The organism is Micromonospora sp. WMMA1998, assembly GCF_027497375.1.
GTDB classification, from domain to species: Bacteria; Actinomycetota; Actinomycetes; order Mycobacteriales; family Micromonosporaceae; genus Micromonospora; species Micromonospora sediminicola.
The window spans coordinates 4,012,319-4,068,603 of record NZ_CP114911.1 but is presented as its reverse complement, the minus strand read 5'-3'; the positions used below and the strand labels follow the sequence as shown (position 1 = coordinate 4,068,603).

Annotated in this window: 54 protein-coding genes (2 of these 54 running past the window's edge); 25 read left to right on the top strand and 29 right to left on the bottom strand. The window is 73.3% G+C overall.

Annotated elements, in window-relative coordinates; genetic code table 11:
• Both O7600_RS18435 and O7600_RS18430 read right to left on the bottom strand, forming a co-directional pair.
• Positions 1–985, bottom strand: the 5' portion of a protein-coding gene (locus O7600_RS18435) for a hypothetical protein (RefSeq protein WP_281589007.1). 116 nt of this gene lie to the left of the window's left edge; the window shows 985 of its 1,101 coding nt (coding positions 1–985); its start codon is at positions 983–985; its stop codon lies beyond the left edge, outside the window.
• A complete protein-coding gene (locus O7600_RS18430) occupies positions 982–1,491 on the bottom strand; it encodes a SigE family RNA polymerase sigma factor (protein WP_281589005.1) in 510 nt (169 codons plus the stop codon). The genes O7600_RS18435 and O7600_RS18430 overlap by 4 nt, the downstream gene beginning before the upstream one ends.
• 67 nt (positions 1,492–1,558) lie before the next feature.
• Between O7600_RS18430 and O7600_RS18425 the strand changes: the two genes are divergently transcribed.
• Complete coding sequence (locus O7600_RS18425) at positions 1,559–2,038, top strand: methylated-DNA--[protein]-cysteine S-methyltransferase (protein ID WP_281589003.1); 480 nt, start codon at positions 1,559–1,561, stop codon at positions 2,036–2,038.
• A 63-nt stretch (positions 2,039–2,101) separates the two neighbouring features.
• Here O7600_RS18425 and O7600_RS18420 read toward each other — a convergent pair whose 3' ends face one another.
• Positions 2,102–3,181: an inositol-3-phosphate synthase gene (locus O7600_RS18420; protein ID WP_091567747.1), complete on the bottom strand. Its 1,080-nt coding sequence runs from the start codon at positions 3,179–3,181 to the stop codon at positions 2,102–2,104.
• Positions 3,182–3,204: 23 nt separating this feature from the next.
• Positions 3,205–3,843 carry a PadR family transcriptional regulator gene (locus O7600_RS18415; protein ID WP_091567752.1) on the bottom strand — a complete coding sequence of 213 codons (639 nt, stop codon included), beginning with the start codon at positions 3,841–3,843 and terminating at the stop codon, positions 3,205–3,207.
• A 174-nt stretch (positions 3,844–4,017) separates the two neighbouring features.
• Here O7600_RS18415 and O7600_RS18410 point away from each other — a divergent pair, with 174 nt between their 5' ends.
• From O7600_RS18410 to O7600_RS18400, 3 genes are all read left to right on the top strand, one after another.
• Positions 4,018–4,464, top strand: coding sequence for a DUF5318 domain-containing protein (locus O7600_RS18410; protein WP_091567755.1), 447 nt, complete (start codon positions 4,018–4,020; stop codon positions 4,462–4,464).
• Positions 4,465–4,658: 194 nt separating this feature from the next.
• The gene (locus O7600_RS18405) at positions 4,659–7,466 is read left to right on the top strand and encodes a transglycosylase domain-containing protein (RefSeq protein WP_281588997.1); all 2,808 of its coding nucleotides are present in this window, start codon (positions 4,659–4,661) and stop codon (positions 7,464–7,466) included.
• Between the two features lie 123 nt (positions 7,467–7,589).
• Positions 7,590–9,146 carry a glycosyltransferase 87 family protein gene (locus O7600_RS18400; protein WP_281588995.1) on the top strand — a complete coding sequence of 519 codons (1,557 nt, stop codon included), beginning with the start codon at positions 7,590–7,592 and terminating at the stop codon, positions 9,144–9,146.
• Positions 9,147–9,163: 17 nt separating this feature from the next.
• On the opposite strand, the gene O7600_RS18395 is transcribed toward O7600_RS18400, so the two are convergent.
• Together O7600_RS18395 and O7600_RS18390 are read right to left on the bottom strand one after the other, a co-directional pair.
• Positions 9,164–11,413, bottom strand: coding sequence for a hypothetical protein (locus O7600_RS18395; protein ID WP_281588993.1), 2,250 nt, complete (start codon positions 11,411–11,413; stop codon positions 9,164–9,166).
• Positions 11,410–12,192, bottom strand: a complete 783-nt coding sequence (locus tag O7600_RS18390) for a deoxyribonuclease IV (RefSeq protein ID WP_281588991.1) — start codon at positions 12,190–12,192, stop codon at positions 11,410–11,412. The genes O7600_RS18395 and O7600_RS18390 overlap by 4 nt, the downstream gene beginning before the upstream one ends.
• A gap of 638 nt (positions 12,193–12,830) precedes the next feature.
• On the opposite strand from O7600_RS18390, the gene rpsF reads away from it, so the two are divergent.
• From rpsF to rplI, 4 genes are all read left to right on the top strand, one after another.
• Positions 12,831–13,121: a 30S ribosomal protein S6 gene (rpsF, locus tag O7600_RS18385; protein WP_046563719.1), complete on the top strand. Its 291-nt coding sequence runs from the start codon at positions 12,831–12,833 to the stop codon at positions 13,119–13,121.
• An 82-nt stretch (positions 13,122–13,203) separates the two neighbouring features.
• Positions 13,204–13,734 (top strand): single-stranded DNA-binding protein, encoded by a 531-nt coding sequence (locus O7600_RS18380; RefSeq protein WP_281588989.1) that lies wholly within the window; start codon positions 13,204–13,206, stop codon positions 13,732–13,734.
• Between the two features lie 41 nt (positions 13,735–13,775).
• Positions 13,776–14,015: a 30S ribosomal protein S18 gene (gene rpsR / locus O7600_RS18375; protein ID WP_013289355.1), complete on the top strand. Its 240-nt coding sequence runs from the start codon at positions 13,776–13,778 to the stop codon at positions 14,013–14,015.
• A gap of 14 nt (positions 14,016–14,029) precedes the next feature.
• On the top strand, positions 14,030–14,476 hold the full coding sequence (rplI, locus tag O7600_RS18370; RefSeq protein WP_091567774.1) for a 50S ribosomal protein L9: 447 nt from the start codon (positions 14,030–14,032) through the stop codon (positions 14,474–14,476).
• A 78-nt stretch (positions 14,477–14,554) separates the two neighbouring features.
• On the opposite strand, the gene O7600_RS18365 is transcribed toward rplI, so the two are convergent.
• The gene (locus tag O7600_RS18365) at positions 14,555–16,114 is read right to left on the bottom strand and encodes a hypothetical protein (protein WP_281588986.1); all 1,560 of its coding nucleotides are present in this window, start codon (positions 16,112–16,114) and stop codon (positions 14,555–14,557) included.
• Between the two features lie 397 nt (positions 16,115–16,511).
• Between O7600_RS18365 and dnaB the strand changes: the two genes are divergently transcribed.
• Positions 16,512–17,915: a replicative DNA helicase gene (gene dnaB / locus O7600_RS18360; protein WP_281588984.1), complete on the top strand. Its 1,404-nt coding sequence runs from the start codon at positions 16,512–16,514 to the stop codon at positions 17,913–17,915.
• Positions 17,916–17,920: 5 nt separating this feature from the next.
• Here the strand turns inward: dnaB and O7600_RS18355 are convergent, their stop codons facing one another.
• From O7600_RS18355 to O7600_RS18335, 5 genes are all read right to left on the bottom strand, one after another.
• Positions 17,921–18,601 (bottom strand): maleylpyruvate isomerase N-terminal domain-containing protein, encoded by a 681-nt coding sequence (locus tag O7600_RS18355; protein WP_281588982.1) that lies wholly within the window; start codon positions 18,599–18,601, stop codon positions 17,921–17,923.
• A 115-nt stretch (positions 18,602–18,716) separates the two neighbouring features.
• The gene (locus tag O7600_RS18350) at positions 18,717–19,106 is read right to left on the bottom strand and encodes a zf-TFIIB domain-containing protein (protein WP_281588980.1); all 390 of its coding nucleotides are present in this window, start codon (positions 19,104–19,106) and stop codon (positions 18,717–18,719) included.
• Positions 19,107–19,129: 23 nt separating this feature from the next.
• On the bottom strand, positions 19,130–19,762 hold the full coding sequence (locus tag O7600_RS18345) for a phosphoribosyltransferase (RefSeq protein ID WP_281588979.1): 633 nt from the start codon (positions 19,760–19,762) through the stop codon (positions 19,130–19,132).
• On the bottom strand, positions 19,759–21,114 hold the full coding sequence (locus tag O7600_RS18340; protein WP_281588978.1) for a glycosyltransferase 87 family protein: 1,356 nt from the start codon (positions 21,112–21,114) through the stop codon (positions 19,759–19,761). The genes O7600_RS18345 and O7600_RS18340 overlap by 4 nt, the downstream gene beginning before the upstream one ends.
• A 40-nt stretch (positions 21,115–21,154) precedes the next feature.
• On the bottom strand, positions 21,155–23,686 hold the full coding sequence (locus O7600_RS18335; protein ID WP_281588977.1) for a bifunctional diguanylate cyclase/phosphodiesterase: 2,532 nt from the start codon (positions 23,684–23,686) through the stop codon (positions 21,155–21,157).
• A gap of 673 nt (positions 23,687–24,359) precedes the next feature.
• On the opposite strand from O7600_RS18335, the gene O7600_RS18330 reads away from it, so the two are divergent.
• The 5 genes from O7600_RS18330 (at position 24,360) to O7600_RS18310 (ending at position 30,212) form a co-directional block, all read left to right on the top strand.
• Complete coding sequence (locus O7600_RS18330; RefSeq protein WP_348651346.1) at positions 24,360–27,284, top strand: tetratricopeptide repeat protein; 2,925 nt, start codon at positions 24,360–24,362, stop codon at positions 27,282–27,284.
• A 247-nt stretch (positions 27,285–27,531) separates the two neighbouring features.
• Positions 27,532–28,023, top strand: coding sequence for a cyclic pyranopterin monophosphate synthase MoaC (moaC, locus tag O7600_RS18325; protein WP_281588973.1), 492 nt, complete (start codon positions 27,532–27,534; stop codon positions 28,021–28,023).
• Positions 28,020–28,490: a MogA/MoaB family molybdenum cofactor biosynthesis protein gene (locus O7600_RS18320; protein ID WP_099164861.1), complete on the top strand. Its 471-nt coding sequence runs from the start codon at positions 28,020–28,022 to the stop codon at positions 28,488–28,490. Before moaC ends, O7600_RS18320 begins: the two co-directional genes overlap by 4 nt.
• A 37-nt stretch (positions 28,491–28,527) precedes the next feature.
• A complete protein-coding gene (locus O7600_RS18315) occupies positions 28,528–29,784 on the top strand; it encodes a molybdopterin molybdotransferase MoeA (protein WP_281588969.1) in 1,257 nt (418 codons plus the stop codon).
• Between the two features lie 14 nt (positions 29,785–29,798).
• The gene (locus O7600_RS18310; RefSeq protein WP_098747581.1) at positions 29,799–30,212 is read left to right on the top strand and encodes a molybdenum cofactor biosynthesis protein MoaE; all 414 of its coding nucleotides are present in this window, start codon (positions 29,799–29,801) and stop codon (positions 30,210–30,212) included.
• A gap of 10 nt (positions 30,213–30,222) precedes the next feature.
• Here the strand turns inward: O7600_RS18310 and O7600_RS18305 are convergent, their stop codons facing one another.
• Both O7600_RS18305 and O7600_RS18300 read right to left on the bottom strand, forming a co-directional pair.
• Positions 30,223–31,659 carry a glycosyltransferase 87 family protein gene (locus O7600_RS18305; RefSeq protein WP_281588967.1) on the bottom strand — a complete coding sequence of 479 codons (1,437 nt, stop codon included), beginning with the start codon at positions 31,657–31,659 and terminating at the stop codon, positions 30,223–30,225.
• Positions 31,660–31,863: 204 nt separating this feature from the next.
• Positions 31,864–32,409, bottom strand: coding sequence for a DoxX family protein (locus O7600_RS18300; protein WP_281588965.1), 546 nt, complete (start codon positions 32,407–32,409; stop codon positions 31,864–31,866).
• Between the two features lie 134 nt (positions 32,410–32,543).
• Here O7600_RS18300 and O7600_RS18295 point away from each other — a divergent pair, with 134 nt between their 5' ends.
• Entirely contained in the window at positions 32,544–33,089 is a 546-nt protein-coding gene (locus O7600_RS18295) for an N-acetyltransferase (protein ID WP_281588963.1), read from the top strand.
• A 7-nt stretch (positions 33,090–33,096) separates the two neighbouring features.
• Here O7600_RS18295 and O7600_RS18290 read toward each other — a convergent pair whose 3' ends face one another.
• Together O7600_RS18290 and O7600_RS18285 are read right to left on the bottom strand one after the other, a co-directional pair.
• Complete coding sequence (locus O7600_RS18290; protein WP_281588961.1) at positions 33,097–34,335, bottom strand: ATP-binding protein; 1,239 nt, start codon at positions 34,333–34,335, stop codon at positions 33,097–33,099.
• Between the two features lie 137 nt (positions 34,336–34,472).
• Entirely contained in the window at positions 34,473–35,324 is an 852-nt protein-coding gene (locus tag O7600_RS18285) for a flagellar basal body protein FliL (RefSeq protein WP_281588959.1), read from the bottom strand.
• Positions 35,325–35,409: 85 nt separating this feature from the next.
• On the opposite strand from O7600_RS18285, the gene O7600_RS18280 reads away from it, so the two are divergent.
• Together O7600_RS18280 and O7600_RS18275 are read left to right on the top strand one after the other, a co-directional pair.
• Positions 35,410–36,417 carry an EamA family transporter gene (locus O7600_RS18280; protein ID WP_281588957.1) on the top strand — a complete coding sequence of 336 codons (1,008 nt, stop codon included), beginning with the start codon at positions 35,410–35,412 and terminating at the stop codon, positions 36,415–36,417.
• Positions 36,418–36,428: 11 nt separating this feature from the next.
• Positions 36,429–37,052, top strand: coding sequence for an A24 family peptidase (locus O7600_RS18275; RefSeq protein WP_281588955.1), 624 nt, complete (start codon positions 36,429–36,431; stop codon positions 37,050–37,052).
• Between the two features lie 39 nt (positions 37,053–37,091).
• On the opposite strand, the gene O7600_RS18270 is transcribed toward O7600_RS18275, so the two are convergent.
• The 5 genes from O7600_RS18270 to O7600_RS18250 form a co-directional block, all read right to left on the bottom strand.
• Positions 37,092–40,277: a UvrD-helicase domain-containing protein gene (locus O7600_RS18270; RefSeq protein ID WP_281588953.1), complete on the bottom strand. Its 3,186-nt coding sequence runs from the start codon at positions 40,275–40,277 to the stop codon at positions 37,092–37,094.
• 94 nt (positions 40,278–40,371) lie between these two features.
• Positions 40,372–41,673: a metallophosphoesterase gene (locus O7600_RS18265; protein ID WP_281588951.1), complete on the bottom strand. Its 1,302-nt coding sequence runs from the start codon at positions 41,671–41,673 to the stop codon at positions 40,372–40,374.
• A gap of 10 nt (positions 41,674–41,683) precedes the next feature.
• Entirely contained in the window at positions 41,684–41,929 is a 246-nt protein-coding gene (locus O7600_RS18260; RefSeq protein ID WP_091567854.1) for a MoaD/ThiS family protein, read from the bottom strand.
• Between the two features lie 2 nt (positions 41,930–41,931).
• A complete protein-coding gene (gene moaA, locus O7600_RS18255; protein ID WP_099163228.1) occupies positions 41,932–42,948 on the bottom strand; it encodes a GTP 3',8-cyclase MoaA in 1,017 nt (338 codons plus the stop codon).
• Entirely contained in the window at positions 42,945–43,859 is a 915-nt protein-coding gene (locus O7600_RS18250) for a fructosamine kinase family protein (RefSeq protein WP_281588948.1), read from the bottom strand. The genes moaA and O7600_RS18250 overlap by 4 nt, the downstream gene beginning before the upstream one ends.
• A 162-nt stretch (positions 43,860–44,021) precedes the next feature.
• Here O7600_RS18250 and O7600_RS18245 point away from each other — a divergent pair, with 162 nt between their 5' ends.
• Positions 44,022–45,158 carry a DUF4192 domain-containing protein gene (locus O7600_RS18245; protein ID WP_281588946.1) on the top strand — a complete coding sequence of 379 codons (1,137 nt, stop codon included), beginning with the start codon at positions 44,022–44,024 and terminating at the stop codon, positions 45,156–45,158.
• A gap of 11 nt (positions 45,159–45,169) precedes the next feature.
• Here the strand turns inward: O7600_RS18245 and fdhD are convergent, their stop codons facing one another.
• The gene (fdhD, locus tag O7600_RS18240; RefSeq protein ID WP_099163231.1) at positions 45,170–46,024 is read right to left on the bottom strand and encodes a formate dehydrogenase accessory sulfurtransferase FdhD; all 855 of its coding nucleotides are present in this window, start codon (positions 46,022–46,024) and stop codon (positions 45,170–45,172) included.
• A gap of 166 nt (positions 46,025–46,190) precedes the next feature.
• Here fdhD and O7600_RS18235 point away from each other — a divergent pair, with 166 nt between their 5' ends.
• From O7600_RS18235 to O7600_RS18225, 3 genes are all read left to right on the top strand, one after another.
• On the top strand, positions 46,191–46,790 hold the full coding sequence (locus O7600_RS18235; RefSeq protein ID WP_281588943.1) for an NTP transferase domain-containing protein: 600 nt from the start codon (positions 46,191–46,193) through the stop codon (positions 46,788–46,790).
• Positions 46,787–47,044 (top strand): DUF6457 domain-containing protein, encoded by a 258-nt coding sequence (locus tag O7600_RS18230; RefSeq protein WP_281588941.1) that lies wholly within the window; start codon positions 46,787–46,789, stop codon positions 47,042–47,044. Before O7600_RS18235 ends, O7600_RS18230 begins: the two co-directional genes overlap by 4 nt.
• Before the next feature lie 67 nt (positions 47,045–47,111).
• Complete coding sequence (locus tag O7600_RS18225) at positions 47,112–48,212, top strand: hypothetical protein (protein WP_281588939.1); 1,101 nt, start codon at positions 47,112–47,114, stop codon at positions 48,210–48,212.
• Here O7600_RS18225 and O7600_RS18220 read toward each other — a convergent pair.
• Positions 48,209–48,532, bottom strand: a complete 324-nt coding sequence (locus O7600_RS18220) for a hypothetical protein (RefSeq protein ID WP_281588937.1) — start codon at positions 48,530–48,532, stop codon at positions 48,209–48,211. The genes O7600_RS18225 and O7600_RS18220 overlap by 4 nt on opposite strands.
• Before the next feature lie 55 nt (positions 48,533–48,587).
• Positions 48,588–49,046 (bottom strand): Lrp/AsnC family transcriptional regulator, encoded by a 459-nt coding sequence (locus tag O7600_RS18215; protein ID WP_099163234.1) that lies wholly within the window; start codon positions 49,044–49,046, stop codon positions 48,588–48,590.
• Positions 49,047–49,105: 59 nt separating this feature from the next.
• Here O7600_RS18215 and ddaH point away from each other — a divergent pair, with 59 nt between their 5' ends.
• On the top strand, positions 49,106–49,939 hold the full coding sequence (gene ddaH, locus O7600_RS18210) for a dimethylargininase (RefSeq protein WP_172967886.1): 834 nt from the start codon (positions 49,106–49,108) through the stop codon (positions 49,937–49,939).
• A 55-nt stretch (positions 49,940–49,994) separates the two neighbouring features.
• Here ddaH and O7600_RS18205 read toward each other — a convergent pair whose 3' ends face one another.
• Complete coding sequence (locus O7600_RS18205) at positions 49,995–51,215, bottom strand: ABC transporter substrate-binding protein (protein WP_281588935.1); 1,221 nt, start codon at positions 51,213–51,215, stop codon at positions 49,995–49,997.
• Between the two features lie 49 nt (positions 51,216–51,264).
• The gene (locus O7600_RS18200; protein ID WP_281588933.1) at positions 51,265–52,092 is read right to left on the bottom strand and encodes an alpha/beta hydrolase; all 828 of its coding nucleotides are present in this window, start codon (positions 52,090–52,092) and stop codon (positions 51,265–51,267) included.
• A 58-nt stretch (positions 52,093–52,150) separates the two neighbouring features.
• Between O7600_RS18200 and O7600_RS18195 the strand changes: the two genes are divergently transcribed.
• Positions 52,151–52,741 (top strand): bacterial proteasome activator family protein, encoded by a 591-nt coding sequence (locus O7600_RS18195; protein ID WP_099163237.1) that lies wholly within the window; start codon positions 52,151–52,153, stop codon positions 52,739–52,741.
• 35 nt (positions 52,742–52,776) lie between these two features.
• On the opposite strand, the gene O7600_RS18190 is transcribed toward O7600_RS18195, so the two are convergent.
• From O7600_RS18190 to O7600_RS18180, 3 genes are all read right to left on the bottom strand, one after another.
• Complete coding sequence (locus O7600_RS18190; RefSeq protein WP_281588930.1) at positions 52,777–53,589, bottom strand: HAD family hydrolase; 813 nt, start codon at positions 53,587–53,589, stop codon at positions 52,777–52,779.
• Positions 53,589–54,410 (bottom strand): HAD family hydrolase, encoded by an 822-nt coding sequence (locus O7600_RS18185; RefSeq protein WP_091567909.1) that lies wholly within the window; start codon positions 54,408–54,410, stop codon positions 53,589–53,591. The genes O7600_RS18190 and O7600_RS18185 overlap by 1 nt, the downstream gene beginning before the upstream one ends.
• A 174-nt stretch (positions 54,411–54,584) precedes the next feature.
• On the bottom strand, positions 54,585–55,322 hold the full coding sequence (locus O7600_RS18180; protein ID WP_281588927.1) for a hypothetical protein: 738 nt from the start codon (positions 55,320–55,322) through the stop codon (positions 54,585–54,587).
• Between the two features lie 119 nt (positions 55,323–55,441).
• Between O7600_RS18180 and O7600_RS18175 the strand changes: the two genes are divergently transcribed.
• A complete protein-coding gene (locus tag O7600_RS18175; RefSeq protein WP_281588925.1) occupies positions 55,442–55,870 on the top strand; it encodes an OsmC family protein in 429 nt (142 codons plus the stop codon).
• Positions 55,871–55,957: 87 nt separating this feature from the next.
• Positions 55,958–56,285, top strand: the 5' portion of a protein-coding gene (locus tag O7600_RS18170) for a metallopeptidase family protein (RefSeq protein WP_172968049.1). Its footprint extends 17 nt past the window's final position; the window shows 328 of its 345 coding nt (coding positions 1–328); its start codon is at positions 55,958–55,960; its stop codon lies off the right edge, out of view.

Genomic DNA, 56,285 nt, shown 5'->3' with positions numbered 1-56,285 from the left:
GGTAGAGCAGCCGATCGGTGCCGGCCCAGACGGCGTCGGCGGCGGGCAGCGCGTTGATCACCCGGCCGGTCGCCGTCTCCGCCAGCAACGGTTCCCGCTGCCCCTGGATGACCACCAGCTTCCCGTCCGGCGACCAGGCCCACGGCCCGGCCGGATCGCCGGGCAACGGTTCAAGGCGGGTGGGCCGGCCGGTGGCGGTGGAGAAGAACTGCACACCCCGGCGCGGGTGCCGGGCCGACTCGGACCGGGGACGACCCGGGTCGGTCTGCTGGAGCAGCACCTCGCGTCCGTCTCGGCTCCAGAGGAAGAAGCAGTGGTCGGTGCAGAAAAACTCGTCGGTGTCGACGGCGTGGCTGCGGGTGGTGCCCTTGGCGTCCAACACGACGAAGCCGAAGTAGTCGACCCGCTGGCTGGTGAACAGCAGGCGCCGGCCGTCCGGCGACCAGTTCGGCGTGCCCAGCGCGCGACCCGGCTCGTACCAGCGGGTCGTCCCGCGCGCCAGGTCGACGAGGCCGACCTGGCGGGGCCGGTCGTCGTCCCAGACCGCGACCAGCGACCCGGTCGGGGCGGGGAGAACTGCGTCGTAGCGGCCGTTGGCGATGTAACGGCCGCGGTCCCGGTCGAGCAGATAAGACTTCCCGATCGAACTCGCGACCTCGCTCAGGCTGGTGACCACCCAGCCGCCCGGCAGCACCAGCGGAGCATTGGACCAGTTCGGGCCCGGCGCCGACCGGATCACCGGCGACGGGGTGGCGGTGACCGGCGGCGTGGTGGGCGGCGGGGCGGTGCGGGGACGCAGCAGCACGAACGGCAGGGTCACCGCCAGCACGGCGACCAGCGCGGCGGCGGTCGCGGTGACGCGCCGGCGGCGGCGCAGCCGGCGGCCCCGACCGAGCGACCGCGACGCCAGGTCCGGTGCGGGTGCGGCGGCGTCGGCGAGATCGCGTACGGCACCGCGGAGCGCCTCGTCCAGCGACGTGTTCATCGGGTCACCTCCGACCGGGTGGTCAGCTCGTCGAGCGCCGGCACGAGGTGCCGCAGCCGGGCCAGCGCCTTGGCGCTCTGGCTGGCCACGGTGCCGGGCCGGCAGCCGAGCAGCGCGGCGGTCCGCTCGACGCTCAGGTCCTCCAGGTAGCGCAGCGTCAGCACGGCGCGCTGGCGTGGCGGCAGCGCGCGCAACGCGTCGCGCAGCAGCAGCCGCAGGTCGCTGTCGTCGCCGGCCGCCGGCCGCTCCGGCAGCTCCGCCACCGGCACCTCCGCCCGTCGCGCCCGCCGTCGCCAGCCGGAGACCTGGTCGTGGTAGAGGATCCGTTTCACGTACGGCTCCGCGTCGCCGCGGATCCGGGGCCACCGGGCGTACGCCTTGGCCAGCGCGTTCTGGAGCAGGTCCTCCGCCGCGTGCTGGTTGCCGGCGAGCGCGTACGCGACCCGCAGCAGGACCGCACCGCGCTCGTTGACGAACGCGGTGAACTCCCGGTCGACCTCCGCCACCGTCCACCTCCGTCTCTCCGACGCCCGGGGCGGGGAGAACTTTGCCCGCCGCGCGACAATGGGTGGCATGCGCTGGACCGTGCTCGACTCGCCGATCGGGGAGTTCTCCGTGGGGACCGACGACGACGCCGTGCGCGGCGCGCACTTCGGCCGGGTGGCGTCGGCGGCCGACGAGCCCGGCGACGACCTGGCCCGGCTCGCCGTGGCCGAGCTGCGGGCCTACTTCGCCGGTGAGCTGACCGAGTTCAGCGTGCCGGTGTCGGCGCCCCGGGGCTCGGAGTTCGAGCGCGCGGTGTGGCGGGAGATGACAGGCATCCCCTACGGCGAGACGACCACCTACGGCGAGGTGGCCCGGGCGCTCGGCGACCCGGGCGCGGCGCGGGCGGTCGGGGTGGCGTGCAACCGCAACCCGGTGCCGGTGATCGTGCCCTGTCACCGGATCGTCGGCGCGGGCGGCAAGCTGGTCGGCTTCGGCGGCGGACTGCCGCGCAAGGTGACCCTGCTGGAGCTGGAGGCGGCCTCGGCGCTGCGGCGCGCCTGGTCCTGACGTACCGACGAGGGAAGGCCGGGTCCGTGCGGACCCGGCCTTCCCTCGGTGTCGTTCAGCGCGTCAGCGCTCGACCTCGCCGGCGATGAACGCCTCGACGGCGGCGTGCGCGTCGTGGTCGGCGTACTGCTCCGGCGGGGACTTCATGAAGTAGGACGAGGCGGAGAGGATCGGGCCACCGATCTTCCGGTCCAGCGCGATCTTCGCGGCCCGGACGGCGTCGATGATGACACCGGCCGAGTTCGGCGAGTCCCACACCTCGAGCTTCAGCTCCGCGTTGAGCGGGGTGTCACCGAAGGAGCGGCCCTCCAGGCGGATGTACGCCCACTTGCGGTCGTCCAGCCACGGCACGTGGTCGGACGGGCCGATGTGCACGTCGCTCTTGCTCATCTCGTGCGGGATCTGGGAGGTGACCGACTGGGTCTTCGAGATCTTCTTCGAGACCAGGCGGTTGCGCTCCAGCATGTTCATGAAGTCCATGTTGCCGCCGAAGTTGAGCTGGTACGTGCGCAGCAGCTCGACCCCGCGGTCCTCGAAGAGCTTCGCCAGGGCGCGGTGCACGATGGTGGCGCCGACCTGGCTCTTGATGTCGTCACCGACGATCGGCAGGCCGGCGTCGGTGAACTTCTGCGCCCACTCCGGGTCGGAGGCGATGAAGACCGGCAGGGCGTTCACGAACGCGCAGCCGGCGTCGATCGCGGCCTGGGCGTAGAACTTGTCGGCCTGCTCGGAGCCCACCGGGAGGTAGGAGACGACCACGTCGACCTGCGCGTCGCGCAGGGCCTGCGCCACGTCGACCGGCTGGGCGTCCGACTCCTCGACGATCTCCCGGTAGTACTGGCCGAGACCGTCGAAGGTCGGCCCGCGCTGCACGGTCACGCCGGTCGGCGGGACGTCGCAGAGCTTGATCGTGTTGTTCTCGCTGGCGACGATCGCCTCCGCGAGGTCCATGCCCACCTTCTTGGCGTCCACGTCGAACGCCGCGACGAACTTCACGTCGGAGACGTGGTAGTCGCCGAAGGTGACGTGCATGAGACCCGGGACGCGGTCGTTCGGGTCGGCGTTCCGGTAGTACTCCACGCCCTGTACGAGGGACGAGGCGCAGTTACCCACACCGACGATGGCGACGCGGACGGAGCCCATAGCGTCTGCCTCCTTCTTCTTCATCACGGCCGCTCTGACCTGGACGTGCCAGGCGTGGGCGGGCTGTCGTTGTCTCCTCGGCCACCGGTCGTCCCGGGTCGCGGGGCGGTCGGGGCCCGGCCGGAGCGCTCGTTGGCGATGAGCTCCTCCAGCCAGCGGACCTCACGCTCACAGGCGTCGAGCCCGTGGCGTTGCAGTTCCAGGGTGTACGCGTCGAGACGCTCGGCTGCCCGGCCGAGCACGTCGCGAAGACCTTCGCGGCGTTCCTCGATCTTTCGACGACGACCTTCCAGGATCCGGAGCCGGGTGGCCTGGTCGGTCCGGGCGAAGAACGCGAAGTGCACCCCGAAGCCCGTGTCGTCGTACGTCTCGGGTCCAGCCTGCGCTATGAGCTGGGCGAAGCGTTCCTTGCCCTCCGCGGTAATGGTGTAGACCACCCGACCGCGTCGGCTGGTCAGCGCGGGAACCTCCTCGGCGGTCGCGGGTGTCTCGGCGGCTTCGGTGATCCATCCCGCCGCCTGCAGCCGGCGCAGGGTCGGGTAGAGCGTGCCGTAGCTGATCGCCGCCCGGATGGCGCCGAGCTTGGCTGTCAACTCCTTGCGCAGCTCGTAGCCGTGCATCGGAGCCTCCTGCAGGAGGCCCAGGATGGCGAATTCGAGCACGGGCCATCCCTTCTTTCCCCCTGCGCGGAGCGCTAACCACCGCGATGTATCGGACCGATACATCGCACGGTAGCGGAGAGGGGTGGGCAGGGCAAACCCCGGGTTACGCGACACCGTCGTCACCGATGGTGACCATGGTCGCCTCGGTTCGACGGAGCGCGTACCCTTTGCCGCATGCGTACGCAGCGCCAGGTCGTCGACTACTCGCTCCAGAAGCGGGCGGTGCTGCGTGAGCTCCTCGCCGGGCGGATCGGCACGTACGACGTCTGCGACGCGTCGCCGTACCTGAAGAACGCCGCCCGCTTCCACGGTGAGCCGACCGACCACCGCTGCCCGATCTGCCGCAGCGAGAACCTGATCCACGTCCACTACATTTACGGTGACGAACTCAAGCAGTCGGCCGGCCAGGCGCGTACCCGGGCCGAGTTGCCCGTCCTGGCCATGACGCTGCGTGAGTTCCAGGTGTTCGTGGTGGAGGTGTGCCCCGGCTGCGACTGGAACCATCTCGTCGAGCAGTTCCTGCTCGGTCGGGACGGTCTCGCGGGCGAGGCGGAGGACGCGGGCGAGTCGGTCGCGGCCAACGGCTCCACCCCTCGGCGAAGGCGAGAGGCGCAACGGTGAACGCGGCTGTCCCGACCGCTGCCGGCCCGGTGACCGGGCGGCACGAGCGACAGCCATTAAGCGTAATTGGTCCGAATAGGTCGGATTTGACGGGCGTACGCCGGCGCGGCCGGCAGGTAACGTCCCGTGTTCCAGCTCACGGCAACCCGGTGGTGGCGCCCCCGCGCCCCACCGCGACCGGCAGGGTGTGAGGAATGAACTACGGCGATCCCAGTTCTTCGCGTGGGCGGGCCCAGATCCCGGGCCCGAACGGCGACCCCGGTTCCGAGCGGAGTCCGCGCGGAAACGGTTGGTCCGGCGCACCGGAGGGCGGCGCCTCGGCGCGCGCCTCGGTGACACCGCGCGGCACCGGCGGCCGGGCCTCGGTCGGTGGCGCCGCGCCGGCGCCGCGGGGCGCCTCGGGCGCGGCCTCGGTGGGCCGGGCCGGCGCGGGCCGGGCCTCGGTGCCGGTCTCGCCGGCTCCCGGCGCGCCCGGGCGCGCGGGCCGGGCGTCCGTGCCGATCTCCCCGGCCGGTCCGGCCGGTCGCGCCTCGGTGGGCGCGGCGAGCGTCGGCGGCGCCGGGCGGGCCAGTGTCGGCGCGGCGCCGGGCGGCCGCGCCGCGGTGGCGCGGGCCGGGGTGCCCGGCTTCAGCGGCGGCGGTCCGGGTGGCCCCGGCGGTCCGGGCGGCCCGACCGGTCCCGGCCAGAGCGGTCGCGGTGGGGACCCGGCTCGGGCGAAGAAGCGGCGTCGGCTCAACATGCTGATCGCTGGCTTCGCCGTGTTCATCATGCTCGCCGGTATCGGAGTGGTCAGCTTCACCTGGTACTCGCAGAAGGTGCTGCTCCCCGAGGACACCATCCCGCCCCTTTCCACCACCATCTACGACAAGTCCGGCACGAAGGAGATCGCCCGAATCGGCGACCAGAACCGGCAGCTCGTCACCATCGACCAGATCCCTGAGCACGTCCAGCACGCGGTCGCGGCCGCCGAGGACCGGAACTTCTACCGCCACTCCGGAGTGGACTACAAGGGCATCACCCGGGCCGCCTGGAACAACCTCACCGGCGGCGACAAGCAGGGCGCCTCGACGATCACCCAGCAGTACGCGCGCAACGCGTTCGACAACCTGAACCAGGACACGTACGGCCGGAAGGTCAAGGAGGCGATCCTCGCCTCAAAGCTGAACGACAAGTACGACAAGCGCGTGATCATGCAGCACTACCTGAACGTCATCTACTTCGGTCGCGGGGCGTACGGCATCCAGGCGGCGGCGCAGACCTACTTCAAGAAGAACGTGAAGGACCTCACCGTGGCCGAGGCCGCGGTGCTGGCCGCGCTGATCAAGCAGCCCGAACCGAGCACCACGCACAAGGGTTACGACCCGGCGATCAACAAGGACGCCGCGCGGGACCGGTGGAACTACGTCGTCAACGGCATGATCACCGAGAAGTGGCTCGACGCGCCGAACATGCCGCAGCACCCCACCGAGTACCCCACCAAGACGCTCCAGCCGCCGTCGAAGAACAGCGCCGGTGGCTTCGGCATCGACACGCCGTACGGCAACGTCGTCAACTACGTCTCGCAGGAACTGCGCGAGATGAACCTCTGCACCGACAACGAGGCCGAGGTGACCGACAAGAAGCCGCTCTGCGCCAAGGCTCTCAGCCGGGGCGGTTACAAGATCACCACGACCATCGACTCGAAGATGCAGGAGGCGGCGCTCAAGGTGGCCCAACGGGCCAAGAAGACCTCCGTGCTCGCCGGACAGCCGTCCAACCTGATGGCGGCCGTGGTGTCGATCGATCCGGCGAACGGACGCGTGCTCGCCTACTACGGCGGTGACAACGGCACCGGCACCGACTATGCCGGCAAGAACGTGGAGAACGGCGTGGTCAGCGGTGGCCACTCACCAGGATCGAGTTTCAAGATCTACACGCTGGCCGCGGCGCTCAAGGCCGGCATCTCGATCAAGTCCCGCTGGAAGGGCTCGGCGTTCACCCCGAAGGACACCAAGTTCAAGGTCAGCAACGCCGGCGCGGACAAGGTCTCCTGCGGTGACTCCTGCACGCTCGAACTGTCCACGCTGAAGTCACTGAACGTGCCGTTCTACTACATCACCGAGAAGATCGGCCCGGACAAGGTCGTCGACATGGCCAAGCAGGCCGGCGTCACCACCATGTGGCGGACCGACACGAACCCGGCCCAGGCTTACGACCTGACCAAGGTGAAGGACACCAAGGAGGTCGCGCCGGACCCATTCTTCAACGTGGTCGGTTACGGCCAGTACCCGATCACCGTGCTCGACCACGCCAACGGCGTCGCCACCTTCGCCAACCAGGGCGTTTACAACAAGGCGCACTTCATCCGGAAGGTGCAGAAGCAGAACCCGGACACGGGCAAGTGGGACACCGTCGGCGGTGAGAAGCTCGATGGGCAGCCGCGGATCGACAAGAACATCGTCGCCGACGTCACGTCCGTGCTGAAGCAGTATCCGGGCCAGGTCAACCGCCGGCTCGACGACGGCCGCCAGGCCGCCGAGAAGACCGGCACCTGGGAGCTCGGCGACGGCAGCACCCGCAATGGTGACGCCTGGATGATCGGTTACACGCCGCAGCTCGCCACCGCCGTCTGGGTCGGCAACGTCAAGGACCGCAAGGCGATCAGGTACAAGGGCGGCGCGGACATCAGCGGCGCCAAGATGCCCGGTGAGATCTTCCAGCGCTTCATGAACGACGCACTCAAGGGCAAGGACAAGGAAGAGTTCCCGCCGGCCGCGAACGTCGGCAAGGACGATGTCGGCAACGGCGAGATGCCCGCGCCGCCGCCCCCGACGGGCGGCGGCCCCGCCTGCGACCCGCTGGGCCTGTTCTGCCCCGACGGCGGCAACCAGGGTGGCAACAACCCGGGTGGCGGCAACCCGGGCGGCGGCGACCAGGGCGGCGGTCTCCCCGGCTTACCGGGCGGCGGCGGTCGGGGTGGCGGCGTGCTGCCGAGCACCCCACCGACCAGACAGACGAACTGACGCGTACCACCTGACGGCGGCGGCCGGACCCCAGCGGTCCGGCCGCCGCCGCCGTTTCGCGGACCGGAATTTCTCCGCGCGCGACGGGACGGCGACCCCCGGCGTACGGCAGGATGCCTCTCCATGAGCACCCAGTCGCCCGCAGGCATCGACGAGCCCGGCGAGTCCGGGGCCGTGCCACGACCCGCAACGGCCGTGGACCACCCGTCCCGATCGGACTGGTTCGTCCGGGGCACGTCCGGTCTGATCGGCGGGCCGCTGGGAGACCACGCCGCCGCGCTGGACCGGCCCGCCGGCCGGGAGGGCCGGTTCTGGACCGCCGCGCGGATCGTGCTGGCGCTGGTCTGCCTGACGCTCGCCCTGCACTGGGTGCAGAAGTCGCCCTGCCAGGACGGCGCCTGGCAGAACAACATTCAGTACACCCGGATGTGCTACACCGACGTGCTGGCGCTCTACTACGCCGAGGGGCTCAACGAGGGCAAGGTGCCCTACGCCGACCACCCGGTGGAATACCCGGTGCTGACCGGCTACTTCATGGGCGCGCTCGGCCTGCCGGTGCACGCCGTCGGCGTCGACAACCCCGGTATCAACCAGGGCCAGTGGTTCTACAACCTGAACGCGCTGGTGCTCGGCGCGCTCGCCGTCGCCACCGTCGCCGTCATCCTCAGCCTGCGTCGCCGACGACCCTGGGACGCGGCGCTGTTCGCGCTCTCCCCGGCCCTGGTGCTCACCGCCACCGTCAACTGGGACCTGCTCGCCGTCGGCTTGGCCGCGTTCGGGCTGCTGGCCTGGGCGCGCACCCGACCCGACCGGTACGGCATGCTGCTGCCCGGGCTGGCCGGCGTGCTGATCGGGCTCGGCGGCGCGGCGAAGATGTGGCCGCTGTTCCTCCTCGGGCCGATTCTCGTCCTCTGCGCACGGGCCGGTCGACTGCTGGCCGGGCTCGTCGCCACCGGCTCCGCACTGATGGCCCTGGTCGCGGTGAACCTGCCGGTGGCCATCCCCTACCGGGAGAACTGGGAACGCTTCTTCGACCTCAACACCACCCGCCCCATCGACTGGGGCACGCTCTGGTACATCGGCCGCTACCTCGACGGCCGGATCAGCCCCTCCGCGCCCGGCGAACTCGGGCCGTTCGAGTGGCTCAACGCCAACATCTCCACCCTCAACTGGGTGTCGTACCTGCTGTTCGGGGCGGCCTGCCTCGGCGTGGCCGCGCTGGCGCTGCTCGCCCCGCGCCGGCCCCGGCTGGCGCAGCTCGCCTTCCTGGTGGTCGCCGCGTTCCTCATCTTCAGCAAGGTCTGGTCGCAGCAGTTCGTGCTCTGGCTGCTGCCGCTCGCGGTGCTCGCCCGGCCCCGCTGGGGCGCGTTCCTGGCCTGGCAGTTCGCCGAGGTCTGCTACTTCGCCGCGTTCTACGGCGAACTGCTCGGCACCGCCACGTCCCGGCCGGTCTTCCCCGAGGGCGTGTTCGTGCTGGCGTCCAGCCTGCGCCTGGTCACCGTGGCGGTGCTCTGCGGCTTCGTGATCCGGGACATCCTGCGGCCCGAGCGCGACGCGGTCCGCCAGACCTACGCCGACGACCCGGACGGCGGGCTGCTCGACGGCGCGCCCGACGCGCCCTGGCACCAACGCTGGCGCTCGGGCGCCGTCGACCGCCCCGTCGAACCCGTCCCCGTCTGAGCGGAGCCGGCCCGGCCCTACAGCCGGTAGACGACCGACCCGGCGACCTGCTCCCGGCTCACCCCGAGCCCCTCGACCGGCCGGTCGAGCATCCCCTCCCACGGGGTGCCGCCGAGCCGCTCGGGGAGCACCACCACGGTCTTCACCCCGACCCGCCGCAGGTAGTCGATGCTGGCGAAGTCGGGGAAGCTGACCGTGGCCTCGCGGATCTGGGTCTGCGAGTTCGGCGTGAAACCACTGCCGCCGTTGACCATCGGCTGGAACCGGTCGGTCGACCAGAGCATCACCGGCTGGTCCAGGTTCTGGCTGCTCGGCAGCACCAGCATCGGGCCGTCGGCGATCCGCATCACCGCCGGCTGCTGCGGCACCACCGGGTGCGGGGTGACGTTCAGCCCCTCCGCCAGCACCAGCAGCAGCGGCACCAGCGTGGCCAGCCGCAGCCACGGGCCGGGCCACGGCGGGACCCGCTCGGCGGCCAGCTCGCGCACCCGCATGCAGAACGCGGTGACCGCGCCGGCCGCGAGCAGACCGAGGAGCAGGGTGGTCCACAGCATCATCCGGCCCGGCGTGCGCAGCCCGTTCCACCCCGGCAGGTAGTCGAAGAGCGGCACGTAGGTGAACCGGCCGCCGAGGAACCGGGTGCCCATGGCCAGCGCCATCGTCACCAGCACCCCGGCGAGCAGGAACAGCCGGTGCCGGACCCGCCAGACCGAGAAGAACAGCCCACCGGCGGCCAGCGCGTAGAGCACGAAGCCGGGCAGCAGCGTCATCTCCGGGCTCCAGGGCAGCACGGCCCGGGCCCCCTCGTGCAGCTCGCCCCAGACCCGGGACTCGGCCGGCGCGGTGAAGAACCCGCTGGCCGGCGGCGAGTAGAGCTGGATCTCGGCGAGCGTGCGCGCCGCGTTGGGGTGCAGCTCGGCGACCTTGAAGAACGGGATCGCCAGCAACCCGCCCACCACCGCGAAAACCAGCCCGCCGAGCAGGTCGGCCAGGAACAGCCGCCGACCGAACGGAGGCTTCGCCCGGCGTCGCCGGACGAACCACAGCACCACCGCGACCAGCACGACACCGGCCAGCAGGTAGGCGAACGGCAACCCGATGCCGAAGCCCAGGCTGAGCTGCCAGGCAGCCACCAGCCAGCCGGCGAACGCCCACCCCGCGTGCCGGCGACGCGGCCGGTAGCCGTACCGCAGCGACCAGCCGTGCCCCCGGGCCAGCATGGCCAGCGCCAGCGGGATGCCGCCGTTGGAGATGATGTGCAGGTGGCCCGCCTGGGCCAGCAGCCACGGCGCGTACGCGAAGCTCGCCCCGGCCACCGCGCCGCCGATCCGGCCCGCGCCCAGCTGCCGCGCCAACGCGTACGCCCCGAACGCGGCGAGCGCGTGCGCCAGCACGAACATGATGTTGTAGCGGAGCACGGCGTGCTCCGGGCCGACCCCGATCAGGCCCGCCGGCGCATAGCCGAGCAGGGTGTCGGAGAACGCGAAGCTCCAGTTCTCCGGGAAGAACGCGTTGGAGTGCCACAGCATCGCCGGGTCGGTGCGCAGGATGTGCCCGGACCAGGCCATCTGCCACGCCTGCAGGCTCGGGTCCCAGTAGTCCTGCGGCAGCGTGTAGCGCGGGTAGCGCAGCGTGGGCCAGGTCATCGCCACGGCCACCGCCAGCGCGGCGACGGCGGCGAGCGTCCACTCGTGCACCAGGAACCGACCCACCGCGCGGGTGGCGCGGCGCACCCGGCCGAGCACCGGCTCGGGCGCCGGCCCGAACGCCGAGAAGGGATCGGCCGGCTTGTCGTCGCGGTCCTCGTCCTCGGCGTCGTCGGTGTCCGAGGCGTGGTCGCCGGTGCCGTCGGCCTTGGTGGTGGCGTGGTCGCCGGTGGCGTCGTCGGTGGCGCTGGCCTGCGTTGCGGCGTCGTCGTCGGTGGCGCCGGTGGCGCCGGCCCGCGATGCGGCGTCGTCGCCGGTTTCGGCCCGGTCACCGGCGGTCGTCCCGCTGCCCTCGTCGCCGGTGGCGCCGCCGCCGGCGACGGTGGCGGTCACGGCCGGGCTCTTCTTCCGGGCCCGGCGCTTCCTGCCGGCCCGCCGCCCGGTGCCGGGTTCGGCGTCGGCCCGCGCCGCGTCGGTGGACGCCGCCGTCCCGCCGGGTCGCGAGCTGGCATTGGGCGGCGTGTCGCCGGTCGCGGCCGGCTTCTCCGCCTTGGTCTCCTCCGGCGCCGGTCGCGAGTCGGCGTCGGACCGGCCGCCGGCGCCGGACTGCTCGGTGGTCATGCCGCGGCGCCCAGCTGGCCGCGCAGGAACGCGATGTCGGCCGCCTGCCCGTCGACGCCGCCGGGCGTCTCCACGATGACCGGCGCGCCGGCGGCCCGGATCACCGCCACCAGCAGCTCCGGGTCGATGGTGCCGCCGGTCAGGTTGTCGTGCCGGTCCTGGCCGGAGTTGAAGGCGCCCTTGGAATTGTTGGCGTGGATCAGGTCGATCCGGCCGGTGATCGCCTTGACCCGGTCGACCAGGCCCAGCAGCTCCTCGCCGCCGGCGTGGGCGTGGCAGGTGTCGAGGCAGAAACCGACCTCGTGGTCGCCGAGCGCGTCCCAGAGGCGGGCCAGTGCGTCCAGGTGCCGGGCGCAGGCGTTGTCCCCGCCGGCGGTGTTCTCGATCAGCACCGGGAGCGGGAAGCCGCCGGAGTCCGCCGCGTACGCGAAGGTCTTGCGCCAGTTGTCGAAGCCGACCGCGGGGTCGTCACCGGCGTTGACGTGGCCGCCGTGCACGATCAGCCCCTTGGCCCCGACGGCCGCCGCGGCGGTGGCGTGGCCGAGGAGCAGCTTGCGGCTCGGGATGCGGATCCGGTTGTTGAGCGTGGCCACGTTGATCACATACGGCGCGTGGACGTAGAGGTCGACGTCGGCGGCGCGGAGGCGTTCGGCGTCCTCCCGCGGCTTCGGGGCCTTCCAGCCCTGCGGGTCGGCGAGGAAGAACTGCACCGCCTCGGCGTCCCGGGCGGCCGCCTCGGCCAGCGGGTCGGTCGGATCGACGTGGGCTCCGATTCGCATGCAGGGCAGCCTACGTCTCGCCTGCGACGCGCGGTACGCACGCGCGCGGGGGTTCCGGCCGGTGGACGCGTCACCACCCGCCCCGGCGGTCGTTGTCCGAGGTGGGATCGATGGTCGACGCTCCGCCGGACGTGGTCCACAGCACGGACGGGTGAGCGGAGACCCCCGGTAACGGGACGCCCCGCCGTGCGGCCCGGCACGACGGGGCGGGATCCGCCGGTACGCCGGCACCACCCGGAGCCAAGTGGACGAATTCCTCCATTTACCCCAAGTGGTGACGAGAGCCGCTGTATGGTCAGACCAGGCGACAACACGATAAAGCTCCGCGGGGCGTCCTCGATCCAACCTCATCGGTGTGGTCGTTCCTCCCCAGGTCCCACCCAAGGAATGCGGACGGGACGCCCCGCGGCCCCGTGGACAGGGGTCCACCGCACGGCGCGCGACGCCGACGGTGGGCCCCTGTCACCGCGTCCGGGCCGTCACCGGGCCACCGCCCCGGTGATGATCGTCCGGACCGGCTATCCTGGTCCGGTTGTCCGCGTCCGGCCGGGTTCCCCCGGCACCGGGCCGGGCAGCGACGCACGACCTCCTGCCACGGAAGGACCGTGGCCGCTTAGCCCACAGGAGGTGAGCACGTCTTGCGTCATTACGAAGTCATGGTGATCCTCGACCCCAGCCTCGAGGAGCGCACCGTCGCCCCGTCGCTCGACACGTACCTGAACGTGATCCGGACCGCGGGTGGCTCGGTGGAGAAGACCGACGTGTGGGGCCGCCGGCGCCTCGCGTACGAGATCAACAAGAAGGCCGAGGGCATCTACGCCGTCATCGACCTCCAGGCGTCGCCGGAGGCCGTGGCCGAGCTGGACCGTCAGCTCCGACTCAACGAGTCGGTGCTGCGCACCAAGGTCATCCGCCCGGAGATGCGCTGAGCATCTAGACCCGGCTCGTCCGGATCACAAGCCTCATCCACGCTGTCGTACGGCTCTGAGAGCCTGTACGGCACAACGATGAGTGCGCGAGGAGATGGTCATGGCAGGAGACACCACCATCACGGTCATCGGCAACCTGACCGATGACCCCGAGTTGCGGTTCACCCCCTCCGGCGCTGCGGTCGCCAAGTTCCGGGTCGCTTCGACGCCCCGGTTCATGGACAAGGCGTCCGGCGAGTGGAAGGACGGCGAGCCGCTGTTCCTCTCGTGCACGGTCTGGCGCCAGGCCGCCGAGAACGTCGCCGAGTCGCTGCAGCGCGGCGCCCGGGTGATCGTGTCCGGCCGGCTTCGTCAGCGGTCGTACGAGACCCGCGAGGGTGAGAAGCGCACCGTCATCGAGTTGGAGGTCGACGAGATCGGCCCGTCCCTGCGCTACGCCACGGCGAAGGTGCAGAAGATGTCCCGCTCGGGTGGCGGTGGCGGCGGCTTCGGTGGTGGTGGCGGCCAGGGTGGCGGCGGAGGCAACTTCGACGACCCCTGGGCCTCGGCTGCCCCGGCCCCCTCCCGCAGTGGTTCGGGCGGCGGAAACTTCGACGAGGAGCCCCCGTTCTGATGGCGCCGAGCGCCCGCGATCGCAAACCAGGAGCACGAGCAATGGCGAAGGCTGCGGCACTGCGCAAGCCGAAGAAGAAGGTGAACCCGCTCGACAAGGACGGGATCACCTACATCGATTACAAGGACACCGCGCTGCTGCGCAAGTTCATCTCCGACCGCGGCAAGATCCGCGCTCGACGGGTGACCGGCGTGACCTCGCAGCAGCAGCGGCAGATCGCCCGTGCGGTCAAGAACGCCCGCGAGATGGCGCTCCTGCCGTACACGGCCACGACCCGCTGAGAGGAGGCACGGACATGAAGATCATCCTGACTCAGGAGGTGTCCGGCCTCGGCTCTCCGGGCGACATCGTCGAGGTCAAGGACGGCTACGGCCGTAACTACCTGCTGCCGCAGGGCTTCGCGATCGCCTGGACCAAGGGTGCCGAGAAGCAGGTCACGGTCATCAAGCGGGCCCGCTCGGCCCGCGAGGTCCGCGACCTCGGCCACGCCAACGAGATCAAGGGCCAGCTCGAGGGCCTGAAGGTCAACCTCAAGGCTCGCGCCGGCGATGGCGGCCGGCTCTTCGGCTCGGTCACCCCGGCCGAGATCGTCGAGGCCGTCAAGGCCGCCGGCGGTCCGACCCTGGACCGTCGCCGGCTGGAGACGCCCGGCCACATCAAGTCGCTCGGCGCCTACCCGGTCAGCATCCGGCTGCACCCCGAGGTGACCGCCAAGTTCGACCTGAACGTGGTCAAGGGCTGACACCACCAGCACGACGCGAGGGCCCGCACCGGACACCGGTGCGGGCCCTTCCGCATCCCACCGCGCCCCGCGCCGAGGTCAACCGATCGGCTGGCCGGTCACCGCGCTGATCACCACCGTGGACAGCCCGCCACCCACCACGGCCGCCGCCAACGCCACCGTCGCCGACCGCCAGGTCGTGCCGACCTGCCGCAACAGCACCGCCACCACGAGGCTGCTCACCATCGCCAGCCCGAACCGCGGCGCCGCCGCCAACAACGACGCGAGCGCATGCGCCCGCGGCGAGTCGCAACCCCCGCCGGTGAGGTCGGTGACACAGCCCGCGGGAGCCTGCCCGTTCAGGAACACCAGACCCAGGAAGAGCAACACCGCCGGCACCAGATAGCAGGCGGCCGTGTAGACCAGCGGCCGCAACGGACCACCCGGGTCCGGGTCCAGCAGGTCGTCCTCGAGCCGCCGGCTCCACGAGCCGGCGCCGATCGTCTCCACCCGCTGCCGCAGCGCCGACCCGCCCGACCGCACCGGCTCCACCGGCCGCCGGCGCGGCGCGGCACGCGGACGCGGAGCGGTGTACGCCACCATCGGTGACCTCGGCGCCGACGGAGGCGTCTCCATCCAGCGCGGATCGTCACCCGCCAGCCGCGTACCCGACCAGAACTCCTCGGCCCGCTCCGGCGACGCCCAGCCCTCCCGGACCGGCGGCGCCGTCCGATCCCAGGGATCGACGCCCGCATAGCGGTCGCCGCCGTCGCGCACCCGCTCGTGATGGCCCGTGTCGGTGAACCGGTCCCACTCGCCCGTGTGCTCGGTGCGGTCCCACCGGCTCTCCGACCGGTCCCACCTGCTCCCGGTGGCCGCCCGACCCCACGCGTGCACACCCGATGCGTCCCACGGATCCACCGCCGGCGGTTCCGCCGGACCCGGCTCCACCGCCCGGCCCCGCTCCCACGGGTCGACCGCGGGCTGCAGCCACGACGGCTCCACCGCCGCCGGCCGAGACCGCGACGGCTCCGCCGCGGGCTGCGGCGACCAGGCCGAATCGCTACCCGCCCGCCGGCTCCGCCGGGTCGGCCGTTCCGCCTCCCACCCACCGGAGTCATCGACCGGACCGGCCTCATCCGCAAGCCCGGACCAGGTCACCTGCGGCTTGCGGCTCGCCGCACGACGGGGACGCGCCCGCGGCGCCACCCCCGACACCGGCCCGTCCTCGACCCCCTCGGCCCGCCGGCTCCCGACATACCCCTGCTCCTGCGGGGCGTCCATCGTCCACTCGGCGGTGTGGTCCGAAACCGGGCCCGCGCCGATCGCCCGCAGCTCACGCCGGCCGCCGTCCCGACGCCGGTCGGCCTCCGGCCGCCGGTCACCGGCGGAGTAGGGCTCGACCTCGTCGTCGTCCGGCGCGGCATGCCGCCCGCCGCCGTCCGCCCGACTGATCCCCGACTCCACCGCCCACCGCGGGAGGTAGGCGTCCACCGGCTCGTCCTGGCCACGCTCGATCGCCCGCCGCCGGCTCTGGGTGCGGGAACGTTCCGACGCGTACGGCTCGACACCGCGCGGACCGGCGGGATCGTCCCAGGAACCGCTCGGCCGGCGCTCGCGCGGGCTGTCCTCCCCGCTTCCCCAGTCCCGGTGTCTCACGGCCGGAGCGTGACCCTTCTCAACCCGAAAGTGCAACCCGCTGTCCAGGTGTAGCCGTTCGCAGCGATAGTACGGGACGATCGGCGGCAAGGCTCGACCCGAAATCTTCCGTCCACAGGGTGGGGATGGGAAAAGCCCAGTTCAGGAGCGATAGGCCCGGAATTCCCCGTCACTTTTCCACACCCCTGTGCACACCCTGCGCACATGTCGCCCCCCGTGCGTCCACAGGTTGTCCCAAGGCTCGTCCACCGGCCCTGTTGGTGGCTGACCTCGGGTTCCGTATCGTGGCCACCGACCGCCGGACGATGACCCCCGATCGACCGGAGGGGTCGGCGGAAGTTGTTGTCGTACCCAGGCGATAGAGCTGGACTCGACCCGACGCAACAAGGGGGGACCCGTGTCGGTCACCGACGAGACACGGGCGGAACGGGCCGGGGGGCCTCCGTCCGAACCACCGCCGCGCGACGCGCCGTTCGAGAAGACGCCGCCCCAGGACGTGGCCGCCGAGCAGTGTGTCCTCGGCGGCATGCTGCTCTCCAAGGACGCCATCGCGGACGTCGTCGAGATCCTCAAGACCAACGACTTCTACCGCCCGGTGCACGCCACCGTTTTCGACGCCATCCTCGACATCTACGGCCGAGGCGAACCCGCCGACCCGATCACGGTGGCGGCGGCGCTCGCCGACTCCGGCGACCTCGCCCGCATCGGCGGCGCGCCCTACCTGCACACGCTGATCGCCAGCGTGCCCACCGCCGCGAACGCCGCCTACTACGCCCGCATCGTGGGCGAGCGGGCCGTGCTCCGCCGCCTGGTCGAGGCCGGCACCCGAATCGTGCAGCTCGGTTACGGCACCGGCCAGGGCGGCAGCCGGGACGTGGACGACGTCGTGGATCTCGCCCAGCAGGCCGTCTACGAGGTCACCGAGAAGCGGGTCAGCGAGGACTTCGCGGTCCTGGCCGACATGCTCCAGCCGACGCTGGACGAGATCGAGGCGGTCGGCGCCCAGGGCGGGGTGATGACCGGCGTGCCGACCGGCTTCACCGACCTGGACCGTCTGCTCAACGGCCTGCACGCCGGTCAATTGATCATTGTGGCAGGCAGGCCTGGTCTCGGAAAAAGTACCGCTTCGATGGACTTTGCCCGAAATGCGGCTATTCGTGCCAACCAGGCGGCGGCCATCTTCTCGCTGGAGATGAGCAAGGTCGAGATCGTCATGCGACTCCTCTCGGCCGAGGCGCGCGTACCGCTGCACGTGCTGCGCAGCGGGCAGCTCTCCGACGACGACTGGACCAAGCTGGCGCGCTGCATGGGCGAGATCAGCGAGGCGCCGCTCTTCGTCGACGACACCCCGAGCATGAACCTGATGGAGATCCGGGCGAAGGCGCGGCGGCTCAAGCAGCGGCACGACCTCAAGCTGATCGTGGTCGACTATCTCCAGCTGATGACCTCACCGAAGCGCACCGAGAGCCGGCAGCAGGAGGTCGCGGACCTGTCCCGTGGCCTGAAGCTGCTGGCCAAGGAGGTCGAGTGCCCGGTGATCGCGGTGAGCCAGCTGAACCGTGGCCCGGAGCAACGTACCGACAAGCGACCACAGCTGTCTGATTTGCGCGAGTCGGGATCTATTGAGCAGGATGCTGACGTTGTGATCCTCTTGCACCGCGATGACTATTATGACAAGGAGTCACCCCGCGCTGGGGAGGCGGACTTCATAATCGCCAAGCACAGAAATGGGCCGACGGACACCGTCACCGTCGCGGCCCAGCTGCACCTGTCGCGGTTCGTGGACATGGCCATCGTCTGACGGCGTCAGCCCATCAGCGGGAACCACCCCGCGGCCTCGCCCAGCTCCACCCGGTCCCGGTCGGTCAGCGGCACCCGCCCCGTGGCCTTCAGCAGATACTCGTGGTCGTCCCACCCGGCCGGCCGCACCGCCTCGTCGCTGAGCAGGCCGTCCATCGTGGTCACCGTGACCCGGGTCGGGTCCGCCGCCGGCAGCGGCGCGTCGGGCAGGTCCACCACCAGGTCCAGGTGGTGGACGACCGCCTCGGTGGTCAGGGTCGCGAGCAGATCGGGTACGCGCAGCACGTGTCCCTGCGTGGTCACGTACCCGTCGGGGTCGGCCGTCGCGGCCGCGCGGACGGCGGCGGGGGCGGTGTCGGTCCAGATCCGGACGATGCCGGTGGGCCGGTCGAAGGCGGCGGCCGAGCGCCGGGCCCACCAGGCGTGTCGCGCGCCCGCCCCGTCGTCGTCGGGGGTGAACGCCCGCCAGTAGCTGACGTCGTCCACGTCGGCCGGGCCGGGGGCCGGGCTGGCCAGGGCGACGAGTGCGCGCTGGGCGTCGCAGAGCACGTGGAAGAGCAGGTCGGCGACGAGCCAGCCACGGCACCGGGTGGGCCGTTGCAGGTCGGCGTCGTCGAGTGGGGCGACGACCGCGGTGATGCCGTCGTAGGCCTGGGCCAGCGCCTCGTGCGGCCGGATCGGGCTCATGCCGAGCAGCCTGCCACGGCGCGGGACGGTCGGCACGGCGGCGAGGCGTCGGGCGGGGGCTCTCCAGGCCGTAGGGACGACCGGAAGGACCCCCGCCGACAGGAGCGGCGAGCGGTCAGTCGAACAGTTCGCCGAGGAAGCCGTGCTTCTTCTTGCGCCGGTAGTGACCGTGGTAGCCGTAGTGCTGCTGCTGACCGTGGCCGTACGCGGGCTGCGGGTACCCGTGGCCGGGCGGGGGCGGCGGAGGGGGCGGGGGGACGGCGCCGTAGCCGGGCTGGTGCGGCGCGGCGGCGGGCGGGGGTGGCGGCGGGTAGCCGGCGCCGGCGGGTGCGGCCTGCGGGGCGCCGCCCTGCTGACGGTTCCAGTTCGCCTCGGCCTCGAACAGCTTCTCGAGTTCGCCACGGTCGAGGAAGATTCCGCGGCACTCGCCGCACTGGTCGATGACTACTCCGCTGCGCTCGTACTGGCGCATCTCTCCACGGCATTTGGGACAAGTGAGCTGCATGACATCGACGGTACCGGGTGATTTCACGCGGTGGCGGTCAGCGCCTGCGTCACCTCGTCGTCGGAGACCTCGTGGAAGTCGTCGTAGTAGGCGCCGACGGCGGCGAAGTCCGGCGGGAGTTGGCAGCTCACGACCGTGTCGGCGGTGGCGGCGAGCATCTCGTACGCCTGCTCGGAGCCGACCGGGACGGCGACGATCACGCCTGTGGCGCCGAGGTGGCGGGCGACCTGGACGGCGGCGCGGGCGGTGGCGCCGGTGGCGAGGCCGTCGTCGACGACGACCGCGGTGCGTCCGGTCAGGTCCAGGGGTGGGCGGCCGGCGCGGTAGCGCTGCTCGCGGCGTTCCAGTTCGGCCTGTTCGCGGCGGCGGACCTGGGCCCGGTCGTTCTCGCTGATCCGGCCGGCGACCATGTCGTTGAGGACCTGCACGCCGCCGGGGCCGAGTGCGCCGTACGCGACCTCGGGCGCCCAGGGCACGCCGAGCTTGCGCACGACCAGCACGTCGAGGGGGGCGCCGAGCCGGTCGGCGATCACCCGGGCGACGGGTACGCCGCCGCGCACCAGGCCGAGGACGATGACGTCGGGTCGGCCGGCGAGGTCGGTGAGTCGTTCGGCGAGGTCGCGTCCCGCCTCGGTCCGGTCGCGGTAGGTGGTCATCCCTCAGGTGTACGCCCTCCGGCCGCGTCGCGGCGGGCGGTTGCCGGGAATGGCGGGGCGCCGAGGTCCCGGTTCGGGCGTTCGGTGAGCGTCAGCGCCGGGGCGAGGACGAGCAGCGCGACCGGGTAGAGCAGGTAGCCGAAGCGGGTGGAGGGCATCAGGAGGATCGCGGCGAGCAGCCCGTACCCGCAGATGGTGGCGGTGGCGGCGGCGGTGCGCGGCGGTCGGCGCAGCAGCCGGACGGCGATCGCCAGGCCGACCGCGACGAGCAGGGCGGCGGCGACGGCGCGGCCGGCGGGCAGCGTCTCGGCGATCAGGTGGCCGGGGAACGGGGACTGGGCGGGGCTGGTCACCAGGCCGTGGCCGAGGGGGAAGCGCAGCACGTTCTCGACCAGGGCGTCGCGGTCGACGAGCAGGACCGGCACCAGGGCGAGGACGGGGAGGCCGAGGGCGCCGAGGGCGGTGCGGCCGGCGGCGCGGCGGGTGGCGGCCCAGCAGACCAGCACGATCGCCACCGGCCAGGCGAAGAGTTTCAGGGCGCCGGCGGCGCCGACCGCGAGGCCGGCGCGGCCGGGTCGGTCGGCGGCGGCGAGGGCGAGGGCGAGCAGGCAGAGCGCGAGTACGGGGAGGTCGTCGCCGCCGGTGGCGAGGGTGAGCGCGCAGACGGGCAGCACGGTGGCGGCCTGGACGGCGCGCAGCACGGCGGCGGTGCGGCGGGACGTGGTCGGGCCGCCGGTGGTGCGCAGCGTGATGACCAGGGCGGCGAGGACGAGCGCGGTGACCACGGCGAACCAGACGCGGGCGTCGGTCCACCAGGCGTCGACGGCGGCGCGGGGCAGCCCGAACAGCGCCATGCCGGGCTGGTAGGGGGTGTAGCCGAGGAGCTGCTCTCCCGGCGGCAGGGCGGCGATCGCGTCGGGTCCGAGGTAGGGGGTGCCGTGCTCGGCGAGGCGTGTCCCGGCGTGTTCGACCACGATCACCTCCTCCTGGGCCCGGTCGGTGCGTCCGCCGGCCCGTTGGACGCTCTGCACGACGACGGGCAGCAGGGCGGTGGTGGCCCAGGTGAGTCCGGTGACCGTCCAGCGGGCGGGCAGCCCGGCCACTGTGGTGTCGGGGTCGCGGCGGCGGGCGAGGAGTTGGGTGGTGGCGGCGAGCGTGGCGAGGGCGTACCCGACGGTGGCGATCGCGCCCCAGGCGCGGTGCGGCGGCAGGGTGGAGGTGGCGGCGGTGATCGCGGCGAAGATCGTGGCGGCGGCGTAGAGCCCCAGGTCGAGGGCGAGGCCGCCGGCGGCGGTGTCGAGTGCCGACCAGCGGCGGGAGGCGGGGCCGGACGGGTCGGCGTGGGCGGTCACGCGGGCCAGTCTGGCAGACCGGCGGTGCGGCCCGGCCGGGTCAGGGCTGCCGGGAGTCGGCGGCGGGCGCGGCGGGGCGGGTGCGCGGGCCGCCGGTGCGGCGGCCGGGCAGGCGGATGACGGCGCCGGTGTCGTGCAGGGGCGGCGCGAGCGCGCCGGGTCGGCCGCCGGCGCCGCGCTGGAGGGCGGCGAGGAGCGCGCCGGCGGGTAGCGGGCGGGCGAACAGGTGGCCCTGCCCGGCGGCGCAGCCCAACTCCCAGAGCGCGCGGCGTTGCGGTTCGCTCTCCACGCCTTCGGCGACCACGGTGAGGTCGAGGCTGCGTCCGAGGTCGAGGGTGGAGCGGATCACGGCGGCGGCCTCGGGCGCGGTCTCCATGGCGGTGACGAAGCTGCGGTCGATCTTGAGTTCGTGGACCGGGATGCGGGAGAGCAGGGAGAGGGACGAGTAGCCGGTGCCGAAGTCGTCGAGGGCGAGCCGGACGCCGGAGTCGCGGAGCCGGCTGAGCACCCGGTCGACCACGTCGAGCTGGCTGAGGGTGAGGGTCTCGGTGAGTTCCAGCACGAGTCGGTCCGGTGGCAGGTCGTGGGCGCGCAGCCGGGCCAGGACGGCGCCGGGGAAGCGGGCGTCGAGCAGGCTGCGGGGCGAGACGTTCACCGAGACGGGCAGGTCGAAGCCGGCGTCGCGCCAGGTGCCGGCCGCGATCAGCGCCTGGTCGAGGATCGCCTCGGCGAAGGCGGGCAGCAGCCCGGAGCGTTCCACCGCTTCGAGGAAGCGCAGCGGGTCGATCAGCCCGTGGGTGGGGTGGTGCCAGCGGGCCAGCGCCTCCGCGCCGGTGACCTCGCCGCTGGCCAGGTCGACGATGGGCTGGAAGTTGACGGTGAACTCGTGGTCGGCGACGGCCCGGGGCAGTTCCCCGCCGAGGGTGAGCCGGCCCAGGTCGGCGGTGTCGCGGGCGGGTGCGTAGGTGGCGATCCGCTGGCCGGCCCGTTTGGCCTGGTACATGGCCACGTCGGCGCGGCGCAGCAGCTCGGCCATCCCGCCGGTGGCGGGGGCGACGGCGATGCCGCCGCTGGCCTCCACGCTGATCCGCATGCCGTCCAGGTCGAGCGGGTCGTGCAGGGCGGCGAGCAGGGCCTCGGCCCGGTGGCCGGCGACGGCCGGGGCGGGCAGGGCGCGCAGCAGCACCGCGAACTCGTCGCCGCCGAGCCGGGCGACCAGGTCGTCGGGTCGGGCCGCGCCGCGCAGCCGTTCGGCGACCTGGATCAGCACCCGGTCGCCGGCGCCGTGCCCGAGGGTGTCGTTGACCTCCTTGAAGTGGTTGAGGTCGATCAGCACCAGGGCGGTGACGCCGTCGGCGTGCCGGGTGGTGAGGTGGGTGGTGCCCTCGTCCAGCAGGTGGCGGCGGTTGGACAGGCCGGTGAGGGCGTCGTGGGTGGCGGCGTAGGCGTGGGCGTCGGCGATGCGGGCGAGCTCGGTGTACGCCTGGGCGTTGCGCACCGCGGTGCAGAGGGCGGAGGCGAAGGTGCGCAGCGTGTACTGCTCGCGTTCGGAGAGTTCCACCGGCCCGGCGAACCTGAGCCGCAGCATGCCCAGGTTGTCGGTCCGGTCGTGACCTTCCAGCGTGACCGGCATGATCCGGCCGTCCACCTCGCTGGGCGGTGGCGCGGTGCCGTCGTACGCGACCGCGGGGGCGCTGCCCCGCACGGTGCGTCCACCCTCGCGCAGTTCGACCTCGACCTCGTCGGCGGAGAAAAGTTCGGCGGCTTCGGTGACGGCGGTGGTCAGCACCTGGTCGAGGTCGACCACGTTGAGGGCGTCGGTGGCGCGGGCGAGGCGTTGCCACGCCTGCTGTTCGGTGCGGGTACGGATCCTGGACGAGTAGGCCAGGTGCAGGCTGAGCACGAGTGGCGGCACGGCGGGCAGCAGTCGAGGATCGATCCGCAAGATGAGCACGGTGGCGACGGCCACCAGGAAGCGCACGCCGAAGCCGGCGATCCGCAGGTCGAGATCGTTGCGGAACTGGCGGAGGATCGGCGTACGGGAGGCGAGCGCGATGACCGGGATCGCGAGCACGTCGTCGAGGACCGCGGCCACCAGGTAGACGAATCCCAGCAGCACGATGATGCCGACCGGTTCGCGTGGTGGCCAGGCGGCTCCGAGCAGCAGTGTGGTGGCCGCGGTGCCACCGGCCACCAGGGTGTGCTTCGCGATGGCGAACGCCACCTTGATCGGCGCCAGCCGGGTGATCGACCCGCAGGCCACCCCGATGCCGGTGGCCAGGACGACCCAGGAGGGCGGGGCGACGGCGAGGCCGATGACGATCGCCGTCTCGACCCAGGCGAAGTAGAAGGTCGTCGACCGGATCCGTAGCCGGGTCTTGATGACGGTGGCCAGTGCGACCGTCACCACGAGCGTCGCTACCGTGACGAGATCCCGCACGGAGTCGGGAGGCTGCTTGCGGGCGGCGAGGATCGCGACGAGCGCGATGGTCGCCGCCCCGAGGACGAGGGTGTAGACGAGTCCGCGCAGGGCCGGGTCGACAGCCGTTCGGCCTTCCGTCGTTCGGCTCAACCGGAGTCACCCGCCGCTCACCGTCGGTACGCGATGAGCGGCAGCCTACCGCGTCGCTCCTGGCCGGGAAACTCTCATCCCCATTCGGTGCTGCGCATTGTTCACCCCTCCTCGGATATCGCTTCGGGTCGGAATCGCCACGGACCGAGTTCGTCGCTCTCAATCGGTGCGCCGCATTGTCGCGACCCTCCTCGGATATCGCTTCTGCGCGTATCTGTGCCCAGCCGGTTGAAGAGCAGGCTAGGCGGAGGAGTGAGTGGTAAGGAAGAATTAATGTCCTTATGCGCAATATAAGGAACTATCACGGCTTAAATGACGTTCTGTCCACAAGTTGTATGCGGAGCGGAACGGACCGTCTCCCTTGCGTACCCGCGTTGTCGCTCAGTGCCATCCGAAATCGCGCGGTACCGCATGCCGTCTGTAGCGTCGTCTGGGCGGGGAGACATTACAACCGTGCTTCTGGCCGGATCCCTTGTCGGTTCGACGAGTCGTGCCGAGTGCGTCCACGGGCCGTGGGACAACGGTCGAGTGACGAGTGGATTACCCTGGCGTTCGGTTTGGGACGAGTGCCGAACAAGGCTGGAAACGCGGCGTGGAAATACGAGTGCTAGGTGGCCTGTCGGTACGGCTCGACGGAGCCGACCTCGCCCTCGGGACACCCAAGCAGCAGCTGGTGTTGGCGCTACTCGCCGTTCGGGTCAACCAACTGGTCACTCTGCACGACTTGGTGGACGAGTTGTGGCCCGACGATCCGCCCCGGTCCGCAGTTCCCAATGTCCGGACGTACGCCGCCAATCTTCGTCGAGGTCTCGACTCCGCTGGGGGCGGCCGACTGAGGATCGTCCGTGAACCGGGCGGCTACCGCCTCGTGGCCGACGAGGAGCTGATCGACATTCACCGGTTCGGCGCCCGGTGGCGTCGCGCCCGTGAACTCATGCGCGCCGGAAAGCCCTCGCAGGTGATCGCCGGGTTGAGCGACGTGGTCGACCCCGGTCCGGCTCCGCTGTTGGCCGGACTCGCCGTGGGTCCGGCGCTGACCGCCCATCGTGAGGCCTCGGAACAGGAACGCCAGTCCGCGCTGGAACTGTTGGCGGAGGCATACCTCGCCCTGGGCCGCGCGGAGCTTGCGGTCCCGCTGCTGCGCGAGCACGCCGTACGCCAACGCCTGCGAGAGCGGGCGCAGGTCCTTCTGATGCGGGCGCTCATCGAGACCGGCGACGCGAGTGGTGCTCTCACCGTGTACCACGCGGCGCGGGACGCCCTGACCGAGCAGCTCGGACTGCCACCCGGCGAAGAGTTGGAGCACCTCCGGGTTGCGGCGACCGACGCCCGACGTGGTCCGCCGGAGGCCGCCCGCGCGGCGGAGAGGAGCCAGGCGCAGACCAACTGGCTACCGCGGGCGGTCTCGGACCTCGTCGGCCGTGAGGCACTTGTCGAGGCGCTGCTGCGTGAGTTCGCCGAGGCCCACGACTCCGGCCCGACGGTGCGGATGATCGACGGAATGGCGGGGTGCGGCAAGACGACCCTCGCCCTGCACGTGGCGGCTCACCTGGCCGACGCCTTTCCCGACGGACAGCTCTTCATCGACCTGCGGGGTCACGCGCGGCAGACCCGGATCCGACCCGCTGCGGCGTTGGATATCCTGCTCCGCCAGCTGGGTGTACCGGCCGGTCGGATCCCGGCCCGGTTCTCCGATCGGCTGGAGACCTGGCGGCAGGAGCTGACCGGGCGGCGCGTCGTGATGGTGCTCGACAACGCAGCGGACAGCGCACAGGTCGAGCCGTTGCTGCCCAGCCACGGTTCCGTGGCGGTGCTCGTCACCAGTCGGCGACGTCTGCTGGCCCTCACCGAGCGACCACCGGTGTCTCTCGCGGTGCTCACCGAGTCCGAGGCGCTCGAACTGCTCGGCACGCTGATCGGTAGGCGACGGTTGGCAGCGGATCCGGAGGGTGCGAGGCGACTGGTCAGCATCTGCGGTTGCCTCCCGCTCGCCGTCAGGCTGGCCGGGACCCGGTTGGCCCATCGGCCTGACTGGCGGGTGTCGGAGCTGGTGGACAGGTTGAGCCGGCGACCGTTGTTCCTTCCCGGCCTGCGCGCCGAGGCGCGGAGCGTGGCCGAAGCCTTCGCCGAGTCCTACGAGCCGCTCGGCGAGGCTGCGAGGCGCGTCTTCCGGTCGTTCGGCCTGGTCGCCGGGAACCACCTCGACAGCGCCATGGTGGCGGCTCTGACGGATCTGCGCCTGCCGCAGGCGGCCGACCTGCTGGACGAACTTGTCGACCGCCACCTGGTGGAGGAAGCCACCCCCGGGCGCTATCGCCTGCACGACCTGATGAGGCGCTATGCCACCGAGCTCGCCCGCCGGGAGGACCAGGCGACATTGGGCAGGCAGGCCGTATGGGGCCTGCTCGACCACGTCCTGCACTCGGTGGTCCGGGCCTCCGCGCTCATCGAGGACCCACAGCTGATCGCTGCGCACCTACGACTTGAAGCCCCGCTTCGGCCCGATCTGCTCGACGGGCGCGCCATCGGTGATCTGAACTGGCTGGAGGATCAGCGCCTGAACCTGGACGGCTTGGTCCGGCAGGCCGCTCAGGAGGGTCACGAGTCGATGGCGTGGCGGTTGGCCCGGGCGAGCTGGCGCTTCTCCTATACGCGCAGTTACTACGACGACATCACCGCCACGCACGAGATCGGGCTGACGGCGGCGCGCCGATCGGGGGACGAGCACGCCATCGCGTTGATGCACAACTACCTGGCCTCCGCCTGCGTCCGCACCGGCTCCTACCGCGAGGCCTCCGCCCACCTGCACGCGGTCGTGTCCATCCGTACCGCACTCGGGGACGCCGACGGCGCGCAGCGCGCCCGGGTCAACCTCGGAGTTGTGCACTGGCTCACCGGGCGGCTCCAGCAGTCCCTCGACGCCAACCTCAGCGCGTTGCGCAATGTGTCGGACACGATCCCCGTTCTGCCCAACCTCGGCCTCACGCTTCGATACCTGGGCCGCTACGACGAGTCGATGGCCGTGCACCGGCTCCATCTCTATGTCGCCCGGATCAGACGCGACCATTTCCACATGTCCAACGCCCTGGGGCACCTCGGCGGCGTTCGGTACCGCCTGGGTCAGCATCTCCAGGCGGAGCGCCTGCTTCGTGCCTCGTTGACGCTCCGCGACCGAACCGGAAGCGGGTTCGCCCGCGCCGAGACCCTGAGTGACCTCGCCGGCACGTGTCGGCAGCTCGGTCGCTACCAGGACGCCCTGCGCCACCACGAGGCGGCGATCGACGCCGCCACCGTGTCGGGGGAGCGTCACGTCCAGGCAGAGGCACGCAACGAGTTGGCCCTCACCCTCCGGGCGACGGGGCGGTGGAAGGAATCGGCGGCCATGTTCCAGGAGGCGCTGACCATCTCCACCCGGATCGCGCACCCGTACGAGCAGGGTCGGGCGTTGTGCGGCCTGGCCGAGCACCTGGAGCACGACCAGCCGGCCGAGGCGCGCCGGTACCGGCAGCGGGCGTTGGCGATCTTCGAACGGATGGGCGTGCCCGAGCGCCACGAAGTCCGCCGTCGTCTCGCCGAACCGCCGCCGACAGTCGCCTGAACCGGTTTATCGATTTCTTATCGCGGCACCGTCTAGCGTCCCGTCATCGGCCAACGGGGGGTGCCCGCCCGAGCGGGACCCGGCCGACCAGGCCCCCACCGTCGATCCACCCCAGCGGATCGACGGTGGGCAGGTGAGGGAGGGGCGTCGCCCGGTACATCGGCACCCGCCGCGACGTCCCTCCCCGCCGACGGCCCGAGCGGCGCCGACGGCCCCCGTCGTCGTACCCGGCGGATAGGGTCGAGCGGTGACCGAACCCGCGCAGCTCACCCACGTCGATCCGGCCGGCGCGGCCCGGATGGTCGACGTCTCCGCCAAGCCGGTCTCCGGCCGGCTCGCGGTCGCCGCCGGCCGGCTCCGCACCACCGCCGAGGTGGTGGAGCTGCTGCGCCGCGACGGCCTGCCCAAGGGCGACGCGCTCGCGGTCGGCCGGCTCGCCGGAATCATGGGGGCCAAGCGCACGCCCGACCTGATCCCGCTCTGCCATCCGATCGCGCTGCACGGCGTCACCGTCGACCTGCGCCTCACCGCCGACACCGTCGAGATCACCGCCACCGCGCGGACGGCCGACCGCACCGGGGTGGAGATGGAGGCGCTCACCGCGGTGGCCGTGGCCGGGCTGGCCCTGGTCGACATGGTCAAGGCCGTCGACCCGGCCGCCTCGGTGGACGCCGTCCGGGTGCTCCGCAAGTCCGGCGGCAAGACCGGCGAGTGGCTGCGCCCGGAGGACCGGCCGTGATCCGGGCCCGGGTGGTGGTGGCCTCGAACCGGGCCGCCGCCGGGGTCTACGAGGACACCAGCGGTCCGCTGCTCGTCGCCGGCCTGCGCGAGCTGGGCTGCACCGTCGACGCGCCCGTGGTGGTGCCGGACGGGGAGCCGGTCGGCGCCGCGCTGCGGGCGGCCCGCGACGAGGGCGTCGACGTGGTGGTGACCAGCGGCGGCACCGGCATCACCCCGACCGACCGCACCCCCGACGTGACCCGTTCGCTGCTCGACTACGAGATCCCGGGCATCGCCGAGGCGATCCGGGCGCACAGCCGCGACACGGTGCCGACCGCCGCGCTGTCCCGGGGCCTGGCCGGGGTGGCCGGCCGGATGCTGGTGGTCAACCTGCCCGGCTCGCGCGGCGGGGCCCGCGACGGGCTGGCCGTGCTCGGGCCGATCCTGCGGCACGCGGTCGACCAGCTCCGCGGGGGCGACCACTGAGCCCGCGGCGCGCGTGCCCCGGCGCTAGGCTCGCCGGATGAGCACCGAAACCGAGACCACCGGGGCCGAGGTGGGCACGCCGCCACCGGCCGGGTGGGAGGAGGCCCGCTCCCGGGTGTACGCGGTCGGTCTCTCCGCCGCGCTCCCCGCGGTCGTCCGGCCGCTGGCCGACACCGACGGGCACACCCTGGCCGAGCCGCTGACCACGCGTACCGACCTGCCGGCGTTTCCCACCTCCAGCGTGGACGGGTGGGCGGTGCGCGGGGCGGGGCCATGGCGGGTGGCCGGACGGGTGCTCGCCGGGCAGACCGCGTCCCCGCTGGGCGAGGACGGCAGCACCGTGGAGATCGCCACCGGCGCGATGGTCCCGGCGGGCACCACCGCGATCCTGCGCATCGAGGAGTCGACCCGCACCGCGGACGGTCTGGTCGCCGGCACGCCCCGCTCCCAGCCGGAGTGGCGGGAGCCGGGCGAGGAGGCACACCTCGGGGAGGAGCTGGTGCCGGCCGGCACGCCCGTGGACCCGGCGGTGATCGGCCTGGCCGCCTCCTGCGGGCACGACACGCTGCGGGTTCGCCGCCCACCTCGGGCGGCGCTGCTGGTCTTCGGCGACGAGCTGCTCACCTCGGGCCCGCCGGGCGCCGGCCGGGTCCGCGACGCGCTCGGCCCCTCGGTGCCGGGCTGGCTGCGCCGCTACGGCTGCCAGGTGCGCGGCGGCGACGTGGTCGGCCCGGTCGCCGACACGCTGCCCGCGCACGTGGCGGCGCTGCGCGGCGCGCTGGCCAACGCCGACCTGGTCTGCACCACCGGCGGCACCATGCACGGCCCGGTCGACCACCTGCACCCGACGCTGGAGGCGCTCGGCGCCGACTACGTCGTCAACACCGTGGCGGTGCGTCCCGGCTTCCCGATGCTGCTCGCCCGGTTGGTGGACGGCGACGGCCGGGTGCGTTTCGTGGCCGGCCTGCCCGGCAACCCGCAGTCCGCGGTGGTGGCTCTCGTCTCACTCGTCGCGCCCCTGCTCGCCGGCCTCACCGGCCGGCCGATGCCGGTGCTTCCGCAGGTCACCCTGGCCGAGCCGGTGTCCGGCCGGGGCGACCACACCCACCTGGCGCTGGCTCGCTGGGACCGGGTCGCCGGCACCGCGCACCCGGTGCGGCACGTCGGCTCGGCGATGCTGCGGGGTCTGGCCGGCGCGGACGGCTTCGCGGTGATCCGGCCCGGCACGAGCGGCGCGGCCGGCGACCGGGTGCCGCTCGTTCCGCTGCCGCTGATGCCCGGGGAGCGGTCGTGATCGATCCGGTGGGGATGGTGCTCGGGGCGGTCACCGACCGGCCGCTCGACCTGGCCGCGCACGAGGCGGCGGTCGGCGACCGTCGGGCCGGTGCGGTGGTCTCCTTCCAGGGCGTGGTCCGCGACCACGACCACGGGCGTGCGGTCACCCGGCTGGAATACGAGGGTCACCCCAGCGCCGAGGCGGTGCTGCGCGAGGTCGCGGCGGAGATCGCCGCCGACCCGGCGGTCTACGCGGTGGCTGTCTCGCACCGGATCGGACCCCTGGAGATCGGTGACGTCGCCCTGGTGGCGGCGGTCAGCACGGCGCACCGGGCGGCGGCGTTCGATGCCTGCGCCCGCCTGGTCGACGAGGTCAAGGCACGGCTGCCCATCTGGAAGCGGCAGGTCTTCGACGACGGCACCGAGGAGTGGGTGAACTGCCCCTGAGCGGGGCGGCTCAGCGCCGGGCGGCGAGCGGGGCGGTGCGGGCCAGCCGGTCGGGATAGAACGCCGGCTCCGCGCCGGGGCGCCACGGCAGCGCCGCGACCAGCACGATCAGCGCGATGGCCAGGGAGTTCTCCATCAGCGCGCCGAACAGGCCGTCCTGGTAGTGGGACACCTCGGGGAGCTGGTGCTCGTACGGCCAGATCGGCGAGATCAGGAAGAGCAGATAGAGCCCGAGCGCGCCGACGCCGTGCCGGAGCCCGGTCAACGTCGGGTACCAGATCGGCGGGCGCAGCGTGGGCACGCCGTTGGCCGAGAGCATGCCGTTGCCGCGCGGCGGCAGGCGGCGGCTGGCGTCACGGCGGCGTACCGCGGCGTCGGCCAGCACGATGATCGCCGGGATGACCCAGACCAGGTGGTGCGACCACGAGATCGGGCTGATCACGTTGGCGGTGAGCCCGACCAGCGTGAACGCGGTCAGTTCGTCGCCGTCGGCGCGCGCGCTGAGCGCCCGGGACAGGCCCAGCGCCAGCACCAGCACCGAGAAGGCGAGCCAGAGCAGCCCAGGCGTCTCGATCGAGTCGTAGAGGCGCGCCAGCAGGCCGGCGAGGGACTGGTTGGCGGTCATGTCCGCCGCGCCGACCCGCTCGGTCTGCCACAGCACGCTGGTGAAGTAGGCGCGGGACTCCGCGCCGAGCACGCCGAACGTCCCGAGCGTTACCCCGACGGCGGTGCCGGTCGCGATCATCGCGGCCCGCCACTGTCGGGTGAGCATCAGGTAGAACACGAACAGCGCCGGGGTGAGCTTCACGGCGGTGGCGAGCCCGATGCCGACCCCGGCCCAGGCGCCGCTGTAGACGAACCGGGCCAGCGGCGAGTCGGCGGTCTCGTGGTGGGTGCCCCGCTTGGCCCGCCACCGCAGCCCGACCAGGTCTGCCATGATCAGCGCGAAGAGCAGCAGGTTGACCTGACCGTAGCCGAGCGTCTCCCGGGACGGCTCGATGGCCAGCGCGACCGGGGTGGCGACGGCGACGGTGAACCACAGCGGCCAGCCGAGCCGGTCCACGATGGGGCGCAGCAACGCGGCCAGCACCACGGCGAGCGCGGCGGTGCTGGCCAGCGCGTTGACGAACCCGGCCCCGTCGACCGGCAGCCAGGACATCGGCAACATGACCAGGGCGGCGAAGGGCGGGTAGGTGAAGCCGAGGGTGGTCGAGGGAGCGACGAAGTCGTACAGCTCGTTGCCGCCCGCCCACCACAGCACGGCACCGTGGTAGATCTTCATGTCGAAGAAGTTGTAGGGGCGGCCGAACGCGCCGACGGCGAGCCAGGCGGCGTACGACACGGCGGCCACGACGCCGACCCGGACGACGATTCGACGGTCGACACCGCGCGGGACACGGGAGGCCGGGGCGAGGCGGTCCGTCCGTCTACCGACTGTCGTCGGCATGGCGTGGCCACCCCCGTACCAAGATCGTCGTGCCCGTCCAGGTCCAGAACGGAGCCTAGAACGGTGCCTCACGTCGCTGCCTCCCGCGTTACACGACCGTGTCCGATCCCACACGTCTTTGCGACATTTCCGCCGCGTTAACGGGTGTCGGACGGTTCAGGTGATTGGTGGCCTTGCGGGGGGTGGTGGCGGTACGGGTGCGGGTCAGCCGGGCATTCGGCGGGCGGTCGCCGCGGAGCGTACGGCGATCTTCGCTTCCCGCCGGGCGGTGCGGACCGCGCGCTTGACCGACCGGCGCGAGTGGTCGATCCGGTGGCCGGCGCGCCAGCGCAGCCCCGGCCTGCCCTCGGTGTCCGCGGCGGCGAGGAGGAGCCCACCGAGCAGGCCGAGGTTCTTCAGGAAGTGGATCTGGTTGTTGTTGCGCGCGGCGGGGTCGTCGTTGTTCCAGAAGGGATGGCCGGCGGCGGTGGTCGGCACCAGCGTGGCGGCGAGGACCAGCGCGGCCGGGCGACCGAACCGGCCGGTGGCCAGCATCAGGCCGCCGACCAGCTGGGTGGCGGCGTTGGCCCGGATGAGCGTCGCGGTGTCGGTCGGGATGCGCGGGTGCAGGTTCTGGATCAGCGGGGCGATCTTGTCGGTGACCGGTTCGGAGGCGGGGACCAACCGTTCCGGGTTGCGCAGGTTGCGGGCGCCGCTGACCACGAAGATGCCGCTCAACATGACTCGGGCGAGGGAGCGCACGGGCTTCATGGCTCAGTCATACCCCGTCGCGGGCGTCGTCACCCCCGCAACACACGAAAGGTATCGGCCGACGTGGACGTCCGGCCACGCCGATTTCAGCGACCGTCGCGGATGGACCGGCCGCGTTCGGTAAGGTCGCGCGGGTGACGACGCTGCGACTGCGCCCGGAGGACCCGGCGGACGAGGCGCCGGTGGCCCGGGTGCTCGCCGCCGCCTTCGCCCGGCCGGAGGTGGCCACCCCGCCCGAGGTCGGCCTGGTCGAGGAGCTGCGACACGGCCCGGCGTGGATTCCGGAGCTGGCCATGGTCGCCGAGTACGGCGGCGAGGTGGTGGGCTTCGCGCTGCTCACCCGCGTCGGCGTACGCACCGACGGCGGCACCTGGCCGGCATTGACGCTCGGACCGGTGGCGGTGGCCCCGCACCGGCAACGCGTCGGGCACGGCACCGCGGTGGTGCAGGCGGCGCTCGACGCCGCCACCGAGCTGGGCGAGCGGCTCGTGGTGGTGCTGGGCGACCCGGCGTACTACCGGCGGTTCGGGTTCGGCCCGGCGGAGCGGTTGGGGTTGACCAGCCCGTGGTCCGGGCTGGGGGAGCCGTGGCAGGCGCTGGTGCTGCCGCCGTCCACCGGCGAGGAGCCGCCGCCCCCGGCGGGCGAGGTGGTCTTCCCGCCGCCCTGGTCACGCGTGTGAGCGTCGCTCAGGTGGGCTGGGTGCGCAGGTAACGACCGAAGTGCGGGACGGTGAACGCGACGGTGCCCCGCTCGCCGGAATAGATCAGGCCCTTCTTGATCAGCGCGTCCCGGGCCGGGGAGAGGCTGGCCGGTTTGCGGCCGAGCGCCCGGGCGATCTCCGCGGTGGGCACCGCGGCGTCCATGTCGTCCCGGCCGCCCTCCTCGCCGTCCACCAGCGCCAGCGTGGCCATCGCCCGCATGTACTCGCGCTCGGCCGGCGTGGCCCGCTCGAAGCGGGAGCCGAAGAACCCCACGGCCAGCTCCGCCTCCGCCTCCGGTGCGGCGACCCGCACGTCCGCCGCGGTGATCGGTGAGCGCGGCGCGTGGTCCCAGGTGGCCTTGCCGTACGCCTGGACGAAGTAGGGATAGCCGCCGGACTTCTCGTAGAGCAGGTCGAGCGCCTTCTGCTCGTACTCGACCTCCTCCCGCTCGGCCGGCGCGCAGAGCGCCTGGTCGGCGGCGATCCGGTCGAGCCGGTCGATGCGCTGGTAGCGGTAGAGCCGTTCGGAGTAGGACTTGGCGGCGCTGAGCACGGCCGGGAGGTGGGGCAGCCCGGCGCCCACCACGATCAGTGGCGCGCCGAGCTGGGACAGCTCGTGGCAGGCGGCGCAGAGCGCCGAGACGTCCTCGGCGCCGACGTCCTGCATCTCGTCGATGAACACGGCGATGCCGGTGCCCACGTCGGTGGCGACCGCCGCCGCGTCGCTGAGCAGCTCGACCAGGTCGATCTCGATGTCACCGGAGTCGGCCCGGCCGCTGCTGGCCGGCACGTCGATGCCCGGCTGCCAGCGGTCGCGCAGCTTGGGCGCCGCGCCACCCCGGCCGCTCGGCGGCGTGGACCGCTGCGCGAACGCCTTGAGCACGCCCAGGAAGGCGTCGATCCGGTCGGGCGCCCGGTGCCGGGGGGCCAGCTCGCGGACCGCCATGTGCAGTGCGGCGGCGATCGGCCGGCGCAGCGACTGGTCCGGTCGGGCCTCGATCTTGCCGGTGCCCCAGAGGTGGCTGATCGCCTCCGAGCGCAGCGTGTTAAGCAGGACCGTCTTGCCGACTCCGCGCAGCCCGGTGAGCATCAGGCTGCGTTCGGGCCGGCCGCGGGCGATCCGTTCCAGGACCACGTCGAAGACGTCCAGCTCCCGCCCCCGCCCGGCGAGTTCGGGCGGGCGCTGGCCGGCGCCCGGCGCGTACGGGTTGCGGACCGGATCCACGAATCGCACAGTATCGGGTCGTCTAGCGGCCAGGCTAGACGTGCGTAGAGGTGGCTACCGTGTGTCGGCCTCGACATAAAACTAGGGCTGTCTAGCATCCACGCTAGACAGCCCTAGTTTTGCCTACCGGCGCCCGTTCACCGCCGCTTCAGGCAGAGCACGAAGTCGAGTGTGTCCAGCTCGCTGTCGAAGAAGTACCAGTCGGTGTAGCCGGTCACCTTGCCGCACTTCGCCTCGGCGTCCTTCTTGCCGCTGGTCGCGCCGTCGATCCGGCGCAGCACCTCGTAGGTCTTCGGCGCGCAGTCGGCGATCACCAGCTTGGGTTGGCCGCCCCCGCCCTCGTTGGCCACGCACTGGCCCGCCTTGACGAAGCGCGGGTCGGTCGAGGAGGCCGGGGCCGGCTCGGTGGGCGTCGCCTCCGTCGGGTCGCTCGGCGCCGCCGCCGTCGGATCCGCGGCCGGCGCGGTGGCCGCCGTCGTCCCGGCCGTCGGGCTCTTCTCGTCCCGGCCGAGCAACCAGTAGGCCCCGGCGCCGCCCAGCAGCAGCACCGCCAGCACGACCATCACCACCAGCAGCGGACCCTTGCCCCGCTTCGGCGGCGTCGGCTCGGCGTAGGGCGGTTCCCCGCCGGCGTAGGGCGGTTCCCCGCCGGCGTAGGGCGGTTCCCCGCCGGCGTACGGCGGCTGCCCGCCGGCGTAGGGCGGCTGCCCGCCGTAGCCGGGGTCGGCGGGGTATCCCTGGTACTGCGGCGGACCGGGCGCCCATCCCGGCGCGGCCGGCTCGTACTGCTGGGTGCGGGGCCCGTACTGCTGGGGCGGGACGCCGTACTGCTCGGTGGGAGCGCCGTACTGCTGCGGCGGCCCGTACTGCGGACCGCCGGGCGCCGGGCCGTAGTGCGGGTCGGCCGGCTGCGGGGCGTACCCGTCGTCGGGCCGCCGTCCCCCCCACGGCTCGGGTGAGCCGCCGCCCGGTGGTCCGAAGTTCGACATGAACGCCTCCTGCGTACGCCAGTGCTGAGAGGCCGGCCACCAACACGGGACGCCGACGCCGTGGTCACCGTAGCGTGGTCCACCGATGAGCTCACGCCCCGAGAGTGCGACGACCGCCGCCGACGGCTCCGCGCGGTCGGCCCGTCCCGCCCTGATCTGGACCGCCCTCGCCCTGGTCTACCTGCTCTGGGGCTCGACCTACCTGGGCATCCGGGTCGCGGTCGAGTCCCTGCCGCCGCTCACCTCGGCGGCGATGCGGTTCGCCGCGGCCGCCGTGGTGCTCGCGCTGGTGCTGCGGCTGCGCCGCGGGCCCGGGGCGCTCCGCGTGCCGGCCCGCCGCCTCGGCTCGGCCGCGCTGGTCGGCGTGCTGCTGCTCGCCGGGGGCAACGGGCTGGTGGTGCTCGCCGAGTCCGGTCCGCCGGGCAGCGCCGTGCCCTCCGGCGTGGCCGCGCTGCTGGTGGCCACCGTCCCGCTCCTGGTGGTGGTGCTGCGGACGGCCGGCGGAGACCGGCCCCGGGCCTGGACGTTCGCCGGCGTGGCGCTCGGCTTCGTCGGGCTGGTCCTGCTGGTCCTGCCCCGCGACGGCGTGGACGGGGTGCCGCTGGTCGGCGCGCTGATCGTGGTGGCCGGCGCGGTCAGCTGGTCCGTCGGCTCGTTCCTGTCCGGACGCATCCGGATGCCCGCCGACCCGTTCGTGGCCACCGTCTACGAGATGGTGGCCGGCGCGGTGGCGCTCGCGGTGGTCGCGGCCGCACGCGGGGAGCTGTCCGACTTCTCCCCCACCGAGGTGACCACACGGTCCTGGGTGGCACTGGTCTACCTGATGGTGGCCGGCTCGCTGGTCGCCTTCACCGCGTACGTCTGGCTGCTCGCGCACGCGCCGCTCTCCCTGGTGTCCACGTACGCCTACGTGAACCCGGCGGTCGCGGTGGCGCTCGGCGCGCTGCTCGTCGCCGAGCCGGTCACCGCGCAGGTGCTGCTCGGTGGCGCGGTCATCGTGGCCGGCGTGGCGGTGGTGGTGAGCACCGAGCGTCCGCGCCGGACCGCGCCGGCTGCCGTGGACGGGACGGCCCGGGAGGCGGCGGAGCGGTAGCGTCCCGGCCCGTGTCGGCGGCGCTGGTGACCGGGGTGGCGCTGCTCGGCGCGCTCGCCGGGCTGGCGGCCGTACCGGTGGGTCGGTCCCTGGTGGGCGGCGGCCCCGCTCCGCGCCGGACGGTCCTGACCGCGACCGGTGCGGTGGTGTTCGGCGGGCTGGCCGCCGCCCACGGGGCCGGGCCCGCGCTGCCGGCCCTGCTGCTGGTCGCCGGCGTCGGGCTGCTGCTCGTGGTCACCGACCTGACCGCCCTGCGGCTGCCCGACCCGCTGGTCGGCGCGCTGGCGCTCGGCGGCGGGCTCGGCCTCGCCGGCGCCACGCTGGCCACCGGCGAGCCGGGTCGACTGACCGCCGCCGGCGCCGGCGCCGCGCTCTCCCTCACCGGCTATTTGCTGCTCGCGCTGCTGCCCGGCGCCCGGCTCGGCTTCGGCGACGTGAAGCTCGCCGCCGCGCTCGGGCTCCCGCTGGGCTGGCTCGGCTGGCCGACGCTCCGGCTCGGGCTGCTCCTCCCGCACGTGCTCGCCGGGGTGACGGTGCTGGTCCTGCTCGCCGCCGGCCGGGTACGCCGGGACACGCCGCTGCCGTTCGGCCCGGCGATCCTCGCCGGCGCCTGGCTCGCCGTCCTGCTCACCTGAGGCCCCCCGCTCGTGTGTCAGGCGGGGGTCCCGCCCTTCTCAGATCAACCGGAGCTGGTGGTCCCGGGGACGGCGCGGCTCCGCCGTGCCGAGCCGGTCGAACAACGCCGGGTCGATCACGTCGAGGAACGGCGACGGCCGGGTCTCCCGCTCGGTGCCGTGCCGGTTGCGCCGCGCGGCGTGGCTGACGTAGAGCCGGTCCTGCGCCCGGGTCAGACCGACGAAGAAGAGCCGGCGCTCCTCGGCCACCGCGTCCTCGTCCGGCTCGCTGCCGGGCCAGCGCAGCGGCAGCAGGCCGTCCTCGGCGCCGACCAGGAACACCACCGGGAACTCCAGTCCCTTCGCCGCGTGCAGCGTGAGCAGCGTGACCGCCTCGGCGCGCGGGTCCAGGGCGTCCACCTCCGCGCCGGTCGCGAGCTGGTTGAGGAACAGCCCGAGGTCGTCACCGCAGCGCCGGGCCAGCGGCGTGAGCAGGTCCACGGCGGTGCGGACGTCCTCGGGGCGTACCGCGCCGGTGCCGTCGAGCGTGGGCACGGCGAAGCGCTCCGCCAGGAGCTGACCGGCCTGACGTACCCGGGCGGCCAGGGATCCGTCGAGACCGGCCTGACGCAGCTCGCGGGCGATGGCGGTGACGCCGGGCCGGTCGCGCAGCCGGTCGTGCGAGCGCTTCTGCACGGGGATGTTCGCCCGGGCCAGCGCGTCCACGACCGGCGCGGCCTGCGAGTCGGTGCGGTAGAGCACCGCGATGTCGGAGAAGGAGAGCGATGTCGCCCGCCCGTCGATGCGGCCCGAGTCCAGCGAGCGGTGGGACAGGCCGCCGACCAGCTCGTCGACGGTGCGGACCACGAAGTCGGCCTCGTCGGCCACCGAGGTCGCGGCGTAGCGGCCGACCAGCGGCGCCTCCGGGTCGAGCCGGGCCGGGTCGAGGCGGCGACCGCGCACAAGCGACGACGGCGCGATGGCCTGCACCGCGGCGGCCAGAATCGGTGCCGACGAGCGGTAGTTGCGGTTCAGCCGCACCAGCCGGGCGTCGGTGAAGTCCTGCGAGAAGCGCAGGAAGTAGCCGACGTCGGCGCCCCGGAACGAGTAGATCGCCTGGTCCGGGTCGCCGATCGCGCACAGGTTGCCGTCGGCGGGGCTGAGCAGCCGCAGCAGGTCGTACTGCACCGCGTCGACGTCCTGGTACTCGTCAACGAAGATCCACTTCCACCGTTCGCGGTACTCCCGGACCAGCTTCCGGTCCCCCTTGAGCAGCGCCACCGGCAGGGTGAGCAGCTCGTCCAGGTCGACCAGGTCCTTCTTGCGCAGCAGCGCGACGTACCGCTCGTCGTCCTCGCCGGCCTCGGCGCGGGCCGCCGCCCGGTCCGTCTCGTCGGCGATCCGGAAGTCCGCCGGCAGCCCGGCGGCCGCCGCGTTCTCCCGCAGCACGGTCAGGCCGAGCGAGTGGAACGTGCCCACGGTGACGTCCTCGGCGACCGGGCCGAGCAGCCCGTCCAGCCGGTGCCGCAGCTCCTCGGCCGCCCGGCGGGTGAACGTGATCGCCAGGCACTGGTCGGGAAAGACGTTCAGCTCCGCGCAGAGGTAGGCGATCCGGTGGGTCAACGTCCGGGTCTTGCCGGTGCCCGGCCCGGCCACGATGAGCAGCGGACCGCCCGGCGCGGACGCGGCCACCCGCTGCATCGCGTCCAGGCGGTCCAGCAGGCCGGTGCCGACCTCCTCCATGCCGGCGAGCATCGGCTCGAACGGCTCGTGCGGGGAGGGCGGCGGCGCGATCGGGCGAGCCGGCGGCGGCGTGCGCTTCGGCTCGGACCGGGCCGCCGCCGGGCGCTTGGCCCTCGGCTTCGACGCCGGCTCCGCGGGCCGTCGCTGCGCGGGCACCGGTACGTCGAAGAGCGCGTCCTGCCCCGACCCGCCGGCCGTGGCGCCCAGTTCCGCCGGATCGAACAGTGTGATCACCCCGTACTCGCCGTCGTAGCCCGCCACCCGGCGCACCTCACCGCGGCGCAGCCGGCCGATGCCCTCGGCGAGCAGCTCGCCACCGACCCGGCCGATCTCCTCCACCGGGGTGCGGGTCAGGATCTCCAACTCCGGGCCGAGCGCGGCGACCAGCTCGTGGAGCTTGCCCTCCACCTTCTTCGACCGCGCGCCCACCCGGTTGATCTCGCCGAGGATCTCGGCCAGCGGCACCAGGTGCGCCACCGCGCGGGCGTGCGCCGGGCGGTGCCCCACCGGACGGTCGGCCAGCTCCTCGACCCGGCTCAGTACGCCGACGGTGAGCGGCTTGCCGCACTCCGGGCAGCGCCCACCCGCCTCGCGGGTGCGCTCGGGCGACCAGTTCACCCCGCAGAGCCGGTGCCCGTCGGCGTGGTACTTGCCCTCCTCCGGGAAGAACTCGACAGTGCCGGCGAGCCCGTCCCCGGTGCGCAGCGCCTCCCGGATGGCGAAGTAGTCGCGGGCCGCGGTGAGGACCGTGGCCTCCCGGGCCAGCGCCGGCGGCGAGTGGGCGTCGGAGTTCGACACCAGCTGGTAGCGGTCCAGGCTGCCGACCCGCCAGTTCATCTCCGGGTCGGAGGAGAGGCCGGTCTCCACCGCGAAGATGTGCTCGGCCAGGTCGGCGTAGCAGTCGGCGATCGCGTCGAAGCCGGACTTCGAGCCGAGCGCGGAGAACCAGGGCGTCCAGATGTGCGCCGGCACCAGATAGCCGTCTCCGCTGGCCTCCAGCGTGATCTCCAGCAGGTCGCGGGAGTCCAGCCCGAGGATCGGTCGGCCATCGGACCCGAGGTTGCCGATCCGGCCCAGCGCGGCGTTGAACCGGCCCACCGCGTCCAGGTCCGGCAGGTAGATCAGGTGGTGCACCTTCCGGGTCCGGTCGTCCCGCTTGTAGATGGTGGAGATCTCCACGCTCAGCATGAACCGGACCGGGTCCGCCTCCGCCGCGCTCGCCAGCCGGGGCGGCAGCCGCCGGGCGATGTCCCGCTCCGCCTCCGGCGACAGCCGGTAGAGGCCGGGCTCGGCCGGATGCAGCGTCTCCCGCAGGTGGTCGTACCAGGCGGGGTGGGTGAAGTCTCCGGTGCCGAGCACCCCGATGCCCTTGCGTCGGGCCCACCAGCCGAGGTTCGGCAGGGTCAGGTCGCGGCTGCACGCGCGGGAGTATTTCGAGTGGATGTGCAGATCCGCGACGTAGGGCGGGAGGCCACCGGGGGGTGCGGCGCTGAACGGAGGCACGCCGCATCCTGTCACGTCCGGTTGCCCGCCCGCCCGCCGCCACGCGTACGCGTGACCTGAGCAATGCGGTGCTGGACGCGGCGCCCCCGGCACGCTATGGGGCGCGCAACTCGACCAGCGTCACTTGCGGCGGGGCGCCGACACGCACCGGCGGACCCCAGAAACCGGCGCCGTTGGTCACGTACACCTTGGTGCCGTCCACCTCGCCCAGACCGGAGACCACCGGCTGCTGGAGCTTCACCGCCAGGTTGAACGGCACCATCTGGCCGCCGTGGGTGTGCCCGGAGAGTTGCAGGTCGACGCCGAACTTCGCCGCCTCCTGCGCGGCCACCGGCTGGTGGGCCAGCAGCACCACCGGGCGGCTCGGGTCACGGTCGCCGAGGGCGGCGGCGTAGTCGGGCGGCGCGGCCAGACCGGTGCCGGCGGCGGTCACGTCGTTGACCCCGGCCAGGTCCAGCACCCCGCCGCGGGCCTGGATCTCCTGCCGCTCGTTCTGCAGCACCCGCAGGCCGAGCCGGTCCACCTCGCGGACCCACTCCTCCACGCCCGAGTAGTACTCGTGGTTGCCGGTGACGAAGAAGCTGCCGTAGCGGGAGCGCAGGTCGCGCAGCGGCTCCGCGGCCGAGCCCAGCTCGGCCACCGTCCCGTCGACCAGGTCGCCGACCACCGCCACCAGATCGGCGTCCAGCCGGTTGATCATGGCGACGATCCGCTCGGTGTGCGCCCGTCCGCGCAGCGGCCCGAGGTGGATGTCGGAGACGGTGGCGATCCGCAGGCCGTCCATGCTCCGGGGCAGCTTGGCCAGCGGGATCCGGACCCGGTCCAGTCTGGGCGGGCCCATCGCGGTGCGGACGCCGTACCCGGTGACGCCGGCGGCGGTGAGCCCGGCGAAGATCGCCGCGCCGCGCGCGAGCAGCAACCGGCGGGACGGGTCGTGGTCGGCGGGCACGGTGCCCGCCGGCGGAGCGTCGCCACCGTCGGCGGTCCCGCCGGACGGGGTGCCGACGGCGTCGCCGGTCGGCCCGGGCGGGACGGCCCCGGCCCCGGCGCCGATCAGCGCCGGCTCGGGCTCGGGGCCCGTGGCGGCCGCGCGGGCGCGGCGGCGCAGGACGAGCCGGACCACCGCGGTCGGCACCTCCAGCACCAGCAGCAGCACCAGCAGGTAGAACATCAGCGCCAGCCAGAGGTAGCCCGGCCAGGCCAGCCAGAACCAGCCGTCCCTCGTGCCGGCCATGGTCGCCGGAACGAGCAGGGCGAGCAACGCCACCACGGCCGCGCCGAGCCGGCGCCACCGACCCGGCCGGGTGGTGTCCCGGACCAGCCGCTTCCACAGGTAGAAGTGGATCAGGCCGATGACGAGCACGACGAAGATCAGGAATGTCGCCATCGCCAGCACGTCGGCCTCCTCAGCCGCCCGCGAAGGGCGGCAGCACGTCCACCGTCACCCCGGCCGGCAACAGTGCCTGACGATCATGACAGGCCACGCCGTCGACCAGGAAACTCGCCGCCTTCAGCACCACGGACAGTCGCTCGCCGTGCCGGGCGGCCAGGTCGTCGAGGAGTTCGTCCAGCGACCGGCCGGCGGATGCGGTCTCCTCGGCGCGGCCGGCCGCGGCCCGCGCCCCGGCAAAGTAGCGGACGGTCAGTTCCACGCTCACCCTCCGATCGCGGACATCGGCCGCGCGGGCTGGAGGAAGGTCGGATCGTCGATGCCGTGGCCCGCCCGCTTGCCCCACATCGCGGCGCGCCAGCGCCGGGCCAACTCGTCGTCGTCGGCACCGCCGCGCAGCGCCGCCCGCAGGTCGGACTCCTCGGTGGCGAAGAGGCAGTTGCGCACCTGGCCGTCGGCGGTGAGCCGGGTGCGGTCGCAGTCGCCGCAGAACGGCCGGGTCACGCTGGCGATCACCCCGACCCGGGCCGGCCCGTCGTCCACCAGCCAGGTCTCGGCCGGTGCGGCGCCCCGCTCGGCGGGATCGGGGCGCAACGCGAACTCGCTCCGCAGGGCGGCGAGGATCTCGTCGGCGGTGACCATGGTCGAGCGGTCCCAGCCGTGCTGGGCGTCCAGCGGCATCTGCTCGATGAAGCGCAGCTCGTAGCCGTGCGCCAGGGCGAACCGGAGGAGAGCCGGCGCCTCGTCGTCGTTGACACCGCGCATCAGCACCGCGTTGATCTTCACCGGGGTCAGCCCGGCCTCCGCCGCGCCGGCCAACCCGGCGAGCACGTCGGCGTGCCGGTCCCGCCGGGTCAACGTGGCGAACCGGGCCGGGTCGAGCGTGTCCAACGAGACGTTGACCCGGTCGAGACCGGCGGCGCGCAGCGCCGGCGCGAGACGGGCCAGCCCGATCCCGTTGGTGGTCACCGAGATGCGCGGCCGGGGCGTCAGCGCGGCGACCGCGGACACGATGCCGGGCAGGCCGGGTCGGATGAGTGGCTCACCGCCGGTGAAGCGCACCTCGGTGACGCCGAGGCGGCCCACCGCGACGCCGACCAGCCGGACGATCTCGTCGTCGGTCAGCAGCTGCGGGCCGGCCAGCCAGGGCAGGCCCTCTGCCGGCATGCAGTAGGTGCACCGCAGGTTGCACTTGTCGGTCAGCGAGACCCGCAGGTCCCGGGCGACGCGACCGTACCGGTCGGCGAGGACCCCGTCGGCCGGCGTCCGGGGGGCGGTCATCCGTCGACCGTAGCGCGTCGGACGCCCCGCAGCGCGCCACGGGCGGCGGAGACCACCGCGTCCGCGTACGCCGTGCCGAAAAGCGCGGTGTGCACCAGCAACAGGTGCAGTTGGTGCAGCGGCACCCGCTCCCGCCACCCGTCGGCCGGCGGCCGGGCCTCCCGGTAGGCGGCCAGGATCCGCTCCAGGTGCGGCGGGCCACCGAAGAGGGCCAACTGGGCCAGGTCGGTCTCGCGGTGGCCGCCGTGCGCGGCCGGGTCGACCAGCCAGACCCGGCCGTCGGCGCCCCAGAGCAGGTTGCCGGGCCAGAGGTCACCGTGCACCCGGGCCGGCGGCTCGTCGCCGCCGAACTCGTCGATCCGGTCGACGACCTGCTCGACCAGGGCGGCCCCGGCGCCGTCGAGCGCCCCTCGGTCGACCGACATCCGCAGGTAGGGCAGCAGTCGGCGGCGGGCGAACCAGTCCGGCCACGGGCCGGGATCGGGCGTGTTGTCCTGCGGCAGCGCGCCGATGAACCCGGTCCACTGAGCGCCGAACGCGGTCGCGCCGGACCCGTGCAGCCGGGCCAGGTCGCGCCCGAACGCCTCCGCGGCCTCCGGCGTCGGCTCGCCCGGCTCCACCCAGTCGAGCGCGAGCAGGTCGGGCAGCGCGACCAGCACCTCCGGCACCGGCACGGCGTCGGCCTCGCGCAGCCACCGCAGGCCGGCCGCCTCGGTGGCGAAGAACCCCTCCGGAATCGGCCGCGCCGACCGCTCCGGCCAGGTCTTGGTGAAGACGGAGTGCCCGTCGTCCAGGGTGAGCCGGGACGCGGTGCAGATGTCGCCACCGGAGACCGGCGTCTCCCGGATCCGCTGGTGGGTCAGGAAGGTCGGCAGGTGCTCCGGGTGTGCCCGCAGGTATGCCAGGTCCATGAGCGCAAGGTAGCCGGTACCTGGGACAGCCGGGGACCGTGGCGGAACCGCGGCGGCCGTCGATCGCCGGCCACCTGCGCCGATACGCTCCGTATCTGGGGACGGACCGCGTGTCGTCCACAGGGTCGGACGCGGGCCCCGGCGACCACCGAAGCTCCCGGCATGAACTCCACCGAGCGCCCACGCCTGTCCGTCCGCTCGCCCGGCGATCTCGTCGCGGCCGTGCCCTACCTGCTCGGCTTCCACCCGGCCGACAGCATCGTGGTGGTCGCGGTACGCGGCCGGCGGGTGGTCTTCGCCGCGCGGGGCGACCTGCCCGGGGCCGGCGTCGACCCCGCCCCGGCGGCCCGACACCTGGCCGAGGTGGTGGCCCGACAGGAGGTCGACGCCGCCACGGTCGTCGGTTACGGGCCGGCCGCCCGGGTGACCGGCACCGTGGACGCGGTCGGCGACGCGCTGGACGCGGCGGGGCTGACCGTCCTGGACGCCCTGCGGGTTACCGACGGCCGGTGGTGGTCGTACCTCTGCGTGGAGCCGGCCTGCTGCCCGGCCGACGGCACCCCGTACGACCCGGTCGCCAGCCAGGTCGGCGCGGCGGCGGTGTTCGCCGGTCAGGTCGCCCTGCCCGACCGGGCCGCGCTGGCCGCACAGGTGTCCGCGCTCGACGGCCCGGTCCGGCTCGCCATGCGCCGGGCCACCGCACGGGCCCGCCGTCGGCTGGCCGTGCTCGCCGGCGCACCCGTCGACGGCGCCCCGCCCGAGGACGTCGCGGTCGGTGTCCCGCCCACCGGGGAAACCCCGGCGGAGGATCCACCGGCCGAGGGCGGCCCCGTGGTGGTCGTCGGCTCCGGCGGCGCGACGCGGGCCGTGCGCGCGGCCGGCGTGGCGGCGGTGCGGGCGGCGTTCCGGCGGCAACGGCGCGGCGAGCGGCTGGACGACGACGAGGTGGCCTGGCTGACCGTGCTGCTCACCCACATCCCGGTCCGCGACCACGCCTGGTCCCGCACCGACGGCCGGGACACCGACATCAGCCTCTGGACCGACGTCCTGCGCCGGGCCGAGCCGGACCTGATCGGGGCGCCGGGCAGCCTGCTCGCGTTCGCCGCCTGGCGGGCGGGGCACGGCGCGCTGGCGGCGGTCGCCCTGGAACGGGTGCTCACGGCCCACCCCGACCACTCGCTAGCGGTGATCCTCGACGACGCGCTCCGCCGTGGGTTGGCCCCGTCCGAGCTGGACGGCTGGCCCGTCGTCACCGGTTCGTCGGTGCTGCGCCGCCGCCGGCGCCGTCCGCGCCGGTGAGCCGGCGCCGTTCACCCGGCTACGCGCTGCGCCCCGGCGTAGACGTTCATGGTCGGCCCGCGCAGGAAACCGATGAGCGTCATCCCGGCCTCCTCGGCCAGTTCGACGGCGAGCGTGCTCGGCGCGGAGACCGCCGCGAGCAGCGGCACCCCGGCCATCCACGCCTTCTGGGTCAGCTCGAAACTGGCCCGACCGGAGACCAGCAGCACGTGCCCGGCCAGCGGCAACAGGTCCTCCCGCACGGCCCAGCCGATCACCTTGTCCACGGCGTTGTGCCGGCCCACGTCCTCACGCAGCACCACCAGCTCGCCGTCGGCGGTGAAGAGACCGGCCGCGTGCAGGCCGCCGGTCCGGTCGAACGCGCGCTGGGCGGCGCGTAGCCGGTCCGGCAGCGCGGCCAGCAGCTCGGCGGTGACCGCGAGCGGGTCCTCCCGCACCGCGAACCGGGAACGGGTACGGACCGACTCGATGCTCGCCTTGCCGCACACGCCGCAGGAGCTGGTCGTGTAGAAGTTGCGCGCCGGGTCGGTGGTCGGCTCTGGCACGCCGGGAGACAGCACCACGTCGACCACGTTGTAGGTGTTCGGGGTCTCCGCCCCGGCACAGAGCTGCGCCGTGTGCACGTCCTCCGCCGACCGGATCAGCCCCTCGGTCAGCAGGAAGCCGATCGCCAGGTCGAGGTCGTCGCCGGGCGTACGCATGGTGACGGCGAGCGGCCGGCGTCGCCCGGGGCCGCCCGGCCCGACCCGGATCTCCAGCGGCTCCTCCACGGACAGGGTGTCCTGCCGGCGGATCCGGGCCCGGCCGTCGGCCGCCGCCCCGAGGTCGATCCGCAGCACGCTCCGCCGGTCCGTCGCCCGTCCCATGCCGCCATCCTCCCCCGTGCGCCGCCCCACCCGCACCTTCGCGGCGTCCGCGCCCCCGACGGCCCTGTGGTCCGGTCCCGCTCCCGTGCCGGCCCGCCCCCGCACCCCGACCCGTTCCGCCGGCGCGGGACCGGTTCGGGGCGGTGCCCGTGGGTAGGGTGAGGCGGTGACGGGGTACGCGGCGGTGCTGCTCTCCGGCGGCGCGGCCCGACGGATGCGCGGCGTGGACAAGCCCGCCCGCCTGGTCGGTGGGCGACCGATGCTGCACCGGGTGCTGGAGGCGGTCGCCGGCGCGGACGAGCGGATCGTGGTCGGCCCGGCCGGTCCGGTACCCGCAGGGGTGCGGGTGACCCGCGAGGAGCCTCCCGGCGGTGGACCCGTGGCCGCCACCGCGGCCGGGCTGGCGCTGCTGGGGCCCGGTACGACCACCGTCGCCCTGCTCGCCGCGGACCTGCCGTTGCTCACCGCCTCGGCGGTGGACGGGCTGCGGCGCGCGCTCGACGGGTCGCGGGCCGGGCTGGCCTGTTACGTCGACGGTGACGGGCGTCGGCAGCAGCTCTGCGGCGTGTGGCGGGCCACGGCGGTGCGGGCGGCCCTCGACCGCCTGGCGGCGGAGCGGGGCGGCACTGTCGACGGCGCGTCGGTACGCGGGTTGCTGGCCGGTGTCGCGGTCCGTGAGGTGGCGTGGACCGGCTCGGGACCGCCGCCCTGGTTCGACTGCGACACTGACGAGGACGTACGCCGGGCCGAGGAGTGGACGAGATGACGGTGTTGGACGACTGGGTCACCGCGGCCTGCGCCGAGCTGGATCTGGATCCGACCGAGGTGCCGGTGTCGAGCGTGCTCGACGTCGCCCGGGACGTGGCGCACCAGGTGCTCCGGCCGGGGGCGCCGGTCACCGCGTACCTGCTGGGGGTGGCCGTGGGACGCGGCGCGGACCCGGCCGCGGCGGCCGCGCGGCTCAGCGCGCTGGCCGGTTCCTGGCCGGTGGAACTGGACGGGACCGTACCGGCGGAGTAGCCGCCCTCGGGCGCGGTTCGACGCCCACCGCCCATGGGTAGGGTGGCGGGAACGGACGGAGGCGATCATGACGGCAGACCACCCCTCGGCGCCGGTCGACCAGCCTTCCGGCGGTACGCCGGAGCAGCACGAGTCGATCCTGCTCGACGAGCCGACCACGGCCGATCTGCGGGCCAAGGTGACCGAGGCCTGGCGGGAGTTCGCCCGGGCGCTGGCCGACCGGCTGCGCGGGCTGCCCGCCGGCGGGCACCTGGAGGTCACGCTCGACCCGACCGCCTCCGGCACCGGTGACGCCGTCTACTCGGTCAGCGCGGACGCCGGCGAGGAGGGTCGCCTGTCCGCCCGGGCGGTCGGCAACGCCACCCTGCCGCAGGGCTACCGGCTGGACCGGGCCGCGGTGGCCGACATGGTCGCGCTGGGTTGGTCGCCGCCGGGGGTGGTGCCCGGTTCGGGCGAGCAGTTCGGCCTGGACTGCGGCGTCGACGAGGCGACCCGGTTGTCCGCTGTGCTCTCCCGCACGTTGCGCGACGTCTACGGCGCCCCGCACCCCGCCTTCCTGGTCTACCTGGTGCACGACGCCGAGGGTGAGCCGCTGCCGGTGGAGCCGCTGGGCACGGCCCGCAGCGAGTTCGGCCCGGACCGGGACGTGGAGGCGGACCTGGACGAGGCACTGGCGGCCGCGGCGGCGGCCCAGGCCGGCGAGAACGACGTGCTGGCGCTGGAGGAGCGGGTCCGGACCGTCGTGTCGACGATGCTGAAGTCGAACTCCGACCAGGTCCAGGTCGACTCCGACGGGGACATCAACATCCGGGCCGGCTCGGCGATGGTCTTCGTGCGGGTGCGCGACAACCCGCCCCTGGTCGACGTCTTCTCACCGGTGCTGACCGAGGTGGAGCCGACCGAGCGGCTCTACGTGAAGCTCTCCGAGCTGACCAACCGGATGCCGATCGGCCGGCTCTACTGCGCCGACGACACGGTCTGGGCGTCGATCCCGGTCTTCGGCCGCAACTTCCAGGCCACCCACCTGATGCTGGCGGTGCAGGTGATGACCGGTCTGGCCGACGAGCTGGACGACCGGCTGCACGGCGAGTTCGGCGGCAAGCGTTTCTTCGGCGAGGGCGACAAGCCGGCGCGGGCCGAGGAGCACCGCACCGGCATGTATCTCTAACCGCGCGTCAGCGCACGTCGAGCAGCGTCTTGCCCAGTGTCTCCCGGGCCGGTGGCGGTGACCACGACGCGGCCGGCGAGCGCCGGGTCGGCGCCCGCTCCCAGCGCGGTGATCGTGCCGCCGACCCCGTTACCGGGGATCACCGGCAGTTCGGCGCCGAACGGCCCGAAGCCGCTGGCCCGGAACATCGTCTCGACGAACGTGATGTTGGCGTGTGCCACGTCGACGAGCACCTGGCCCGGTCCGGGTGCCGGGTCGGGTGCCGTCCCGGGCACGAGCACCTCGGGTCCGCCGAACTCCCGCAGCCACACCGCACGCATACCGCCCCCTTGCGTCAAGCCGGTCACCAGTGGACGACATGAAGTCGGGTTGAGGTCAAGGCGTGGAGGGTCCGACGCCGGGGGACTCGACCAGCCGGGACAGCACGATGGTGCTGCGGGACGAGGTGACGAAGGACTCGGCCCGCAGTCGCTCCAGCGCCTCCTCCAGGTGGGAGATGTCGGCGGCGCGCAGGTGCACCAGCGCGTCCGCCTCACCGGAGACGGTGTAGGCGCCGACCACCTCGGGGTGCCGGCGGGCGGCGGCGCCGATCTGCGCCGGGGTGGTCCGGCCGGCGCAGAACAGCTCGACGAACGCCTCGGTGGTCCACCCCACGGCGGCCGGGTCGACGACGGCGGTGAATCCGCGGATGACCCCGGCCGCGCGGAGCCGGTCGACGCGTCGCTTGACGGCGGGGGCGGAGAGTGACACCCGGGTGCCGATGTCCGCGTACGAGGCGCGGGCGTCCGCCACGAGCAACGCAATGATTCGCTGGTCGACCGCGTCTATCTGCAACGTTCCGCCTCTGGGAAGCAATGGTTGTGGCTGTTACCAAAGTTCTACCGTACCTACTCTTGGTGACCGTGAACCAGCAGCGAGTCTCGCGAAAGCGGACATATCTCATGTGCTCGCCCGAGCACTTCGCGGTCGAGTACGCGATCAACCCGTGGATGGACGTGACCACGGCGGTCGACGCCGACCTGGCGGTCAAGCAGTGGGACCGGCTGCGCGAGACGCTGGTCGGGCTCGGTCACGAGGTGCACCTGCTGACGCCGGAGGCCGGCCTGCCGGACATGGTCTTCGCGGCGAACGGGGCGTTCGTGGTCGACGGCACGGTCTACGGCGCCCAGTTCAAGCACGAGCAGCGGGCCGCCGAGGCCGCCGCGCACCGGGCGTTCTACGAGGAGCGGGGCTGGCGGTTCATCGCGCCGAGCGAGACCAACGAGGGCGAGGGCGACTTCGCGTACCTGCCGGAGGCGCACGGCGGGCTGGTCCTGGCCGGCCACGGCTTCCGGACCGAGCCGGCCGCGCACGCCGAGGCGCAGGAGGCGCTCGGCCGGCCGGTGGTCTCGCTGCGCCTGGTCGACCCGCGCTTCTACCACCTGGACGTGGCGCTCGCCTCGATCGACGACGAGAACATCGTCTACTACCCGGGGGCCTTCTCCGCGGCCAGCCAGCGGGTGCTGACCCAGCTGTTCCCCGACGCGGTCGTGGCGGACGACGAGGACGCCCTGGCGTTCGGCCTGAACCTGGTCAGCGACGGGCTCAACGTGGTGCTGAACAACGAGGCGACCCGGCTGGCCGGCAAGCTGAAGGCGGCCGGCTACCACCCGGTGCCGGTGGAACTGGCCGAGCTGAAGAAGGGCGGCGGCAGCGTGAAGTGCTGCATCGCCGAGCTGCGGCACTGACCTCCGCACGCACGAAGGGCGGCCTCCCCTGGGGGAGGCCGCCCTTTCTCGCGTGTCAGCCGAGCGTGGCCAGCTCGTTGATCACCACGTTGGAGAGCATCCGGCCGTCGAGCTGGACCTTGCGCAGGTACCACTTCTGCTGCGGCGTACGCGGCTGGTTGAACTGCCACGAGCCGCGCGGGCTGTCGACCTGGCCGATCTTGCCGAGCGCCAGGTTGACCTGCTGCGGGGACGGGTCCCTGCCGACCAGCCGGATCGCCTTGTCGAGGACCAGCGCGGCGTCGTACGAGGCCATCGCGTAGGTGGTCGGGGAGGCGTTGAACGTCTTGCGGTACGCGGAGGCGAACACCCGGTTGGCGGTGTTGTTCAGGTCGGCCGAGTAGTTCAGCGCGGTCTCGATGCCGAACTTCTCGATCAGCTGCCGGTCGCGGCCCTTCTCGCCGTCGTCGAGTTGGTCCAGGACGGTGCCCTCGGTCAGGAACCCGGGCGCGTAGATCGGCCCCCGGTAGCCCTCGTCGTAGAGCTGCTTGACGAACTGCACCGCCTGCGGGCCGGAGTAGTGGCAGAAGACCGCGTCCGGCTTGCGTTCCAGCGCCTTGCGGATCGGGCCGGAGTAGGCCCGCTTGCTCGGGGTGGCGTAGTCGGGCGTGTAGATCGGGTCCTCGGTGAGGCGGCGGCCCTGCTCGTAGCCGCGCCGGAAGCCGGCGACGACGTCCTGGCTGCCGGGGCCCTGGGTGCCGAAGATGGCGATCCGGCTGGACGCGTCCAGGTTCTGTCGCAGGTACTGCCCGAGCGCCACGCCCGGCTCGTCGAGTACGTAGGAGGTGCGCCAGATGTAGACGACGCCCTGCAACGTGGCGGGCGAGGCGTTGGAGCCGATGAGCGGCACCCGGGCCTGCTCGACGGTGTCCCTGATGCCGGTCATGACGACCGGGTCGACCACGCCGGTGAGCGCGAGCACGCCCTCCTTGAGCAGCCGGTCGACGGCGGCCTTGCCGGTCGCGGCGCTGTTGCCCTCCTCGGCCGGCACCAGCGTGACCGGGTGGCCGCCGAGCTGCTGGGAGTGCAGGCTGAGGAAGAGCTGGAAGCCGTTGGTGATCTCTTCGCCGATGACCTTGTTCGGGCCGCCGCCGGGCACGATCAGACCGATCTTGATCGGGCTGCCGGCCGGGGCCTGCTCCGTGGAGTCGTCACCGGAACCGCAGCCCGCCGCGAGCCCGGTGGTGCCCAGCGCGGCCAGCAGTTGCAGCGCCCGCCTGCGGTTCATCTGTGCCACCGAAATTCCTTCCCGACGGGGTGGCCATGATGCACACCCCTCCGGCGTTCTACCTGGTCGGCAACGCTGCGTCAATGCCCGCATGATCATTGTGAAGGGACCGCAACGCCGCGACCACCCGCGGCCACGCCGCGGAGTCCGGCGCGATCAACCCGAAATGTTCGCATTCCGGCAGCTCAACCAGCGCGGCGTCGCCTCCGGCGGCCCGGTCCGCAGCCACCCAGCCGCGGCTGATCGCGACCGGGACCTGACGGTCGAGAAGACCATGCATGACTACGGTGCGTGTTCGGATCGGCACCAACGCCGATGGATCCGCCTCGGCGTACCGATCCGGCACGTCGGCCGGGCCGCCGCCCAGCAGCGCGGCCACCGCCCCGGCGTCCAGGTCCAGTCGGTACGCCTCGGCGAGGTCCGCGACGGGTGCCAGCGCCAGCACGCCGCCGACCGTCTCCGGGGCGCGTCCGGCCACGTACAGCGCCAGGTGCCCACCGGCCGAGTGACCGACCAGGGTCGGCGGGCCGGGCGCCACCCGGCCGGGCAGCGCGGCGGCGGCCAGCGCCGGCAGGGCGGCGACCCCGATGCGCACGTCGGTGAGCGTGTGCGGCCAACCGCCGTCCGGCTGACCGGTCCGGCGGTATTCGATCTGGGCGACCGGATGGCCGAGCGCGGCCAGCGCCGCCGCCATCGGGCCGGTGTGGGCGCGGTCGTACCCGGCCCGCCAGAAGCCGCCGTGCACCACGACCACCAGCGGACGGGCAGGCCCGTCGCCGGCCGGTCGGCGCAGGTCGGCGCACTGGTCCGGGTGGTCGCCGTAGGCGACGGTCGCGTCCGGCGGGGGAGCCGGCCGGGTCAGCACGTCGCGCGGGTCGCTGGACATGCGGCGACGGTAGCCTGCCCCCGGTCCGGGCGCGTGCGCGTGGTCGGGGTGGGTAAAGATGGGTGCCATGACCGAAGCGCACTCCGCCGGACACGACGACGAACAGGGCAACGATGGCATCCCCGGCACCGTGGTGGTGGTCGGGCCGGACGGCCGCCCGGTCGGCACGGTGCAGACCGACGAGGGCAAGGGCGAGGACCCGACCCGTCTGGTCGAGCAGCCGGCCAAGGTGATGCGGATCGGCAGCATGATCAAGCAGCTGCTGGAGGAGGTGAAGGCCGCCCCGCTGGACGACGCCAGCCGGCACCGCATGCGGGAGATCCACGAGCGCTCGATCGTCGAGCTGAAGGAGGGTCTGGCCCCCGAGCTGCGCGAGGAGCTGGAGCGGATCTCGCTGCCGTTCACCGAGCAGCAGGCGCCCAGCGAGAGCGAGCTGCGCATCGCCCACGCCCAGCTGGTGGGCTGGCTGGAGGGGCTGTTCCACGGCATCCAGGCCGCGCTGGTGGCCCAGCAGATGGCCGCCCGGGTCCAGCTGGAGCAGATGCGGTCCGGCCGGCAGGCGCTGCCCAGCGGCCCGGGCGGGATGATCCCGGGCATGCCGGGGATGCCCGGGAACAACGAGGGCCACGCGCCCGGCCAGTACCTGTGACCCGTCGGCCGGGGCGCCTCGTGCGCCCCGGCCGGTCAGTCCACCCCGAAGACCTTTTCCAGGTACGCGGCGACGCCGTCCTCGGTGTTCGGCCCGGTGACCTCGTGTGCGATCTCCCGCACGGCCGGGTGGGCGTTGGCCACGGCCACGGCCCGGCCGGCCCAGGTCAGCATGGGCACGTCGTTGGGCATGTCGCCGAAGGCCAGCACGTCCCGCTCGTCGATGCCCAGGCGGGCCGCGTACCAGGCCAGGCCGGCCGCCTTGGTCACGCCGGCGGCGGAGATCTCGATCAGCCCGCTGTACGACGAGTGGGTCGCCTCGGCCAGCCCCTCCAGCGCGCCGGCCACCACCCGGACGAACAGGTCCGGGTCCTGCTCACCGGCGCGGACCAACAGCTTCACCGCCGGCGCGGCGAGCAGTTCCTCGGGCGACTCGACCGCCCGGATCGCCTCCGCGTCGGCGTCCCAGCGCAGCGGGTAGTGCGCCTCGTGCCGCATCTGCCGGCTGTCCACGATCTCCACCGCGAAGCTCACCCCGGGCACCTCGGCCCGGAGCCGCCGGGCCACCTCGGCCAGCAGCTCCGGGGCGAGCGGATCGGCGCGCAGCACCTCGTCCGCGACCGGGTCGTAGACCACCGCGCCGTTGGCGCAGATCGCCGGCAGCGGCGCGGCGAGCTGGTCGTACACGAGTTGGAGCCAGCGGATCGGACGGCCGGTGACCAGCACGACCGGCGTGCCCGCGGCGACGAGCCGGGCCAGCACCGCCGACGTGCGCGGGCTGAGCGTCCGGTCGTCGCGCAGCAGCGTGCCGTCGATGTCGGTCGCGACGAGCCGAGGTGGATCTCCCATCACCGGGAGAGTAGTCGGTCCAGGTAGACCGCGACGCCGTCGTCGTCGTTGCGCAGGGTGATCTCGTCGGCCGCGGCGCGCACGTCGGGGTGCGCGTTCGCCACCGCCACCCGGGCCCAGCCGGCCCAGCCGAACATCGGCAGGTCGTTGGGCTGGTCGCCGAAGACCAGCACGTCGGCGGGGTCCACCCCGAGCTGGTCGGCGATGACGCTCAGCCCGGTGGCCTTGTCCACGCCCGGCGGGCAGATCTCGACGAAGCCCAGCCCGGCCTGGGTGAGCGTGGCGACCTCCGGCGGGACGATCCGGCGGGCCGCCGCCAGCAGGTCGTCGACGTGGTGGTCGGCGGTCCGGGCGAACGCCTTGATCACGTCGCAGGAGAGGCACTCGGCGCGGCTGCGCGCCTCGAACCGGTCCGGGTAGGGCCAGCTCGGGTGGTAGTCGCCCCAGAGCGGCGCGTCGTGCTCGTCGGACGCCTCGACCATCACGGTCAGCGGCCCGACGGCGGCCTCCAGGTCGGTCAGGAGCTGGGCCAGCACCTCACCGCGCAGGCGCTCGTCCCGCAGCACCAGCGGCCCGGCCGGGTCGCTCTGGTCGACCACCCGGCCACCGCCGGCCATCACCAGGAAGTCGGCGGCGCGGATGTCGTTGCGGGTGAGCTCGGTCAGACGCGGTCCGCGCCCGGTCGCGCCGACCACCGGGATCCCGGCGGCGCGCACCCGGTCCAGCACCCCGTGGGTGTACGCGGAGACGGTGTCGTCGCTGCGGACGAGCGTGCCGTCGAGGTCGGTGGCGATCAGCTTGGGCAGGCCCGGGCGGGTCATGGTTCCTCCTTCGCCCGCCGCCGTCACGTCGGCCGCCAGGTCCTCGGTGCCGCGACCCTCGAACGGCGGGCAGCAACCGTATCTCGCGAAACGGGCGGCAACCACGGCTTTCCGGCGAATCGGCCGCCAATCCCCGGCGGCCGGTAGGTGGCCGCCCGGTGAGGGCCGGACCCGTCAGCGGGAGCGTTCGGGGCCGGCGAACGGCAGCGTCGGTTCCACGGTCAGGTCGGCGGGCGCCGGGGGTGCTTCGTCGTCGGCGGGCCGCCGCCGCCGGCCGGCCGGTGTTCCCGGCGGCTCGTCGGCCGGCGCCGCTCCGCCCTCCACCGGATCGGTACCCCGGTCGCCGGTCCGGCCGCTCAGGTGCAGCGCGGACGCCAGCAGCGCGACGGCGAGGAACGCGGTGACCAGACCCCGCCCGTGCTCCACCTGGAGGCTCTGCTCCGTCGGGAAGAAGAGGATGCGTCGGGCGAGTTGCTGGAGCGACGCGGCGGTCGCGACCAGCACGCCGAACAGCGGCGCCGCGAGACCGAGGCCGGCGATCCGGGCGTGCCGCCGGACCGGCGGGGCGCCACGCAGCGTCAACGCCAGCGCGACCGACAACCCGAGCAGACCCACCAGGTACGCCGTCCCGAAGGCGCCCGTCTCGGCGATGCCGTTGGCCAGTTGGGTCGGCGCGCCCTCCTCCCGCGAGTCGGCCGGGATGGCGATCACCACCCACTCGCCGATCAGCGAGGCGAGCGCGGCGACCGCGCCGAGCCCGACCAGCACCGGCGGCAGGCGGTGGTCACGGCCCAGGCCGGCCAACGACCGGCCGACCCGGCCGGGCGGGGCCTCGTCGGCGTCACCCCACTCCACGACGGTGGTGCCGTCGTGCCGGTCGTCCTGCCTGGGGATGGGGAGATCCTGCGACATCGGCCACCCTTCCCGTGCGCGGGCCTGCGTCGAATCATGGCACAGCCGGCACCCGGGCACCCGGACCGCGAGCCGCCGGACCGGTGCGGGGCGGCCCGCTTTCGGTTAGCGTCGGTGCCATGCCTATCCGTACCGCTTCCGCTCGTTGGCAGGGCAACCTGACCGAGGGGTCGGGCACCGTCCGCACCGGCAAGGGCGGCCTGTCCGGCAACTACTCCTTCAAGTCCCGCTTCGAGGAGGGCGAGGGCACCAACCCCGAGGAGCTGATCGGCGCCGCGCACGCCGGCTGCTTCTCGATGGCCCTCTCCAAGCAGCTCGCCGACGCGGGCGCCACCGACACGTCGGTGGAGACGACCGCCAAGGTGCACTTCGACAAGACCGACGCGGGCATGACCGTGACCCGCATCGACCTGGAGACCGTCGGCCAGGTTCCCGGCCTCGACGAGGCGGATTTCACCAAGCTGGCCGAGGCGGCCAAGGAGAACTGCCCGATCTCCCGGCTGCTCTCCCCGGGCGCGCAGATCACGCTGAACGCCCGTCTGGCCTGACACCACGTACGGACGGCGGGGGTGTCCTCCGGGGCGCCCCCGCCGCACCGCGTGCCGACCGCGAGGGAGTGACCGGGCCGCGTGGCCGTGGAGATGAGCCGGGACCGGTTCGAGGAACTGGTCGGCGAGGCGCTCGACGAGGTGCCCGAGGAACTGCTCGGGCTGATGAGCAACGTGGTCATCCTGGTCGAGGACGATCCACCCCCGGGCGAGGACCTGCTCGGTCTCTACGAGGGGCACGCGCTGACCGAGCGCGGCTGGGACTACTCCGGCGTGCTGCCCGACCGCATCCTGATCTACCGCAACCCGATCCTGGCGATCTGCGACACCGACGAGGACGTGGTCGACGAGGTCGCGGTGACCGTGGTGCACGAGATCGCCCACCACTTCGGCATCGACGACGAGCGCCTGCACG

What these genes read in the sequence shown, in the direction of transcription:
- O7600_RS18400 (WP_281588995.1), top strand. Translation starts at nt 7,590, where the DNA reads ATGAGCACCCAGTCGCCCGCAGGCATCGACGAGCCCGGCGAGTCCGGG.
- O7600_RS18195 (WP_099163237.1), top strand. Translation starts at nt 52,151, where the DNA reads ATGGGTGCCATGACCGAAGCGCACTCCGCCGGACACGACGACGAACAG.
- moaA (WP_099163228.1), bottom strand. Translation starts at nt 42,948, where the DNA reads ATGACCGCCCCCCGGACGCCGGCCGACGGGGTCCTCGCCGACCGGTAC.
- O7600_RS18220 (WP_281588937.1), bottom strand. Translation starts at nt 48,532, where the DNA reads ATGCGTGCGGTGTGGCTGCGGGAGTTCGGCGGACCCGAGGTGCTCGTG.
- O7600_RS18305 (WP_281588967.1), bottom strand. Translation starts at nt 31,659, where the DNA reads ATGCCGACGACAGTCGGTAGACGGACGGACCGCCTCGCCCCGGCCTCC.
- O7600_RS18405 (WP_281588997.1), top strand. Translation starts at nt 4,659, where the DNA reads ATGAACTACGGCGATCCCAGTTCTTCGCGTGGGCGGGCCCAGATCCCG.
- O7600_RS18300 (WP_281588965.1), bottom strand. Translation starts at nt 32,409, where the DNA reads ATGAAGCCCGTGCGCTCCCTCGCCCGAGTCATGTTGAGCGGCATCTTC.
- O7600_RS18230 (WP_281588941.1), top strand. Translation starts at nt 46,787, where the DNA reads ATGACGGTGTTGGACGACTGGGTCACCGCGGCCTGCGCCGAGCTGGAT.
- O7600_RS18410 (WP_091567755.1), top strand. Translation starts at nt 4,018, where the DNA reads ATGCGTACGCAGCGCCAGGTCGTCGACTACTCGCTCCAGAAGCGGGCG.
- O7600_RS18315 (WP_281588969.1), top strand. Translation starts at nt 28,528, where the DNA reads ATGAGCACCGAAACCGAGACCACCGGGGCCGAGGTGGGCACGCCGCCA.
- O7600_RS18185 (WP_091567909.1), bottom strand. Translation starts at nt 54,410, where the DNA reads ATGACCCGCCCGGGCCTGCCCAAGCTGATCGCCACCGACCTCGACGGC.
- O7600_RS18285 (WP_281588959.1), bottom strand. Translation starts at nt 35,324, where the DNA reads ATGTCGAACTTCGGACCACCGGGCGGCGGCTCACCCGAGCCGTGGGGG.
- O7600_RS18180 (WP_281588927.1), bottom strand. Translation starts at nt 55,322, where the DNA reads ATGTCGCAGGATCTCCCCATCCCCAGGCAGGACGACCGGCACGACGGC.
- fdhD (WP_099163231.1), bottom strand. Translation starts at nt 46,024, where the DNA reads ATGGGACGGGCGACGGACCGGCGGAGCGTGCTGCGGATCGACCTCGGG.
- O7600_RS18345 (WP_281588979.1), bottom strand. Translation starts at nt 19,762, where the DNA reads ATGACCACCTACCGCGACCGGACCGAGGCGGGACGCGACCTCGCCGAA.
- O7600_RS18355 (WP_281588982.1), bottom strand. Translation starts at nt 18,601, where the DNA reads ATGAGCCCGATCCGGCCGCACGAGGCGCTGGCCCAGGCCTACGACGGC.
- O7600_RS18390 (WP_281588991.1), bottom strand. Translation starts at nt 12,192, where the DNA reads ATGCGAATCGGAGCCCACGTCGATCCGACCGACCCGCTGGCCGAGGCG.
- O7600_RS18225 (WP_281588939.1), top strand. Translation starts at nt 47,112, where the DNA reads ATGACGGCAGACCACCCCTCGGCGCCGGTCGACCAGCCTTCCGGCGGT.
- rpsR (WP_013289355.1), top strand. Translation starts at nt 13,776, where the DNA reads ATGGCGAAGGCTGCGGCACTGCGCAAGCCGAAGAAGAAGGTGAACCCG.
- O7600_RS18310 (WP_098747581.1), top strand. Translation starts at nt 29,799, where the DNA reads ATGGTGCTCGGGGCGGTCACCGACCGGCCGCTCGACCTGGCCGCGCAC.
- O7600_RS18245 (WP_281588946.1), top strand. Translation starts at nt 44,022, where the DNA reads ATGAACTCCACCGAGCGCCCACGCCTGTCCGTCCGCTCGCCCGGCGAT.
- O7600_RS18350 (WP_281588980.1), bottom strand. Translation starts at nt 19,106, where the DNA reads ATGCAGCTCACTTGTCCCAAATGCCGTGGAGAGATGCGCCAGTACGAG.
- O7600_RS18280 (WP_281588957.1), top strand. Translation starts at nt 35,410, where the DNA reads ATGAGCTCACGCCCCGAGAGTGCGACGACCGCCGCCGACGGCTCCGCG.
- O7600_RS18190 (WP_281588930.1), bottom strand. Translation starts at nt 53,589, where the DNA reads ATGGGAGATCCACCTCGGCTCGTCGCGACCGACATCGACGGCACGCTG.
- O7600_RS18175 (WP_281588925.1), top strand. Translation starts at nt 55,442, where the DNA reads ATGCCTATCCGTACCGCTTCCGCTCGTTGGCAGGGCAACCTGACCGAG.
- O7600_RS18420 (WP_091567747.1), bottom strand. Translation starts at nt 3,181, where the DNA reads ATGGGCTCCGTCCGCGTCGCCATCGTCGGTGTGGGTAACTGCGCCTCG.
- O7600_RS18395 (WP_281588993.1), bottom strand. Translation starts at nt 11,413, where the DNA reads ATGACCACCGAGCAGTCCGGCGCCGGCGGCCGGTCCGACGCCGACTCG.
- rplI (WP_091567774.1), top strand. Translation starts at nt 14,030, where the DNA reads ATGAAGATCATCCTGACTCAGGAGGTGTCCGGCCTCGGCTCTCCGGGC.
- O7600_RS18425 (WP_281589003.1), top strand. Translation starts at nt 1,559, where the DNA reads ATGCGCTGGACCGTGCTCGACTCGCCGATCGGGGAGTTCTCCGTGGGG.
- O7600_RS18200 (WP_281588933.1), bottom strand. Translation starts at nt 52,092, where the DNA reads ATGTCCAGCGACCCGCGCGACGTGCTGACCCGGCCGGCTCCCCCGCCG.
- O7600_RS18250 (WP_281588948.1), bottom strand. Translation starts at nt 43,859, where the DNA reads ATGGACCTGGCATACCTGCGGGCACACCCGGAGCACCTGCCGACCTTC.